General features: G+C 49.3%; 60 protein-coding genes and 2 riboswitches (2 of these 62 running past the window's edge). Of the genes, 42 read left to right on the top strand and 18 right to left on the bottom strand.

All coding sequences use genetic code 11. From position 1 onward, the window contains the following. From ACLIN2_RS19895 to ACLIN2_RS19860, 8 genes are all read left to right on the top strand, one after another. Positions 1-532, top strand: partial view of a fumarylacetoacetate hydrolase family protein gene (locus tag ACLIN2_RS19895; protein ID WP_411501911.1) — the 3' portion only. 308 nt of this gene lie to the left of the window's left edge; 532 of the gene's 840 nt are visible here — the last part of the coding sequence; its start codon lies beyond the left edge, outside the window; its stop codon occupies positions 530-532. 17 nt (positions 533-549) lie between these two features. After that, the gene (locus ACLIN2_RS19890) at positions 550-1,653 is read left to right on the top strand and encodes a cupin domain-containing protein (protein ID WP_092267677.1); all 1,104 of its coding nucleotides are present in this window, start codon (positions 550-552) and stop codon (positions 1,651-1,653) included. A gap of 30 nt (positions 1,654-1,683) precedes the next feature. Beyond that, positions 1,684-2,898, top strand: coding sequence for an FAD-dependent oxidoreductase (locus tag ACLIN2_RS19885; protein WP_092267678.1), 1,215 nt, complete (start codon positions 1,684-1,686; stop codon positions 2,896-2,898). 28 nt (positions 2,899-2,926) lie between these two features. Continuing rightward, positions 2,927-4,378, top strand: coding sequence for an aldehyde dehydrogenase family protein (locus tag ACLIN2_RS19880; protein ID WP_411501910.1), 1,452 nt, complete (start codon positions 2,927-2,929; stop codon positions 4,376-4,378). 21 nt (positions 4,379-4,399) lie between these two features. Then, the gene (locus ACLIN2_RS19875) at positions 4,400-6,130 is read left to right on the top strand and encodes a thiamine pyrophosphate-requiring protein (RefSeq protein WP_411501909.1); all 1,731 of its coding nucleotides are present in this window, start codon (positions 4,400-4,402) and stop codon (positions 6,128-6,130) included. A 68-nt stretch (positions 6,131-6,198) separates the two neighbouring features. Beyond that, a complete protein-coding gene (locus ACLIN2_RS19870; protein ID WP_411501908.1) occupies positions 6,199-7,266 on the top strand; it encodes an ABC transporter substrate-binding protein in 1,068 nt (355 codons plus the stop codon). Between the two features lie 22 nt (positions 7,267-7,288). After that, positions 7,289-8,089, top strand: a complete 801-nt coding sequence (locus tag ACLIN2_RS19865) for an ABC transporter ATP-binding protein (protein ID WP_411501907.1) — start codon at positions 7,289-7,291, stop codon at positions 8,087-8,089. Next, the gene (locus ACLIN2_RS19860; protein ID WP_400587166.1) at positions 8,089-8,904 is read left to right on the top strand and encodes an ABC transporter permease; all 816 of its coding nucleotides are present in this window, start codon (positions 8,089-8,091) and stop codon (positions 8,902-8,904) included. The genes ACLIN2_RS19865 and ACLIN2_RS19860 overlap by 1 nt, the downstream gene beginning before the upstream one ends. A 76-nt stretch (positions 8,905-8,980) precedes the next feature. Here ACLIN2_RS19860 and ACLIN2_RS19855 read toward each other — a convergent pair whose 3' ends face one another. Further along, positions 8,981-9,889 (bottom strand): EamA family transporter, encoded by a 909-nt coding sequence (locus ACLIN2_RS19855; protein WP_411501906.1) that lies wholly within the window; start codon positions 9,887-9,889, stop codon positions 8,981-8,983. Positions 9,890-10,144: 255 nt separating this feature from the next. On the opposite strand from ACLIN2_RS19855, the gene rarD reads away from it, so the two are divergent. Continuing rightward, on the top strand, positions 10,145-11,053 hold the full coding sequence (gene rarD / locus ACLIN2_RS19850) for an EamA family transporter RarD (RefSeq protein WP_092267685.1): 909 nt from the start codon (positions 10,145-10,147) through the stop codon (positions 11,051-11,053). An 83-nt stretch (positions 11,054-11,136) separates the two neighbouring features. Here the strand turns inward: rarD and pdxK are convergent, their stop codons facing one another. Beyond that, positions 11,137-11,952, bottom strand: coding sequence for a pyridoxine/pyridoxal/pyridoxamine kinase (gene pdxK / locus ACLIN2_RS19845; protein WP_411501905.1), 816 nt, complete (start codon positions 11,950-11,952; stop codon positions 11,137-11,139). A 195-nt stretch (positions 11,953-12,147) separates the two neighbouring features. Next, positions 12,148-12,321 carry a hypothetical protein gene (locus ACLIN2_RS19840; RefSeq protein WP_170184436.1) on the bottom strand — a complete coding sequence of 58 codons (174 nt, stop codon included), beginning with the start codon at positions 12,319-12,321 and terminating at the stop codon, positions 12,148-12,150. Between the two features lie 216 nt (positions 12,322-12,537). Here ACLIN2_RS19840 and ACLIN2_RS19835 point away from each other — a divergent pair, with 216 nt between their 5' ends. Genes ACLIN2_RS19835 through ACLIN2_RS19825 form a run of 3 tightly spaced genes read left to right on the top strand, consistent with a single transcriptional unit; the run spans position 12,538 to position 16,250 of the window. Continuing rightward, the gene (locus ACLIN2_RS19835) at positions 12,538-13,239 is read left to right on the top strand and encodes an ABC transporter ATP-binding protein (RefSeq protein WP_400587172.1); all 702 of its coding nucleotides are present in this window, start codon (positions 12,538-12,540) and stop codon (positions 13,237-13,239) included. A gap of 23 nt (positions 13,240-13,262) precedes the next feature. Then, positions 13,263-14,714, top strand: coding sequence for an ABC transporter permease (locus ACLIN2_RS19830; RefSeq protein ID WP_092267688.1), 1,452 nt, complete (start codon positions 13,263-13,265; stop codon positions 14,712-14,714). A gap of 21 nt (positions 14,715-14,735) precedes the next feature. After that, the gene (locus tag ACLIN2_RS19825; RefSeq protein ID WP_411501904.1) at positions 14,736-16,250 is read left to right on the top strand and encodes an HlyD family efflux transporter periplasmic adaptor subunit; all 1,515 of its coding nucleotides are present in this window, start codon (positions 14,736-14,738) and stop codon (positions 16,248-16,250) included. Positions 16,251-16,342: 92 nt separating this feature from the next. Here ACLIN2_RS19825 and ACLIN2_RS19820 read toward each other — a convergent pair whose 3' ends face one another. Further along, positions 16,343-17,014: a hypothetical protein gene (locus ACLIN2_RS19820; RefSeq protein ID WP_411501903.1), complete on the bottom strand. Its 672-nt coding sequence runs from the start codon at positions 17,012-17,014 to the stop codon at positions 16,343-16,345. Next, positions 17,011-17,796: a class I SAM-dependent methyltransferase gene (locus ACLIN2_RS19815; RefSeq protein ID WP_174769308.1), complete on the bottom strand. Its 786-nt coding sequence runs from the start codon at positions 17,794-17,796 to the stop codon at positions 17,011-17,013. The genes ACLIN2_RS19820 and ACLIN2_RS19815 overlap by 4 nt, the downstream gene beginning before the upstream one ends. A 218-nt stretch (positions 17,797-18,014) precedes the next feature. Here ACLIN2_RS19815 and ACLIN2_RS19810 point away from each other — a divergent pair, with 218 nt between their 5' ends. Genes ACLIN2_RS19810 through ACLIN2_RS19800 form a run of 3 tightly spaced genes read left to right on the top strand, consistent with a single transcriptional unit; the run spans position 18,015 to position 21,206 of the window. Continuing rightward, the gene (locus tag ACLIN2_RS19810; protein WP_411501902.1) at positions 18,015-20,072 is read left to right on the top strand and encodes a hypothetical protein; all 2,058 of its coding nucleotides are present in this window, start codon (positions 18,015-18,017) and stop codon (positions 20,070-20,072) included. Between the two features lie 55 nt (positions 20,073-20,127). After that, positions 20,128-20,316: a hypothetical protein gene (locus tag ACLIN2_RS19805; protein WP_092267692.1), complete on the top strand. Its 189-nt coding sequence runs from the start codon at positions 20,128-20,130 to the stop codon at positions 20,314-20,316. Between the two features lie 38 nt (positions 20,317-20,354). Continuing rightward, entirely contained in the window at positions 20,355-21,206 is an 852-nt protein-coding gene (locus ACLIN2_RS19800; protein WP_400587182.1) for an EcsC family protein, read from the top strand. Here ACLIN2_RS19800 and ACLIN2_RS19795 read toward each other — a convergent pair. After that, positions 21,181-21,729 (bottom strand): GNAT family N-acetyltransferase, encoded by a 549-nt coding sequence (locus ACLIN2_RS19795; RefSeq protein WP_122961751.1) that lies wholly within the window; start codon positions 21,727-21,729, stop codon positions 21,181-21,183. The two genes, ACLIN2_RS19800 and ACLIN2_RS19795, sit on opposite strands and share 26 nt — an antisense overlap. Before the next feature lie 83 nt (positions 21,730-21,812). Further along, the gene (locus ACLIN2_RS19790) at positions 21,813-22,256 is read right to left on the bottom strand and encodes a flavodoxin (protein WP_092267694.1); all 444 of its coding nucleotides are present in this window, start codon (positions 22,254-22,256) and stop codon (positions 21,813-21,815) included. Between the two features lie 155 nt (positions 22,257-22,411). Beyond that, positions 22,412-22,597, top strand: a riboswitch (Lysine riboswitch). A gap of 212 nt (positions 22,598-22,809) precedes the next feature. On the opposite strand from ACLIN2_RS19790, the gene dapD reads away from it, so the two are divergent. The 5 genes from dapD (at position 22,810) to ACLIN2_RS19765 (ending at position 27,203) form a co-directional block, all read left to right on the top strand. Beyond that, positions 22,810-23,520, top strand: coding sequence for a 2,3,4,5-tetrahydropyridine-2,6-dicarboxylate N-acetyltransferase (gene dapD, locus ACLIN2_RS19785; protein ID WP_092267695.1), 711 nt, complete (start codon positions 22,810-22,812; stop codon positions 23,518-23,520). 13 nt (positions 23,521-23,533) lie between these two features. Further along, on the top strand, positions 23,534-24,745 hold the full coding sequence (locus ACLIN2_RS19780) for an aspartate aminotransferase family protein (RefSeq protein ID WP_411501901.1): 1,212 nt from the start codon (positions 23,534-23,536) through the stop codon (positions 24,743-24,745). Positions 24,746-24,749: 4 nt separating this feature from the next. Beyond that, positions 24,750-25,883 carry an N-acetyldiaminopimelate deacetylase gene (locus tag ACLIN2_RS19775; protein WP_411501900.1) on the top strand — a complete coding sequence of 378 codons (1,134 nt, stop codon included), beginning with the start codon at positions 24,750-24,752 and terminating at the stop codon, positions 25,881-25,883. Between the two features lie 249 nt (positions 25,884-26,132). After that, positions 26,133-26,729, top strand: coding sequence for a hypothetical protein (locus ACLIN2_RS19770; protein WP_411501899.1), 597 nt, complete (start codon positions 26,133-26,135; stop codon positions 26,727-26,729). A gap of 111 nt (positions 26,730-26,840) precedes the next feature. Next, complete coding sequence (locus tag ACLIN2_RS19765) at positions 26,841-27,203, top strand: DUF4912 domain-containing protein (RefSeq protein ID WP_092267699.1); 363 nt, start codon at positions 26,841-26,843, stop codon at positions 27,201-27,203. A gap of 55 nt (positions 27,204-27,258) precedes the next feature. On the opposite strand, the gene ACLIN2_RS19760 is transcribed toward ACLIN2_RS19765, so the two are convergent. Both ACLIN2_RS19760 and ACLIN2_RS19755 read right to left on the bottom strand, forming a co-directional pair. Next, positions 27,259-27,897: a glycoside hydrolase family 73 protein gene (locus ACLIN2_RS19760; RefSeq protein WP_092267700.1), complete on the bottom strand. Its 639-nt coding sequence runs from the start codon at positions 27,895-27,897 to the stop codon at positions 27,259-27,261. A gap of 127 nt (positions 27,898-28,024) precedes the next feature. Next, on the bottom strand, positions 28,025-28,453 hold the full coding sequence (locus ACLIN2_RS19755; RefSeq protein ID WP_092267701.1) for a DUF1885 family protein: 429 nt from the start codon (positions 28,451-28,453) through the stop codon (positions 28,025-28,027). 182 nt (positions 28,454-28,635) lie between these two features. Between ACLIN2_RS19755 and ACLIN2_RS19750 the strand changes: the two genes are divergently transcribed. The 5 genes from ACLIN2_RS19750 to ACLIN2_RS19730 all read left to right on the top strand — a co-directional run bounded on the left by ACLIN2_RS19750 (position 28,636) and on the right by ACLIN2_RS19730 (position 32,996). Then, positions 28,636-29,160 (top strand): MarR family winged helix-turn-helix transcriptional regulator, encoded by a 525-nt coding sequence (locus ACLIN2_RS19750; protein ID WP_092267702.1) that lies wholly within the window; start codon positions 28,636-28,638, stop codon positions 29,158-29,160. A gap of 106 nt (positions 29,161-29,266) precedes the next feature. Next, entirely contained in the window at positions 29,267-29,566 is a 300-nt protein-coding gene (locus tag ACLIN2_RS19745; RefSeq protein ID WP_092267703.1) for a DUF3055 domain-containing protein, read from the top strand. 99 nt (positions 29,567-29,665) lie between these two features. After that, on the top strand, positions 29,666-30,475 hold the full coding sequence (locus ACLIN2_RS19740; RefSeq protein WP_411501898.1) for an alpha/beta hydrolase: 810 nt from the start codon (positions 29,666-29,668) through the stop codon (positions 30,473-30,475). 136 nt (positions 30,476-30,611) lie between these two features. After that, positions 30,612-30,737: a GapA-binding peptide SR1P gene (locus ACLIN2_RS19735; RefSeq protein ID WP_092267705.1), complete on the top strand. Its 126-nt coding sequence runs from the start codon at positions 30,612-30,614 to the stop codon at positions 30,735-30,737. Positions 30,738-30,845: 108 nt separating this feature from the next. Then, positions 30,846-32,996 (top strand): hypothetical protein, encoded by a 2,151-nt coding sequence (locus ACLIN2_RS19730; RefSeq protein ID WP_411501897.1) that lies wholly within the window; start codon positions 30,846-30,848, stop codon positions 32,994-32,996. A 141-nt stretch (positions 32,997-33,137) separates the two neighbouring features. Here ACLIN2_RS19730 and ACLIN2_RS19725 read toward each other — a convergent pair whose 3' ends face one another. Then, positions 33,138-34,610 carry an aminotransferase class I/II-fold pyridoxal phosphate-dependent enzyme gene (locus ACLIN2_RS19725; protein WP_092267707.1) on the bottom strand — a complete coding sequence of 491 codons (1,473 nt, stop codon included), beginning with the start codon at positions 34,608-34,610 and terminating at the stop codon, positions 33,138-33,140. 164 nt (positions 34,611-34,774) lie between these two features. On the opposite strand from ACLIN2_RS19725, the gene ACLIN2_RS19720 reads away from it, so the two are divergent. After that, positions 34,775-35,740 carry an NAD(P)H-dependent flavin oxidoreductase gene (locus ACLIN2_RS19720; protein ID WP_411501896.1) on the top strand — a complete coding sequence of 322 codons (966 nt, stop codon included), beginning with the start codon at positions 34,775-34,777 and terminating at the stop codon, positions 35,738-35,740. Between the two features lie 109 nt (positions 35,741-35,849). Here ACLIN2_RS19720 and ACLIN2_RS19715 read toward each other — a convergent pair whose 3' ends face one another. Continuing rightward, a complete protein-coding gene (locus tag ACLIN2_RS19715; protein ID WP_411501895.1) occupies positions 35,850-36,485 on the bottom strand; it encodes a YktB family protein in 636 nt (211 codons plus the stop codon). A 225-nt stretch (positions 36,486-36,710) separates the two neighbouring features. On the opposite strand from ACLIN2_RS19715, the gene ACLIN2_RS19710 reads away from it, so the two are divergent. From ACLIN2_RS19710 to speD, 4 genes are all read left to right on the top strand, one after another. Further along, on the top strand, positions 36,711-37,310 hold the full coding sequence (locus ACLIN2_RS19710; RefSeq protein ID WP_411501894.1) for a hypothetical protein: 600 nt from the start codon (positions 36,711-36,713) through the stop codon (positions 37,308-37,310). Between the two features lie 257 nt (positions 37,311-37,567). After that, entirely contained in the window at positions 37,568-38,074 is a 507-nt protein-coding gene (locus ACLIN2_RS19705) for a DUF4446 family protein (RefSeq protein ID WP_092267711.1), read from the top strand. Positions 38,075-38,421: 347 nt separating this feature from the next. Continuing rightward, positions 38,422-39,018: a hypothetical protein gene (locus tag ACLIN2_RS19700; protein WP_092267712.1), complete on the top strand. Its 597-nt coding sequence runs from the start codon at positions 38,422-38,424 to the stop codon at positions 39,016-39,018. A 244-nt stretch (positions 39,019-39,262) separates the two neighbouring features. Continuing rightward, positions 39,263-39,667 (top strand): adenosylmethionine decarboxylase, encoded by a 405-nt coding sequence (gene speD, locus ACLIN2_RS19695; RefSeq protein WP_092267713.1) that lies wholly within the window; start codon positions 39,263-39,265, stop codon positions 39,665-39,667. Positions 39,668-39,746: 79 nt separating this feature from the next. Here speD and ACLIN2_RS19690 read toward each other — a convergent pair whose 3' ends face one another. Next, positions 39,747-40,385, bottom strand: a complete 639-nt coding sequence (locus ACLIN2_RS19690; RefSeq protein WP_400587200.1) for a YhcN/YlaJ family sporulation lipoprotein — start codon at positions 40,383-40,385, stop codon at positions 39,747-39,749. A 137-nt stretch (positions 40,386-40,522) separates the two neighbouring features. On the opposite strand from ACLIN2_RS19690, the gene typA reads away from it, so the two are divergent. Beyond that, positions 40,523-42,364 (top strand): translational GTPase TypA, encoded by a 1,842-nt coding sequence (typA, locus tag ACLIN2_RS19685; protein ID WP_411501893.1) that lies wholly within the window; start codon positions 40,523-40,525, stop codon positions 42,362-42,364. A gap of 447 nt (positions 42,365-42,811) precedes the next feature. Here the strand turns inward: typA and ACLIN2_RS19680 are convergent, their stop codons facing one another. Both ACLIN2_RS19680 and ACLIN2_RS19675 read right to left on the bottom strand, forming a co-directional pair. Continuing rightward, entirely contained in the window at positions 42,812-43,138 is a 327-nt protein-coding gene (locus ACLIN2_RS19680) for a hypothetical protein (RefSeq protein ID WP_411501892.1), read from the bottom strand. A 280-nt stretch (positions 43,139-43,418) separates the two neighbouring features. Beyond that, a complete protein-coding gene (locus ACLIN2_RS19675) occupies positions 43,419-43,898 on the bottom strand; it encodes a glutathione peroxidase (RefSeq protein ID WP_411501891.1) in 480 nt (159 codons plus the stop codon). 230 nt (positions 43,899-44,128) lie between these two features. Between ACLIN2_RS19675 and ACLIN2_RS19670 the strand changes: the two genes are divergently transcribed. From ACLIN2_RS19670 to ACLIN2_RS19660, 3 genes are all read left to right on the top strand, one after another. After that, a complete protein-coding gene (locus ACLIN2_RS19670; RefSeq protein WP_092267718.1) occupies positions 44,129-44,455 on the top strand; it encodes a YlaH-like family protein in 327 nt (108 codons plus the stop codon). A gap of 10 nt (positions 44,456-44,465) precedes the next feature. After that, positions 44,466-44,738, top strand: coding sequence for a hypothetical protein (locus tag ACLIN2_RS19665; RefSeq protein ID WP_122921854.1), 273 nt, complete (start codon positions 44,466-44,468; stop codon positions 44,736-44,738). Positions 44,739-44,914: 176 nt separating this feature from the next. Further along, a complete protein-coding gene (locus ACLIN2_RS19660; RefSeq protein ID WP_411501890.1) occupies positions 44,915-46,321 on the top strand; it encodes a hypothetical protein in 1,407 nt (468 codons plus the stop codon). A 9-nt stretch (positions 46,322-46,330) separates the two neighbouring features. On the opposite strand, the gene ACLIN2_RS19655 is transcribed toward ACLIN2_RS19660, so the two are convergent. Further along, positions 46,331-46,660, bottom strand: coding sequence for a DUF5665 domain-containing protein (locus tag ACLIN2_RS19655; RefSeq protein WP_092267721.1), 330 nt, complete (start codon positions 46,658-46,660; stop codon positions 46,331-46,333). Positions 46,661-46,807: 147 nt separating this feature from the next. Here ACLIN2_RS19655 and ACLIN2_RS19650 point away from each other — a divergent pair, with 147 nt between their 5' ends. From ACLIN2_RS19650 to ACLIN2_RS19640, 3 genes are all read left to right on the top strand, one after another. Next, entirely contained in the window at positions 46,808-47,266 is a 459-nt protein-coding gene (locus ACLIN2_RS19650) for a pyridoxamine 5'-phosphate oxidase family protein (RefSeq protein WP_092267722.1), read from the top strand. 82 nt (positions 47,267-47,348) lie between these two features. Continuing rightward, a riboswitch (SAM riboswitch) is annotated at positions 47,349-47,468 on the top strand. A gap of 94 nt (positions 47,469-47,562) precedes the next feature. Continuing rightward, positions 47,563-48,726 carry an aminotransferase class I/II-fold pyridoxal phosphate-dependent enzyme gene (locus ACLIN2_RS19645; RefSeq protein ID WP_092267723.1) on the top strand — a complete coding sequence of 388 codons (1,164 nt, stop codon included), beginning with the start codon at positions 47,563-47,565 and terminating at the stop codon, positions 48,724-48,726. Then, on the top strand, positions 48,723-49,910 hold the full coding sequence (locus ACLIN2_RS19640; protein ID WP_411501889.1) for an aminotransferase class I/II-fold pyridoxal phosphate-dependent enzyme: 1,188 nt from the start codon (positions 48,723-48,725) through the stop codon (positions 49,908-49,910). Before ACLIN2_RS19645 ends, ACLIN2_RS19640 begins: the two co-directional genes overlap by 4 nt. 34 nt (positions 49,911-49,944) lie before the next feature. Here ACLIN2_RS19640 and ACLIN2_RS19635 read toward each other — a convergent pair whose 3' ends face one another. Continuing rightward, positions 49,945-50,565 (bottom strand): YhcN/YlaJ family sporulation lipoprotein, encoded by a 621-nt coding sequence (locus ACLIN2_RS19635; protein WP_400587207.1) that lies wholly within the window; start codon positions 50,563-50,565, stop codon positions 49,945-49,947. A gap of 176 nt (positions 50,566-50,741) precedes the next feature. On the opposite strand from ACLIN2_RS19635, the gene ACLIN2_RS19630 reads away from it, so the two are divergent. Then, positions 50,742-52,076, top strand: a complete 1,335-nt coding sequence (locus ACLIN2_RS19630; protein WP_092267726.1) for a PhoH family protein — start codon at positions 50,742-50,744, stop codon at positions 52,074-52,076. A 350-nt stretch (positions 52,077-52,426) separates the two neighbouring features. Here ACLIN2_RS19630 and ACLIN2_RS19625 read toward each other — a convergent pair whose 3' ends face one another. Beyond that, the gene (locus ACLIN2_RS19625) at positions 52,427-52,903 is read right to left on the bottom strand and encodes a DinB family protein (RefSeq protein WP_122961737.1); all 477 of its coding nucleotides are present in this window, start codon (positions 52,901-52,903) and stop codon (positions 52,427-52,429) included. 138 nt (positions 52,904-53,041) lie between these two features. Here ACLIN2_RS19625 and ACLIN2_RS19620 point away from each other — a divergent pair, with 138 nt between their 5' ends. Both ACLIN2_RS19620 and ACLIN2_RS19615 read left to right on the top strand, forming a co-directional pair. Beyond that, positions 53,042-53,488, top strand: coding sequence for a hypothetical protein (locus tag ACLIN2_RS19620; RefSeq protein WP_092267729.1), 447 nt, complete (start codon positions 53,042-53,044; stop codon positions 53,486-53,488). A 71-nt stretch (positions 53,489-53,559) separates the two neighbouring features. Then, positions 53,560-54,081, top strand: coding sequence for a hypothetical protein (locus ACLIN2_RS19615; RefSeq protein WP_411501888.1), 522 nt, complete (start codon positions 53,560-53,562; stop codon positions 54,079-54,081). A 52-nt stretch (positions 54,082-54,133) separates the two neighbouring features. On the opposite strand, the gene ACLIN2_RS19610 is transcribed toward ACLIN2_RS19615, so the two are convergent. Continuing rightward, positions 54,134-54,640 carry a hypothetical protein gene (locus ACLIN2_RS19610; RefSeq protein ID WP_411501887.1) on the bottom strand — a complete coding sequence of 169 codons (507 nt, stop codon included), beginning with the start codon at positions 54,638-54,640 and terminating at the stop codon, positions 54,134-54,136. A 57-nt stretch (positions 54,641-54,697) separates the two neighbouring features. Here ACLIN2_RS19610 and ACLIN2_RS19605 point away from each other — a divergent pair, with 57 nt between their 5' ends. Together ACLIN2_RS19605 and ACLIN2_RS19600 are read left to right on the top strand one after the other, a co-directional pair. Continuing rightward, positions 54,698-55,345 carry an MBL fold metallo-hydrolase gene (locus ACLIN2_RS19605; protein WP_411501886.1) on the top strand — a complete coding sequence of 216 codons (648 nt, stop codon included), beginning with the start codon at positions 54,698-54,700 and terminating at the stop codon, positions 55,343-55,345. Positions 55,346-55,440: 95 nt separating this feature from the next. Continuing rightward, positions 55,441-56,294: the 5' portion of a CapA family protein gene (locus ACLIN2_RS19600; RefSeq protein ID WP_411501885.1), read on the top strand. Its footprint extends 445 nt past the window's final position; only the first 854 of its 1,299 coding nucleotides appear in the window; its start codon is at positions 55,441-55,443; its stop codon lies beyond the right edge, outside the window.

Below are 56,294 nucleotides of genomic sequence, written 5' to 3'. Positions count from 1 at the left end.
TGAAAAGCTCGGTTTTTTCTTGAAAGCGCCTTCCTCTATTATCGGGCCTGGCGATACTGTGAAGCTGCCGTTTCGCGAGAGAAGAACGGATCATGAAGCGGAGCTGGCTTTCGTAGTCGGAAAGCAGGCCAAAGATGTCCTGGCATCGGAGGCGCATCGTTACATATTTGGTTACTTTGCCTTGATGGATATCACGGTACGGGGAAAGGAAGATCGCCCGTGGCGCAAGTCATTTGATACGTTTACCCCCATTGGTCCTTGGATTGTGACGGCTGATGAAGTAAACAATCCGAACGAATTGGGCTTTCAATTGTGGGTGAATCAAGACGTGCGTCAATCCGCCAACACAAAAGATTTGATCTACAACTGCTATAAATTCTTTGAGGTAGCCTCTGCTGCGATGACACTCGAACCCGGAGACATTTTGACAACCGGGACGCCTGAGGGAGTCGGCCCAATCGAGGGAGGCGACACGATCCGTATCCAGATCGACAGAATCGGCGAATTCAGTGTCTCTGTTGAATACAAGTAGGGAGGAGTTTTGGCGATATGAAACAGTCCGTTGATTTGCATTCGTTTCACGAAAAGCTGGACCGTAACAATCTGGGGCCACTGTGGGCATCGATCCATGATCTGAATACCATTGAACCGAAAGCAAGACCCATCCCTTACTTATGGAAACGGGAGCTGATTGAAAAGCATCTGGAGGAAGCGGAAGATTTGCTCCAGGTAGGGGACGGCGCAGACAGGAGAGCTGTTTTTCTGATCAATCCAGGCATGAAGGATTTGATCCCTTATGGCTGGGGGGGAGCTACCCATACGCTATACGCGGCTGTGCAAGCAGTCAAACCGGGAGAGATTGCTCCGGCCCATCGGCATACGACGACAGCCCTGCGCTTCATTATGAAAGGCGAGGGTGGATCAGGACGTGTAAACGGAGAAAAAATCCCCTTTGAACCGGGCGACTATCTGATTACCCCTACGTGGACGTGGCACGATCATACCAATCAAGGCGAAGAGACCATCATGTGGATGGATTGCCTCGATGTTCCCTTTACTTTGTTCATGAATGTGTGCTTTACCGAGTTTTACCCCGAAAAGCAACAAGAGCTGCTCGTCCCGGATGATTACAGCTCAAAACGTTATCAGGGCGGCATGGTTCGTCCCATTTCGGATCGGAGTCCGAGTATCGCGCCATTGGGCCGGTACAAGTGGGAGCTGACCCAAAAAGGCCTGGATGGACTCAGTGAATTTGAGCCGGATCCCTTTGACGGCTATGCGATCGAGTACATCAATCCTTCGACAGGCAAAGATGCGAATAATCGGATTGGCGCGCGCATGCAAAAGCTTCCCCCGAAATTCTTTGGAAAAGCGCATCGCCATGTGCACAGCAATGTGTATCACGTATTTAAAGGCAGCGGCTACACCGTGATGAACGGAGTGAAGTTTGAATGGTCAGAGGGAGATTTCTTCGTCATTCCGCCGTGGGTCTGGCATGAGCACGTGAATCTGTCGGAAACAGAAGACGCTCTGCTCTTTTCTACGAATGATTTGCCGATTATGGAAGCGTTCGATTTCGAGCGGAAGGAAGAATACCGGGAAAACGGTGGCTCGCAAATCATTACCGAGGTTTTCGTACCGATTGAGGAATAATCCTGATTCAAGCAAAGGAGTGGAGACACCATGTTCAAGGATCCTATTGTTATCGCTGGAGCTGGCCCCGTAGGAATGACGGTCGCAGACATCCTGTCACTGAAAGGAATACCGGTTGTTGTTTTGGAGAAGGGCTCAACACCGAGTCGGGAATGGCGTGCTTCTACCTTTCATGCGGGGACGATGGAGCTGCTAGAGCCTTTTGGTGTAGCTGACGAGCTCATGAAGAGAGGGCTGCCGGCGGATAAAGTCCAATACCGGGATCGCAAAACGGGATTGTATGCGGAATTCGACTTTAGCCTTTTAAAGGATGAAACGAAATATCCGTTCCGTCTGCAATGCTCGCAGGCCACCTATGTTGAGATTTTGGCGCAGCGCCTCAGCACGCGCCCACACGCCAAGCTGCTGTTCGATTCTGAAGTAGTTGATTTTGAACAAGATGAAAGCGGTGTCAATGTTACGGTACAGACACCTTCGGGAAGCTATCAAATTCGCACACCGTACCTCTTGGGGGCAGATGGAGGAAGAAGCACTGTCCGCAAAAAGCTGGGAGTGGGATTCGATGGCTATACGCTGGAAGAAAGATGGCTGCTGGTAGGAACCCCCGTACCTTTTGATCGGTATATTCCTGATCTCGCTTTTGTGAATTACATTTCGGACCCGGAAGAGTTCCTGTTCATTCTGCGTGTTCCGGAAGCATGGCGTTTCCTGTACCCGATCTCACCTGAGACAAGCGATGAGGTAGCGCTCAATCCCGAGAACATCCAAAAAACGTTGCAAAAGGCGCTTCATACGACAGATACCTTTCCGATCGTAGAAAATACCATTTACAAAATCCATCAGCGCGTGGCGGATTCCTTTTATGACGGGCGCGTGATTCTATTGGGAGATGCGGCGCACATCAATAGCCCGATGGGAGGCTTGGGCCTGAACAGCGGTATCCACGACGCGATTGATCTGAGCATCCGTCTGCTGCGTATCAGCGAAGGGGCAGAGTCTGGACCGGAATTCGATACCTACAACGAAGTGCGCCGTCGGGTGGCTTTGGAATACGTTCGGAAAATTAGCGAAAAAAATACAAACGTCGTAAAAGAAAAGGATCCAGCTCATCGCCTGCAGCTGCAAAAGGAGATGGCAGAGCTGGCCGCGGATCCGGAAAGAGCGAAGAAATGGCTCCTGGCTTCGGCCATGATCGCCAGTGCACGAGAAGAAGGAATCGGCGAGCTTCCGAAAACCCAAGTCTAGTTTCGTAGAAAGCGAGGGCGAGAAAAGGATGAGTGTGGGCCGCATACATTTGCTGATCAATAATGAAGAGGTTCCGACTGAAAATTATATGGAAGTGCGAGATCCGGGCCGCCTGTCAGATGTGGTAGGGCTGGTAGCAAAAGGCTCGACCCAGCATGTGGGAATGGCAGTAGAAGCAGCCCATCAGGCATTCCTCTCGTGGCGCAAGACTCCGTTGCACGAGCGGATGGCTCTTTTGAAGCAGGCAGCCTCCCTCTTAGAAAAAGAAGCCTCCGATTTGGCTGTTATGGTATCGAGAGAAAATGGGATGCTTCTTTCGACAACGAAGCTGGAGATCACGCATCTGGCGATCTCTGCGATCAAAAATACAGTTGAGCTGGCCCAGACCTTTTTCCAAGAGACACGGGTGGAAGATGCACAGAGCTGGGTGAGTGTGGAGAAAAGACCGATCGGGGTCATCGCGGGCATCGTCCCCTGGAATGCTCCGCTTGTCCTGACGATGCAAAAAGTTGCTCCGGCACTGATTGCCGGCAACACGATTGTCATCAAGCCTTCTCCTTTTGCCCCTATGGGAGCATCTACGGTATTGAAAAAGATGGCAGCGCTTTTTCCACCGGGCGTGATCTCCGTCATTCATGGTGATGCCGATGTAGGCAAGGCTTTGACGACACATCCGCTCGTACGGAAAGTTTCGTTCACCGGTGGCGGAAGAACCGCAGCGCATGTGATGAGGGATGCGGCGGATGCTCTGAAAAGCGTTCACTTCGAATTGGGAGGAAACGACCCTGCGATCGTTCTCGACGATGCAAACTTGGATGAGGTCGTCCCGAAAATAGCAGCAGGGGTATTTCGGCGGTCCGGACAGGTCTGTTTTGCAATCAAGCGAATCTACGTACCCCAGCATTTGTACGATTCCTTTCATGCGAAGCTTTGTGAATATGTGGACTCGTTCAAAATCGGACACGGGCTGAATGAACAAGCTACCTTTGGGCCGCTCAACAATAAGCAGCAATACCAGTACGTGCAGGATTTGACGGCGCGATTGAAAAATAGCCAGGCGACGGTCTCTCATCTGGGAACAAAGCTGGAGCCAGACAACTGGGAGAACGGCTACTACCTGCAGCCAGCGGTCGTCAGGGATGTGGAGCCAGGGCAGGAAATCGTGACTTGTGAGCAGTTTGGCCCCGTGATTCCCCTGATCTCGTATCGAACGGAAGAAGAAGTAGTGGAGATGGCGAATCAAACGGAGTACGGCTTGGGATCATCTGTCTGGTCCGCTGATCCGGACAGGGCAATGCGTCTCGCGCGTGACCTTGAAGCTGGAATGACCTTTGTCAATGGTCATGGTCAAACACCACTTGGATACCGTCATATGCCGTTTGGTGGAGTGAAGCAGAGCGGGATCGGGAGGGAGAATGGGGAAGTGGGACTTGCGGAATACATCGAATACCACGCCATCAATCTCCATCGGACAACTTGAGAGAAGAGGAGGAGTTGGCAAGTGGAAGATAATCAGATCCCGTACAACACGGCGGCTGCCTTGCTTGACGCTCTGCAGGAGTGGGGCGTATCGTATCTGTTCTCCAATCTGGGCAGCGATCATCCCGCAATCATCGAAGGCTTGGCAAAGGCAAAAACAGCAGGCCGCGCACTGCCAGAAGTCATCATATGTCCGCATGAAAGCGTAGCGATGAGTGCTGCCCACGGATACGCGCTATTGAGCGGAAAAGCACAGGGTGTGTTTGTCCACACAGACGTCGGCACGCAAAACCTGGGCGGGACCGTTCACAATGCGGCGAGATCACGCGTCCCTGTCTTCATTTTTTCAGGAGAGACTCCTTATACCATGGAAGGGGAACTGCGAGGAACGAGAAACACACATATCAACCATCTGCAAAATGTGTATGACCAGCGCGGGATTGTGCGTCCTTACGTGAAGTGGGAGTACGACATTCGCACCGGCAAAAATGTGAAGAGACTCGTGTATCGGGCCATGCAATTAGCCCACTCCGACCCTCAAGGACCAATCTACCTAACAGGTGCACGAGAGGTTTTGGAGGAAGAGGTCACGCCTTGTATCGATTCCCCGGAAAAATGGGCCCCAATCGAGAAGACACCACTGCCCAGCTCAGCTGTAGAGAAAATGATGGCTGCGCTGGGAAACGCGAGACATCCTTTGGTCATTACCTCTTACTTGGGGCGAAATGCAAAGGCCGTGCAGCAGCTGGTCGCTTTGTGTGACACGCTGGCCATTCCCGTTATTGAGCAAAACGCCAGTCATATGAATTTTCCGTGGGATCACCCGATGCACCAAGGCTTTCAGGGGCGGGAATGGGTGGAGAAGGCGGATGTCATCCTCGTCATCGATTCCGATGCTCCGTGGGTGCAGACTCTTTTCAAGCCCAAGGAGGATTGTCAAATCTACTACATCGATATCGATCCGCTCAAGCAAGATTTGCCTTTGTGGTATATGCCATCTACCTGCTTCTACCAGGCGGATTCTTGTGAAGCACTCGACCAGTTGATCGACGCGATTCACTCGGTTCCCTTGGATGAAGAGGTGATCTCGGAAAGATACGAACGGCTGGCGAGAGCGCATGCGGATCAGCGGGAGCAGTGGAAGCTACGGGAAAAGCAGCCAGAAGATGGCGTTATCACGGCGGAATGGCTGACTGCATGTCTGCGGGAAGTCATTGACGAAGACACGATCGTCATGGATGAGACGATCACCAATGCACTCGCTGTGACTCAGCATCTGCCTCGAACTAAACCTATGACGCATTTTGTGAATGGCGGAAGCTCCTTGGGGTGGGCAGGAGGAGCAGCCTTCGGAGCCAAACTGGCCCAACCGGACAAAACGGTAGTAAGTCTTACCGGGGACGGCTGCTACCTCTTTGGAGTACCAGGCTCCCTGTATTGGATGTCGCGAAGATACCAGGTGCCGTTTCTGACCGTGATCTACAACAATCAGGGCTGGAACGCGACCAAGCAAAATCTGCTGAAGCTCTACCCGGATGGGGCAGCCAAGCGTGACGATCGTTACTGGGTCAATTTTGATCAACCGGCGGATCTCGCGAAGATGGCGGAAGCGGCTGGAGGTGCGTACGCCAGAACAGTAGTGGACCCACAAGACTTAAAAGAAGCGCTGCAATCCGGCATGGAGGCCGTGAAAAGCGGACGATCCGCGGTCATTGATGTGCGCATTGCGAAAATATCGAACCAAAAAGACTAGCCCGTATATGGTCAACAGCGATTTTTCATTCATTCTTAGTTCGCAAGGTAAGAAGGGGGTTATTCAGGATGAGAACAGCATGGAAAAGTGTGATCGGTTTGCTCATGTCCACAGCTTTGCTCATGAGTGGCTGTGCCCAATCCAGTTCTACCGGATCGTCTGCGCAGCCAGCAGCGTCCAATGCTACGCCAACCCAACCCAATGCGCAAAACACAGCACAGGCAGATGCACCCAAGCAAAAGCTGGCTGAAATGACGAAGCTGAATATCGGCAGTGCGGCCCTCACCACACAAGATATTACAACTGTTTTTGTTGGAAAAGAGAAAGGAATCTTTGAGAAATACAATTTGGACGTTCAGATTCAAGGCGTGGAAGGTGGCGTAGTCGCGCTCCGCGGTTTGCAATCGGGCAACTTCGACCTGACGTTTGGCCTGCCGGAAAATGTGATCTCCGGTGTAGCACAAGGAGCCGACATGAAGATTATCGGGGCTTCTGTTTCTGAATCGCTCTTCAAAGTTTTTGTCTCCCCTGACATCCAAAAGGTAGAAGATCTCAAGGGAAAAGCAGCAGCCGTACTCCAACCCAATAACGGAACAGACATGCAGATGAGATGGTGGCTGCAAAATCATGGCCTGCAGCCGGATAAAGACGTGACCATCATTTCGGCTGGAGCATCGCCTGCTCGCTTGGCAGCTTTGAAAACGGGGCAGGTAGCCGTCACGCTCATCGCTACACCCTCTGATGTGGAAGCAGAGAAAGCAGGTATGAAGGAAATCGCGGTAATCAAGGACGAGTTAAAGGGGCTTAACCATGACGTCATTACAGCAAGCGGCAAAATGATCCGTGAAAAACCGGAAATCCTGAAAGCGTTTATGGCTGCGATGGTAGAATCGATTCAATTTGTGAAAGACCCTAAGAATCTGGATGAGGTCGTGAAAATTGGTGTGAAGGAACTGGGCTTTAGCGAAGAGGTTACACGCAAAGGCTTGGAATTCGTACTGCCCACCATTCCAGATGATGCGAAATTCAATAAAGAAGGCATTGAGTTCTCACTCAAAATCGCGAAGGACATCGGGATCATCGATGATAGCCTTACGATCGACAAAGTAATCGACGAAAGCTTTTATCCGAATTGACAGCGAGAGGAGTTGGAGGAAGATGGCGCAGGCAGTTCCCGTATTGGATTTTCATCAGCTCAATGTCATTTACAACGAGGGCGAGCCCAATCAGGTTCACGCTTTAAATAACGTGTCGGCACAGGTCTATCCCGGAGAATTCATCTCTATCATTGGGCCGAGTGGATGCGGAAAGAGCACGCTTTTGCATACACTCGATGGTTTAAATCGGCCCAGTGCCGGAAAAATCTACATCGATGGTGTGGAAGTCAACGGTCCTGGCGGAGATCGCGCGATGGTATTCCAGGATTTCGCCCTGATGCCCTGGCATACGGTATTCGACAACATTGCTTTTGGATTGCGGCTAGAGAGAAAAAGCAAAAGTGAAATCCAGGAGAAAGTCATGCATTACATTCGCATGGTGGGATTGGATGGCTTCGAGTCCAAGTATCCGCATCAGCTATCCGGCGGGATGAAGCAGCGTGTGGGAATTGCTCGTGCCTTTGCAGTGGAGCCGAAGATTCTGCTCATGGACGAACCGTTTTCCGCCATTGATGAACAGACGAGGGAAATCATGCAGGAGGAAGTCCTGAAGCTGATGCTTCACGAAAAGAAGACGGTTATCTTCATTACGCACTCGATTGACGAGGCTGTGTTTCTCTCAAACCGGATTTTCCTCATGTCAGTTCGTCCCGGCAGAATCGTGGAGGAGCTGACGATTGACATTCCTTACCCGCGTACCTTGGAGACAAAGCTATTGCCTGAATACCAAGACTACAAATCGCAAGTCTGGAACCATTTAAAAGGCGAAGTCAAAAGACAGTATCAAAGGGGGGAAGCTTGATGTCCGAGCTCAGCAAAGCGGTGACGACAGGCAGTACATCCATCCCTGCGAAAAAGAAGAGAAAAAGCATGATCTCTCCAGCCGTAACGTACCCTGTCATTACTGTAGTCATCATTTTGGGGATCTGGGAAATTTTTGGCCAAATCGGGATGATCGATACGTTTATCTTCAACTGGCCGAGTAATATTATCGCAAGCATCTGGAAGTTCATGGCAAACGGCGCTGTCTTCGAGCATTTATTGACCAGCTTCATCGAGCTCGCCATCGGATTTGCTCTGGCACTTATCGGCATTCCCATCGGTCTCGCTCTCGGATACTGGAGAAAGCTTGACTATGCGTTTGATCCGATTATCATCGCTTTGTACACGACACCTGTGATCGCACTGACGCCGCTCTTCATTCTGTGGTTTGGGCTGGGCCTGTTGTCCAAAATCATGATGGTCTTTACGATGTCGATCTTTCCGATCCTCATTAATACAACAGCAGGAGTGAAGACGACAGATACTTCCCTGATCAAGGCAGCGCGTTCCTATGGTGCCACGGAGCTGCAACTGTTTAAAGAGGTCATTTTCCCGTCCTCGATGTCCTACATCGTAACCGGGATCCGATTGGCGATTGGACGCGCTATGATTGCGGTCGTAGTAGCTGAGATGCTCGCTTCCACCCAAGGGATTGGCTATGCAATCAGGCATGCATCCGAGCTGTTTAAGACAGGGGAGTATCTAGGGTATGTAGCCGTACTTATGGTGATTTCGGTCGTTTTGAATCAGCTGCTGAAAGTGCTGGAGCGCAAAATTGCCCCTTGGCGCTTTTGAGCAGAAGCCGCATAGCTTCACAAAAGAAAAGGCGTGTAGGAACCAATGGGTTCCACACGCCTTTTTGCAGTGAGTATTACGCGCTTTTCTTTTGAACAGTCTGTGCAGGCATCAGAATCTGCTTCCATTTGATCTGGGGCATGCCGATCGCTGCGAGGATCATCAGGACCCCGCCCCATTGCGACAGCGACACCGACTCACGCAGGACGAAGCTGGACAGGAGAACGACCGCTGGCAGTTCCGCTGCACTGAGAATGGTCGCAAGTCCGTTGCCAATGCGAGGCACGCCCACCGACAAACAGAAGATCGGAATGACGGAACCGAAGAGAGCGACGAGCAGTCCGAATGGCAGCAAGCCTTCCAGTAAGCGTCCATTTATCAGAAAAGCGGGAGGATAGACGATCGAAATCATGACCGACGCCAAGCTAATTGAAATGGCACTTCGCAGGTACGGATTCATGTCCGCCAGAATCCGGCCGCTAAAAAAGATGACAAAGGCAAAGGTCGCTCCTGACAGAAGTCCGCATGCGAGTCCCGTCAAGCTGATGGTCTGCCATCCTGACTCTCCGAGGCCACTCGCAAAGACGGTTCCGATCCCGAGCATCACGATCGATACCCATTTAGCAGGAGATGGCCACTTGCGCTGCGCGACAGATTCCAAAAGGACCCCGATCCAGGTGAACTGAAAGAAAAAAACGATAGCGAGTGATGCAGACATTTGACTGACGGCTTGATGGTAAAAGAAGCTGGACGATGCCATCATCAAGCTGACAGGAATGAGCTTCAGCACATATTTCCATTGGAAGCGCTGCTTGGAAAAGAACAGAGCCATGATGGACATGATCAGTCCGCCTAAGATCAATTGACTACTGCTCATCTCATAAGGGGTGAATCCGGCCTGAAAGGATAGCTTCATAAATAAGGACAGAACTCCGTAGCTGCAAGCACCCAGTAAAACCAATAGCACCGATTTCCAGTATGTCATAGGTGAAATTCCCTTCTGAAATAGTGAACTTTTATGAATAAAACCTATTGTACTACAGGTGATTTATTGGTACAATGAAAAATTGCGACTCGCTTTATCTGGTTACTATGGTAGCAAAATGCTCTGCTGCTTTGTTACCACAGCAGTGGACTAAAAGGTGAACTTCGGTACGTATGCTCGCTGTTAATACATAGCGATCTACCAGTAATTCCGTTACACTACTACCATAAGTCTGGCATACGTGGAGGCACAGAGATGAAACAAGGGGTCTTGTACGGGATTGTGGCGTACTTGGCTTGGGGAATGCTTCCGTTTTACTGGAAGCTATTTCAAAGCATGGGGTCATTGGAAATTTTGGCCCACCGAATAGTATGGTCACTCATTTTTGTTCTTTTCATTATTGTCATTACGAAGCGTTGGAAGCCGTTATGGGCGGCGGCGCCCGGAGCGAAGCTAAAGGGAGCGCTGTTCCTGTGCTCCATGCTAATCAGTGCCAACTGGCTGCTGTACATTTGGGCTGTTACCAATGATCACGTGATGGAAGCGAGTCTCGGCTATTACATGAACCCTTTGATCAGCGTATTGCTGGGTGTCATCTTTTTGAAAGAAAAGCTCGGCATCGGACAGTGGGTGGCACTGGGAATGGCTGCACTTGGGGTTATTTTCATCACGGTCGAGTATGGTCAGGTGCCGTGGGTGGCTCTATCGCTCGCTTTGACCTTTGCCTTTTATGGATTGGCGAAAAAGCTGGTCAATCTCGAGGCGATGTTCGGTCTGGCATGGGAAACCGTTTTTGTAACGCCGCTTTCGCTTATCTACCTGTTTATCATTGAAATGAACGGCACAGGTACCGCGTTTGCACTGGAGTGGTGGAAATTTGTTTTGCTTCTACTTGCAGGAGTAGGGACTGCCATGCCGTTGTACTGGTTTGCGCAAGCGACCAAGCGCCTGCCATTGTCGACGTTGGGCTTTATTCAATATTTGTCGCCGACCATCCAGCTGTTGAGCGCTGTTTTCTTGTTTGGGGAAGCGTTCACGACTACGCATTTCATATCGTTCTCCCTGATCTGGGGAGCGATCATCGTCTTTACCCTTAGCTCCATGAAAAAGAAAACGGTGAACGTACCGTTGAAAACGGATCAAGCAGTAAAAGAGCAAGCGTGATCAGAAAAAGAAAACTCCTGAACCACCGGCATTTTGCCTGGCGAATCAGGAGTTTTTTTATGAAATGGAAAAGGGATGACGGCTTACGCCTGCTTGGAACTGCGATAAGCCCCGTGGTTTGTGGGTCCCACGTATTGATTGAGTGCAAACGAATGTCGGATGGCTTCTGTGATAAAGTCCTTGGCAACATTCACGGCTTCGCGAACGGAATTTCCTTTCGCCAGCTCCGCACAGATTGCAGCGGAATACGTGCAGCCTGCACCGTGAGTGAAGGTAGTGTCGAAGCGCTCCGATTCCAGCACCTCAACGGATTGTCCATCATAGTAAACGTCAACAGCATTTCCATGTTGCAGCTTGCTGCCGCCTTTTACCACTACATAGGAAGTTCCGAAGTCGTGAATGCGTTTCGCGGCTTCTTTCATATCTTCTACGCTTTTCAGTGCGCCCAGTCCGCTCAGGATTCCGGCTTCAAAAAGGTTTGGCGTCGCTACGGTTGCGCGAGGCAGCAAAACTTCGCGCAGGCTGATCGCGATCTCTGGATGGAGGGCTTCGTCAGCACCTTTGCAAATCATGACTGGATCGACTACGACGTTTTTCAGTTGGAATTGCTCGATTTTGCGGGCAGCCAGCTCAACCAGCTCAGTCGTTCCCAGCATGCCGGTTTTCGTCGCGTCTACGCCGATCCCTGCGAGTACGGTTTCCAGCTGTTTTTCGAGCACGGCTACATCAATCGGGAACACATCATGATGCCAGCCATTGTGAGGGTCTTGTGCAACGATAACGGTGAGAGCGGTCATTCCGAATACGCCAAGCTCCTGAAAGGTTTTGAGGTCAGCCTGTTGGCCAGCTCCGCCGCTCGTATCGGAACCGGCGATTGTGAGTGCTTTACGCATGGTCATTTTTCTTATCTCCCTTTGTAGTTGAGTAGGAATGTACGATTCCCGTTCGGTGACGGATTTACGTACTGTACTGGACTGTTTTGTTATATCTCTATTGAAAAGGAAAAATACGGCGGTGTCAATAATATTCCCGTAAATGCAAAAAAACCGCTCTCCGGTTTTGCGGATAAGCGGTCGTCTTCGAATGGGTATCTTTTATTTTATGGAAGCAGCGTGATGAAAAGAGAAGCTGATGGACGTAGACATGGATTTCGCGCGTGCAGATGCCAGCTGTTTCGCTTGCTTCGCTGCTTCAAACATGCTCGGTGCCTTGATGATCTCAACCCATTTGCGTGTGGCGGTTTCAAACATAAATCGATAGATGGTCATCTTTATCTGCCCTCTCGTGTTTTCTTCACATCCTTAGTGTATCAGTGATAAGTACGAAAAAGGTTATGGGTTTGTTACATTATTTTGAAGAACATGTTGCATCCATGTGAACTTGAAAAATATTGGCAGTTGCCTGTTACGTTTTTACCGCTCTCACGTCTATAAATGTGTACCCAAATTTTCCATTTTGAGCAAGTGATGAGGGGCGTAGCAGAGATGAAAAATGCAGCAGGAGAGCTGACAGTGACAGGAGTGAATCACAGCTACGGGACAGGAAAGATAAAAGTTCCCGTACTGTTCGATATCAATCTGCACATTAGTAAAGGGGAGTTCGTTGCCCTGTGCGGTTCCTCGGGATCTGGCAAATCGACATTACTGAATTTGCTGGCAGGGTTAACCAAACCGGATGAGGGCAGTGTAATGGTAAGTGGGGAGGAAATATCGCGCTACAGTGAGAATGAGCTGTGCTTGTTCCGGCGTAAGAGCATGGGCTTTATTTTTCAATCCTACAATTTGCTTCCCAATTTGACGGCGCTGGAAAACGTCGAGCTTCCGTTGATTTTTGCAGGGGAAAGTGTCCGCAAGCGACGAGCGCGAGCGAAAGAGATCCTCGAGCATGTGGGCTTGACCGGAAGACTGGACCACAAGCCCAATGAATTGAGCGGTGGACAGCAGCAGCGTGTCAGTATTGCACGGGCATTGGTTAATCAGCCGAGTATCATTCTGGCAGACGAGCCTACGGGGAACTTGGACAGCAAAACCGAGCAGGAGATTCTGACACTCATGCGGCAAATGAACAAGGAAAACAAAACGACGTTCATCATCGTTACCCATGAGCAAGAGGTAGCTGAACAATCCGACAGGGTCATCTATTTGCAGGACGGACGTGTCGTACAAAAAAGGACAAGACCAGCGTAGAAGAGGGTATGAGGTGAACGTTTGTGAAAGTAATGGATTCTTTTCGCATTGTTTGGCGAAATCTGTGGCGCATGAAATTGCGTACTGCCCTCACTTCGGTCGGGGTCATGATCGGAACTGCGGCGATCGTCGCGATGATTGCTTTGAGTCTCGGGTTGAAAGAGAATGCTGTCAAAAGCTTGGAGAATTTCGGCAATTTGACTGAGATGGACGTAGAGCCGATGTATTACATACCGGAAGAGGATCGAGTCATTCCGGATGATGAACGAAAGAAGCTGAATTTCGAAGCGGTTCAGGAATTGAAGAAAATTCCCGGTATTGCGGCAGTCATGCCGGTAAAGCGCCTCCAGGAGCAGGCAAAGCTGAAGGTGGGTCGCCGGGAAGGTTATGTGGAGCTGATCGGGGTCGATGTCAACGAGTCAGCAGCCTACCGCAAAAACGATGTAGAAAAGGGTACCTATTTATCGGGTTCTCCGCAAGAGGTCGTCATCGCCTACGATGTGCCGCGAGAAATGCGCGATGTGGAAAAGGAAAAACGGGAGGCGCGCCGCAGTAATGTCGATGCGAGAAAAAATGGCCCTTCCGCGATGCCTCCGCCGGATATGGGGGGAGGGGCCCCGACTGCGCTCAATCTCGTGGATAAGGCAGCCACGATTGTCCTGTCGCGGGAGTACCGTGTTGATGATGAGCCCAAGTACGAAAAGAAAGAGATGCGCGTAAGGGTGGTTGGACAATTGCAAAAGTCTGACAACCAGCGTTATTCCACAGCCGTCTACGTACCGATCAGCGTCGTCAAGGAGTTGAACGATTGGGTCAACCGGGGCAGGGGTGACGAGATGGCGGAAGGCTCCACACGCCGTACTCGCGAAGAAGCCAAGCAGGACCACTTTGAGTTTGATCAGCTGACGGTAAAGGTCGAGTCTCGTGAGAAGGTAGAGAGCGTTGTAAAAGCGCTAAAGGAAAAGGGCTATGAAGTGTGGTCCCCTGCCCGGGAGCTGGAGACGATCAACAAGTTTTTCTTTGTCATTCAGCTCGTATTGGGTGGTATCGCAGCTATTTCCCTTCTGGTCGCGACGATTGGTATCGTCAATACGATGATTATGTCCATTCTGGAGCGTACCAAAGAGATCGGAATTATGAAAGTAATCGGAGCTACTGTTCTCAATATTCGCTGGCTGTTTCTGATGGAGTCTGGCTTCATCGGACTGATCGGCGGATTGACGGGGCTTGGACTGGCATGGGGAGCCGTCGAGGTGGTCAACTACTTCGGCTCAGCAGGTGGACTCATGGACAATTTGAACATGGGCTACGGCAGGGGCGCCGAAGGAGAAGCCGCCGCGAAGCTCGCCGTTATTCCGGGGTGGTTAGCCCTGTTTGCCATCGGTTTTTCTTTTGTTATCGGTTTATTGGCAGGTATTTTCCCTGCGATTAGGGCTTCGCGTTTGAGTGCCCTGCAGGCGATCCGATCTGAATAAGGAAATGTGAGGAACGAGAGAATGAACAAGAAGAAGTGGATCATTATCGGGGCAGTCGTAGTTGTATTAGGTGGAGGCGGCTACTATGGATACACCGCCATGAAGGCAAAGGATGTGGCAACGGAAGAGCAGCCGCAGGAGCAGCCATCTTTTCCTACTGCGATGGTCGACGTAGGGGAAGTCAAAAAGACGATTTTTGCATCCGGTACCGTTGAGGCAAAAGCACGGGAAGAAGTAAAACCGGAGATCAGCGGCAAGGTCGAGCGCCTGCTGGTCAGCGAAGGGCAGTCCGTGAAAAAAGGGGACGTGCTGTTTACGGTAGATAGTACGGACGCACAGCTGGAGCTCCAAAAACAGGAGCTGAGCATACTCCGTGCCCAGAAGGAACTGGATGAGCTCAAGCAAAAGAAAGATCGAATCCTGGCAGATAGGATGGGGAAGGTCAAGGAAGTGCTGGTAAAGGAAGGCGATGTGGTCACGCCGGATTCCGTGGTTGCCAAGCTGACGAACACCGACTATTTGAAAATAACAGGGAAGTTTAGTGCATATGAAGCGGAGCAATTCCGGATTGGTCAAAAGGTAAAGGTATTCGTTACCGCCTCTTTGTATTACGTGGACGGGACGATAACCGATATCGATCTGGTAGGACAAAAAGAAAAAGGAATCGGCGGCGTGCACAATGTGGAAGTGCTGGTGAAAAAACCGGGTGCCCTTTATGTCGGGGACATGGGGGAAGTCCAGTTCACCGATGCCAAGGGTGTACTGTACGCGAGCCAGATGGCTACGCCGTTTGAGCTGCCTGACGAAATGGAGCTTTTGGCAGGGACTCATGGAAAGATTGGAAAGGTCGAGGTGGAGAAGGACGACGAGATCAAGGTCGGACAACTTTTGTTTAAAATGGATATGACGTCATCCGAGCTGGAGCTGCGGGAAAAAGAGCTCGCACTCAAAGAATCGCTACTGACGATGGAACAGAAGAAGCGCGAGATCGCGAAAAAGCAAGTGGAGGCACCGATTACCGGAGTCATTACCAAGCTGAATGTAAAGGAAGGGGAAACCCCAACCTCAGGAGAGCCTGCTGTAGTGATCATGGATGCGACATCTGTCTACTTTCTTGCCGCGGTGGATGAGATTGATATTCCGGCGATCAAGATGGGACAGAGCGTGGATGTGTACGTAACGGCATTTGGCAATCGTCCATTTAAAGGCAAGGTAATCGAAATCCCGAAAGAAGGCACCAAGGAAGACAAATCGGTACGGTTTGCCGTGAAGGTCGAATTGAGTGAAACCAGTGAAATGAAGCATGGCATGACGGGTGACTGCGATATTTACGTGGAGCAGAAGGACCAGGTAAAACGGCTTCCTTTGAATGCTGTTGAGGTAATGGAAGAAGGCAAAGGCACCGTCATGATCAAGGATCCTGCAACAGGTCAGCCGTCTCCAAAAGAAGTAGAGATCGGTGTGGAGGGCTCGGATTTTATCGAGATCAAGAGCGGGTTGGAAGAAGGGGCAGAGGTACTGGTGACCAATGTCTGATCCATAATGGCATAGAAGTCACAAAAACATCCTCGGGCTGCATGTTTGCTGCATGCATAGCACGAGGATGTTTTTTTATCGAACTTCTTTTTTTAAAAGGAAGCAGGGGATAAGGGCAGCGTTTGAACCATTTTATCCGTCAAACTCTGTAGGGGATCTGAGATGAAGATACCTTTCTCCTGACGAAATTGGCGTGCGGCGGGAGCCATGGACAGCTGGGCTGCCGACAGGATGGAATCCTCCTCGGATAGGGCTAGCATGGTTTCCCAGAGGATCTCCTGGTAAGCTTGCTGCTTATTCTCCATGATCAGGGAAAACGCTCCATCAATCAAATGAATGCTGATCTGGGGAGTGCATCTGTGCATAGCAGCCTGCTGCCATAATCGGTCCATGGTGGGTTTGACAGTGGCAGGATTGGTGAACAGGATGGTTTGCTTGCCTGAACGTCTAGCAGCTTCTTCTAAAAAGGGTCCATCGATGGTAAAGATCGGGATGTCTCGTTCAGATTCGTGCTCGGATGTCAGCGTGGCTGCGTATTGCGTGCATGTGATGACGATGGCGTCCGGCGTGCTCGCTTGCATCCAGGAGAGCTGACTGTCCAGCTTCGCTTCGGCTTCCGCGCGCGTTGGCGGCTGACTTTTGGTCGCTTGCAAAAGCAATCCGGGATCGACGTAGTGGGCAAGCTCTACCTTCCATTGCGAAAAAGCATCATCCACAAGCGCGATATTCGAATGATGACCGTGCAGGCAAGCGACCTTTTTCATACATGTGCCTCCATATTACTTGGCTTGTGGGCAATTACACGGATGCGCTTGTAGTCGACATACCACTGACCATTCTGATAGAGCACTGGACGCAAAAGCTCGCTGATCTCGGTGCAAACCTCATCAATTTCTGCGGCGGTCAGGCCCGTGAAAAAAGGACTGCAAAACGAATCCAGCCAATGCCGCAATCCTCGGTCGCCGTCTGGCATGAGAGTGGGTCTGTCAAAATGAGAGGAGAGAACGACCCGAAACCCTTGACGTTCTAAGAGTGTCGTATATTCACCGATACTAGGGAAGTACCAGGGAAAGCGATCGTCGGAAGAAATCCCTCTCGCACCAAGAGCGGTATGCAGGGCATCGGTAACCTGCTTGCAGTTGTCTTTTCCACCGAACTCTGCCACGAATCGTCCGCCGGGTTTCAGAGCCAGCCAAACGGATTCCACGACAGATTCCGGACGCTTCATCCAATGCAGGGCGGCATTGGAAAAGACTGCATCGTACTGTTTGGACGAGCGAAATGTATGAGCATCAGCGATCTGAAACGACAGACCAGGGTACTTCGTACGAGCAGCTTCGATCATGGCAGGGGAAAAGTCGGTCCCCTCTACATGCGCCCCACTTTCGGCCAGCTGGGCAGTCAGATCTCCAGTCCCGCACCCGATATCCAAAATGCTTTCTCCGGAAACCGGTTGTAGCCAGTCAATCAATCCTCTGCCATAATGAGAAACGAAGTTCATTTTTTCATCGTAGTGGGTTGCGTTCCATTGGTTGGTTTGCGTCACGAGAATCCCTCCTTGACCTAGTTTTACCAGCTAGGTAGGTATTCGTCAAATCTATATAAATTATCATGTTTATAGTATTTTCCTATATCTAGGCGGCGGTAGTTGAGCGAAGGAGATGGAGGGAAGTTTTCCCTGTCAAGAAACAAAAAGGAGAAAAGGCTAAATTTGTCGAATGGTAACCAGTAGAATATGAAGTAGAGAAAGTGAGAGGACATCAATTGAAAAAATGGGTTGTATCAGCGCTTTTAGTGTGTCTGGCTACTGGCAGCCTTCTGTCAGGTGCAACGGTTTCGCCAGCCATGGGGGCGACTACAACGATGAAGCGGACCAGTCAGGCACCTGCGCCTGTGCAAAAGCCGATTCATGACATGATCGTTTTTAATGATTTTCAGGTCGCTGGCTTGTCGGCTGGTGGATGGAATTGGGTGAAAAATGACGAGTTTATCCTTCCCCCCGATACCCCGCTAGATATTGACGTGACGCAAACGACCTATGGAAGTGGAACAAATGTAAGCAGGAGCGAAGTATTCCTGGATGGTACGGAATTGACGGCCTTCCAGAATGAAAAGACAGCAGCGCAAGCTTCTTTGAAGTGGCAGATCCCTCGATTTACAATCCCTTCTGCGCAGCTATCTCCTGGCATACATACGCTGACCTTTGTCGTGACCGATGCGAAAGGGCAAAAAAGCACGGTGCATATACGGTTTCGTGTAGAAGAGCAGAATTATCCGTACATCTATGAAGGAGAAAAGGCGACAGGCGATGCTATTCCTTCCGGGGATACAGTTGCTATTTTTGGTTTGTTTGGTTCAAAGGTTTTCTCCAGTAAGATTGCTGGAACGTGGAGCTTGTCAAACAAAACGACCAATACGGAAATGAGGTCTGTGAAGGGAAGCGTGTTTTCCTCGGGTTCACTTAAAGGCGGGAAATACGAGGTGGTATTCACACCAGATGACGGCGCACTAACACCATGGATGGTCAATCTTCAAGTTGGTCCAGCGGAAGTATATATGGGGACAAATGAAACTGGACAGAAGCTATCTCCCAATCAGAAAATTAGCGCTACCAAAGCACCGGACACCATTTCGTTGTATGCCCCTTTTCCGGGGAAATGGTGGGTGAACGGTACTGGACAGACACTGACGGACTCGCAGCATTTCGATGTTGTCATCCCAGAAACGTTGGCGGGCTTGACGATTAGTGTGACATACGAGCCAAATACAGGGAAAGACGAACAGGCAATACAGATGGATACAAGCTCTACTATTCAAATCCAGGTCCCTGGTACGCCTGCGGTGTGTGAACCTACTACGGCTACTGCCAATATGGACGTATTGATGCAAAATAATGATAAATCGTCCCTGATGGTGGAACGCCGAAATTTGTATTCTACGAGTGCTACCGTAAGGCTGTATCAAAATCCCGTTCATCTCATTTGGCTTGCGACTGCTGCTGCTCATGTAGAGTTTGGAAGCGAAGAAGATGATGATGAGGGACCAGGCGTTTGGGCAGTGGATAATGTAGTAGTTGACGCATCCAAACTAAACGGGGATCACACAGCTCTCAAGCTTTCCAGTTTTAATCCGGGACGCTATAAGGTCAATTATTACAGTAAACGTGAGCCCCATCAGTCCTGGTGCGGTTACATTCAAGTCATAGAAAGTTCTCGTCCTATTTCTTCTGCACCGTCTTGTGATATTGGGGACTCTGGAGCAATCCCTTACCCGACTCCATTGAGATTGGTTTCGAAAAAAGGTCAACAGTATCAAGATGGTGACCATATTGTAGTGGACTCGAAAAGCGATTTGAACGATCTCGAAGAGTTAGTACTCATGTCGACTCATGTTGTGAATAAAGGGACGAAACGAATCATTCTGAACGCAAGTAGTAGGACGGACAGGCGTTACGTCCACGTTCCTGATCTGGTTTGGGAGGACGGGGCAACATCGCTCGGGTCGAGACAAGAGAGTAGCGGTGCGACGATACAATCCAGTAATGAAGTAAAGATCATTTATAATGACAAAGTACTCACTACGATTAAACCGTCCCGCTCTAAAAGAGATGATGACAGATCAGATGATACAGGCGTCGATTCATTAAACGTCAAGCAACTTATCGATTTTCAGGATGGTAAGCCCGGCGTCTATTCGATCGAAGTGACCAACACTATGGAATATCTTACGTGCCAGGTCACATATGGCGGAAAATCCTACACGAAGGATACCGACCTATTAGAAAAGAAACAGAAAATGACTCTGAAGATCGAAGTCAAATAAACTTGTACGGAACCCTCTGCCCAGCAGGGGGTTTTTCCAATAGGAGGGTACCTTCATGACCGAGGAACAGCTAGCGGTCCTAGAGAAGTTTGGTTTTCGTGTAGAAGGAGAACAGCTGAAACATTTTAAACTGGGAATCGTAAGAGAAAAAGAGGAGTTTGCCCGATTTTCTTCGACGGAAGAGCTGCAGGCATACGTAAAGCAGATCCTTCGAAATCAATGCTTGTGGAAACGGCAGGAGTAACATAAGGAACACGATGATTTTTCCCAAGGAGGCTACAGATGGAGATAGAGACAAAGGATCAATTACTTCAGGGATTAAAAGAAGTGGAGAAATGGGAGAGCGAGCAAAAGGATCTCTGGTTTTGGGAAAAGCTTGGACGCCTACCTTTCGTTCTTCTAGATCGAATCACGCCGAATTTCGTCCGGGAAAAGCTAGGAACAGCCGTTGACGAGATGGCTGTCTTTTTGGAGACAGGCGGATCGTATCTGGTTCAAGATGAAGCGGTGTACAGCAGGTTTCGCTCGCGAATGGCAGGAGCAGGACAGCCCTCAGGTGAGGTGGCTTATGTGGCAGCACAAGCTCCAGTAAAATTGATGGATGATGTAGCACGTGAGCTGAGTGAGTCACGCTCTACGTTTGCTACCGTACAGGGGGCAACTACGGGGATTGGCGGCATTTTCACGCTTGCTCTGGATATACCGCTTTTGCTGGGTACTTCGTTGAAGGTCTTGCAGGAGATGGCGCTCAGCTACGGCTATCGTCCTGAGGAGAAGCGGGAGCGTTTGTTTGTCGTGAAATGTCTGCAGTTTGCTTCTTCTGATATCGTAGGAAAAAAGGCGATTCTCGAAGAGCTTTCGCAGTTTGACAATCCGGCGGCACAAAAGGATGTGATGGCCCAGCTGCAGGGATGGCGAGAGGTCGTGGTGACCTATACGGAGAATTTCGGGTGGAAGAAGCTGTTTCAGCTGGTTCCAATCGCAGGTATCCTTTTTGGTGCCTACCTCAATCGCTCCACCGTTCAGGATGTCGCCGAAGCGGGGATGATGCTGTACCGCAAGAGGCGCATCCTGGAGCGGTTGAGACAGGCCAAAGAGACTGTGGACGTTACAAAGTCCACTCTTCAGCCGTAATGGCATACATGTTATGGTCTTCCCAGGCACCGTTGATTTTCAGGTACCGTAAAGATTTTCCTTCATAGCGGAACCCGTTCTTTTCCAGCACGCGGATTGAGCCTGCGTTATGAGGCATCACACCAGCCTGAACACGGTGCAACTGGGCTTTAGTAAAAGCGAATTGCAAGGCGAGCCTTACAGCCTGTGTCGTGTACCCTTTGCCATTGTGCGATTGATCGAGGAAGTAGCCCAATGTAGCGTTCTGCCATACCCCTCGCACTACGTTGGATAAAGCGACCCTTCCGATCATTTGCTCGTTTTCTTGCAAAAAAACACCGAAGGCAAAGCCGCGATCATTGGCAAAATCCCGAATAGACTGCTCGATTTGCTCCTGCTGACCTTCGCGGGTATGGAAGGAAGCAGGGCGAATCGGCTCAAATGGCTGAAGAAACGGATGATTTCGTACACGCAGTTCGAGTAGCTCATCTACGTCTTTTTCTTGCAGAGGGCGCAAATAAATGGAATCCGTATGTAGTTGCAAGGGTTCTTCCTCCTCAAACAAAAAATGTGGGAGGAAAATTTTATCATATGCGCTTTCTGCTGTAAAGGATAGGGTCGTTGGAGCTAGCCGAGGAGCTCAACAAAGGATACGCCAAAGGCTTTGCAAACCTCGACCTCCTTAGGTGTCGGGGCGAGCTCGATTTTCAAACCCTCCAAAGGTGTTTCCGCATCGCATTCACGTGCTTTTTGCAAGAAAATGTCTACAGCGGCACCGACATGCTCATATGCGGAGTCGCATGAACCGAAAGCGGCAACTTTTTTGCCGGCAAGACTGATGGAATCCATGCCGTCATAAAAATCCATGCACTCATCCGGAAGCTCTCCATCTCCCCACGTATATGCCCCAAGTAGAATCGCGTCGTACGATTCCATCTCCTGTGCTGTTGCGTCAAATACTTCTTTTATTTCGAGCGTAGCGCCCGTGGAACGAACGCCTTCTGCGATTGCTTCCGCGATTTCTTGCGTGTTTCCTGACATGCTTGCGTAAACCATCAAAATGTTTGCCATAAAATTCAATGTCCTCCAATCAGATAATGAAAATCATTCTCAGATACAAATTAATGAAAATGATTCTCTTTGTCAATACGGATTTTTTCTTTCTCAGAAACTGTTGCCACACCGATGCGATTTTGGTAGAGTTAAGTGAAATTATCAATAAAGTTAGTCTAAATAGAGGTGCGCTGAGGAAGAGTACATCTTTTCGCAATCTGTCCGGGGGCAGGGAAGGAAGGAAAGGCTAAGGCGCCGAAACTTTTGTTATTCCCCTGAATAACAAGGGTTGGGGTGCTCGTAAAAAATGATCATCCTGTCACGAGAGCGGCTGGCTCTTGTGGAGCGCTATTTACGATTTGCTGCCGAGATATCGAAAGCAATGAGTTGGCGCATGCACTCATTGCTTTTTTTCGTCTTCGGAAAACTTGTTTTGGAAGTGGTTTTTTAGTAAATAAGGATGTATGTGGCATGCTTATTTACATCAGGCAAACGATGCGCCCCTATGTTTCGGGAAGCGGCCTTTGCCATACATTTTTCAAATGGTTTTGACTAAAAGGAGGATCTACCTGTGAACATGATGGATGCGAATGAAATTATCTCGTTTATTCAAAAAAGCGAAAAGAAAACCCCTGTGAAACTATACGTAAAAGGAAATTTGGAAGGCATCGATTTTGGGGCGAGTGCAAAAGCATTCATCACAGGTAATACCGGCGTAGTGTTTGGTGAGTGGAAAGAAATCGAGCCGGTACTCGCTCAAAACGCTGAGAAAATCGAAGACTATGTAGTTGAAAGTGACCGTCGCAATTCCGCGATTCCATTGCTGGATACCAAAGGCATTCAAGCCCGCATCGAGCCAGGTGCCATCATCCGCGACCAAGTAACCATCGGAAACAACGCAGTTATTATGATGGGGGCATCGATCAATATTGGTGCAGTGATTGGTGAAGGCACCATGATCGATATGAACGTTGTAGTAGGCGGCCGTGGCACAATCGGAAAAAACTGCCATATCGGAGCAGGCTCTGTCATTGCAGGCGTAATCGAACCACCATCTGCACAGCCAGTTGTGGTTGAAGACGATGTTCTCATCGGCGCGAATGCAGTCATCCTCGAGGGAATCCGCGTAGGAAAAGGCGCAGTTGTAGCAGCAGGTGCAGTCGTGATCGAAGACGTACCGCCGTACACAGTAGTAGCGGGTACACCAGCACGTGTGATCAAGCAAATCGACGAAAAAACTCGTTCCAAGACAGAAATCAAGCAGGAGCTACGTCAGCTGTAAGGGGTGCAGGAACATGGATTGGCGCTCACTCGATGAACAATACATTGTATCCACATACAAACGGTTGCCTATTGCGATTGCAAAAGGCGAAGGCAACTACCTGTACGACACCAATGGCAAAAGCTATCTTGACTTGTTTACCGGCCTTGCGGTCAATGTGCTCGGACATTCCCATCCCCGTGTTTTGAGAGCTTTGCATGAGCAGGGCGATCTGTTTTTGCATATCTCCAACGTGTTTCTCAACCAGCCAGCCATTCGATTGGCCCAGCGATTGGTTGAGAACACCATTGCGGGTAAAGTCTTTTTCACCAATTCGGGAGCAGAGGCGACTGAATCGGCGATTAAACTGATCCACAAATGGACGAAAACGGATGGGGCAGGTCGCGAAGGAATTGTTGTCCTGCGCAACAGCTTCCACGGCCGCACGCTTGGAGCGGTTCGTCTAACCAGACAAGCCCATGTCTATCAGGATTTCCCGCAACCAGCATTCCCGGTATATGAGCTGGATGCAGAAGATACAGAGGGGCTTCGAGCCATCTGTCGCGAAGCCAAACCTGCAGCTGTCTTGATGGAGCCCGTGCTTGGATCGGGTGGTGTAGTTCCCCTCACGGAATCGTTCCTGCGCGAGGTAGAAACGATTTGCCGAGAAGAAGGCATGTTGTTTGCCATGGACGAAATTCAAACAGGCATGGGTCGCACCGGTAAGCTATTTGCTTATCAGCATGCAGGAGTGACTCCAGACCTGATTCTCTTCGCCAAAGGCGTCGGTGGCGGATTGCCTCTCGGTGGGGTGATCGCTGGAACGAAGCTGATGAAGCAGTTCAAGCCAGGTGATCACGGTACGACATTTGCTCCATCGCCACTTTCAGCTGCACTTGGGAATGCAGTGATGGATGAACTGCTTGACCCGGATTTTTCCTCTTCTGTTGCTGAGGTGATTGAGTATCTGTGGTCTGGCTTGGAGGATTTGCGTTCAAGGCTTCCCGAGCAGCTTCAAGCATTGCGCGGAAAGGGCATGATGGTTGGGATCCCGCTATCTGTCACGCCTGAAGAAGCAAGCCGTCTGCAGAGCAATTTGGTCGAAGAAGGAATCTTGGTCGACGTTACGCAAAAGACGATCGTTCGATTGCTGCCGCCGCTCACACTCACCAAAGAAGATGTGGATCACTTCCTTGCCGTGTTTGCGCGCCAGCTGAAAACGTCAAGTCCGGCACAGGAGGCGTAGGCAAATGGCTACATCTACGTTTGTACAGATTCGGCGTGACCTCCATCAAATACCGGAGCCAGGGTTTCAAGAAGTGAAAACCCAGCAATATTTGCTCCGCTATTTGGAAGGCCTGCCACAGGACCGTGTTCAGATTCAGACGTGGCGTACAGGGATTCTCGTAAGAATTCCAGGGACTGATCCAAAGCGCACGATTGCATGGCGTACAGATATGGACGGGCTCCCGATAGCTGAGGAGACGTCCTATCCTTTCCGTTCCCTGCATGAAGGCTTTATGCACGCTTGCGGTCATGACATGCACATGTCGATTGCCCTTGGATTAGTGGCGCATTTTGTTCATCACCCGATTGCGGACAATTTGCTGTTTCTCTTTCAGCCAGCCGAAGAAGGCCCTGGTGGCGCTTTGCCGATGATGCAGAGTGAAGAGTTTGCTCTTTGGAAACCCGATTGCATTTTTGCCCTGCACATCGCGCCAGAGTATCCGGTGGGACAGATCGCGACGAAGCCGGGCATTCTGTTTGCCAATACGTCCGAATTGTTTGTGGATCTGGTGGGAAAAGGCGGACATGCGGCGTTCCCTCATCAGGCGAATGACATGGTCGTAGCTGGCAGCCATCTGTTGACGCAGCTGCAATCGATCGTTTCCCGGAATATCGACCCTCTGGATTCGGCGGTCATCACTGTCGGTAAAATCGAGAGCGGAACGAAGCAAAATATCATCGCAGAGCGGGCCAGACTCGAAGGTACCATCCGTACGTTCTCGATGGAATCCATGGCTCGGGTAAAAAGTCGCATCGAAGCACTGGTCAAGGGGATAGAAGCGGGCTTTGCGTGCACGGCTACCATCGACTATGGCTGCGGCTATTGCCAGGTTTATAATGAAGAGGCATTGACGGAGGAGTTCATGCAATGGGTTTCCGAGGAATGCCCAGACGTGACCCTGATTCACTGCAAGGAAGCGATGACCGGAGAAGACTTCGGATACTTCCTCAGTGAAATTCCTGGCTTCTTGTTCTGGCTTGGAGTCAATACCCCGTACGGCCTGCATCATTCCAAGATCGAGCCTAGTGAAGATGCCATCGAGGTGGCGATCCATCTCGTCTCACGTTACTTCACCAAGCTGTCTGAGAGACCATAACCTGTTTTTCCATAGAAGGAGCAGCTTAGTAGAGGCTGCTCCTTTTGTTGTCAAGGGTACTTCCTTCTTATTCACACCTCTTGTGCATAAGTCTTTCCTCCTGATTGTTTTGAACTTGTGGATACTGTGGATATTGTTGAAAAAAGTTCGAGCAAGACCACAACTTTTTGCTTGTTTAGGCGTATAAACTAGTAAGAAAAAATTCGGAATAACAAGCGCTGCCGCGCAAACATACAGGAGGACTAAGACATGAAAAAAGCATGGTTGTCGGCCTTGTTGTCGTTGACTGTTGTGGCTGGAGTAGGAAGCACTGCTTTGGGCGAGGGCTCCATGAGAGTATTCATGGGCGGAGAACGTATCGTGAACAGTATGGGATCGTCCAATGCCAATTCGGTGGAGGATTTGGTCAATAAAATGGGCGGGTTCGCCAATTACGATCAAGGCTCCGGGAAAATGGAAATTATTAAGCCAAACGTGAATATTCTGGTGTTAGAGGGGATTCAGCAAACGCGGAATAAAACCGTCGTTTTCAGCAACCCGATCAAGGGCTACAGCGATAAAAATGTGCCGCGTACCTTTAATGCGTTTGTAGAGGTTGACAATGCGCCCGTCGCCAAGGATTTGCGTATGCAGCTCGTCTTGATTTCACCAGAAGGGAAAGAAGTAGACAAAGGGAAAGAATGGAAATACTCCACTCAGAATGCGAATAGCTTCTATTTTTCTGAGCCATTCGTATCGACGAAGCTGGAAAGCTATGGAACGTATACGATTCAGGTCCGGATGAAAACCGAGCAATTCAAGTCGTACATCGTTGTCGGCGAGAACACGTTTACAGTTGGAAGATAAAATAATAGCTTGTTTGCGTTCCCACGTGGCTTGTTCGCATGGTATAATAGGTGGAAAAGCCGATATACATGGTGAAAGCGAGTACATGAAAGAAAGGAACGATGGGAGCGAATGGAGACAAATCCCCCGCGATCATCCACAGACGTAGAAGGCCCGAGTATACGCATCGCCTGGAAGGATGATCATTCTATCCAGGCAGAGTGGAACATGACGAAGGAGTTTGAGCAGGAAGTGGAAAAGAAATTTGCCATCCCTTTTGCTGAACTGCCCTTTGTCTTACGCCTTTTCGATGTGACTGACCGCAAAGAGATCCGCGATGACGGAACTGACCTTTACACTGATTTTGATATCAACCACCGTTCGTCCGAGTGGATTCTTTACGGAGTTACGCAAGGATTGGAATATTGTGTTGATTTGGGCATTCGAATGGTTGATGGAAGGTTTTTTTCACTATCGCGATCTCAAATGATTTGATCAACGTGCTCATGAATAAGGAAGACCCTCTGAAAAGAGGGTCTTTTTGTGTTGCTCAAGGCATTTGCCGCTGTTTATCGAGCAAGCGAAGGGCTACAGCGAGTACGGCCCAAACAGGCATCGGCTCATCCAGCTTGCTTAGCCATTCAGGGGAAGTGAGCAGGCCTTCCTTTAGAGCCCGCGTTCCCAGGTCGACTTTCCAGGCTGGATAGCCGGAGGGCTCTTCGGGAGCAAACTGGTCGTATTGGCTCAGATCGTATGTCCGGACGAGGGTGGTTAGCTTTTCTGCATATTTAGAGTCAGTGGCATAGCCGGCTTTCTGAAGCGCTTCTGCGGCTTCCTCGGGGGTTGCAGCCATGATTACTTTTTTGTACAAAGGTTTTTGCAAAAAGTCGGCATGATCGTCCAGAGACTGCTGGTAGTTGTAATAGGCCTTGAATTGCGCGGTTTGCGTGACGATCTTCCCGTTTACCTCTTCTTTGGTAACGACATTAACAGAGCCTGCTGTTCCAGTCCCTTTGATGCCAAATAAGTTATAGGAGGATCTGCCTGTCGTCGAATCGATCGGCACCTTTTTCCCCCATCCCGATTCCAGGATCGCCTGCGCAATGGTAATGGAAGGGAGGACATGATGCGTCAAGTACGTTTGCCTGGCGGAACCAGCCACCAGATTAATGAATTCCTGCGCTTCCATAAGTCACCTCACCTCTCTTGTTTGACGAGTAAAGGTTCTCTTTTCTTACTACCTTATGGAAAAGTACTGGCAAGGGAGATACAAAAAAGAAAAAACAGCCGATTGACTCAGCTGTTTGGTGGTTGTGCTATGGTTTTCGCGGTTGAAAATACTGAATTCGTTTGTTGAACAAATGCAGTTCAGCCTTGTAATCCTTGGCCAGATAACGGCAGTACTCATTGGCTTTATTTTTGTCCCCGTGCGTAGCTGAATCCGGTAGTGAGATTTGAATGTAGTGCATCTCTTGCCCGTTTACTTCAGTGGAGCCGATCCCGACGACAATCGCTTTGTACATGTTCGGGTCTTTTCCTTTGAGCAGGAACCAGGAGCCTTTGCCCTCCGCTCGTTCCTCCAGGGTATAAGGAAAGGCGGCCTCGGCATATGACCAGCCGAGCTGCTGGCCTGTTTTGGTTGTCATGTCGACATATCGAGTAAACTTTGCTTTCACGTCCTCAATATCCGCGTGCGTAGCAGTAGATCCTTCTACGAAATAAATGTAGGCCGATTGAAGTTTCACGATTGCACTCACTCCTAGTACCGAGAATGTCTGCGTTTAGTTTAGCATTGCTTCCACTCTTTGACAATGCGCCAATTCTTAAGTAAAAATAATTGCGCGTCTTTTCTGAAAAGTGTAAAATATAATTACTGTTTATATTGGAATGCATGAAAGATAAAGAATCACATGGAGGAATAGTCCCTATGCAGGAGGTCTCAATTAGAAACGTATTTGAAGCGCTTAACACTATGCGCGCCATCGACGTGGTGAATAAAGAGGACTGGGAGCGAGCAGCGAAGGAAGCGGAGCTGGATTCCTCCGTGCAATTAAACATCCTTTGGATCATCTATTGCTACGAAGGCGTACGCGTTACACAAATTGCCGACTGGACCTTCTGGCATCCTTCATCAATTGTGATTCATATCAAGAAGTTGATGGAAAAAGGGATGGTGACGATCGAAAAGTCGGAGTTGGATGGTCGTGTTGTCCATGTTTATCCAACGGAAAAAGGAAAATCGGTCATCGAAGCCAGCCGTAGAAGCGTGCCATCTATTTTTCGTTTGACGTATGCATTGGAGAAAATGGAGGAACGCTACAGTACAGCGGTAGTAGAGTTATTCTTTGAATGTCTTTCCTTTGTCGCGCAATCCTTGCACGGGGCAGAAAAGGTTCGCTGGATTCAGGAAGGCGAAGATCGCATTCCGAATTCCAAGCACTTGATCAGTTAAGGAGCAGGTGTGGCAAAAAGGTGGGTTTTCGCGTATACTTATTAATACTCCGAATATTTACATAATTAATATTCGGGGCCAAACTTCAGATGAGGAGGGATTGCTGATGGAGCACTACGACCACTTGTACGAGGAGTCGGAGAACGCCAATGTACGTTTTCTAGGATTGGTCTCGGAAGGAACTCGCCATGATTTTGGGATTGTGTTTACGAACAAGTTTTATGGAAAGCCATTGGTGATCTGTATGCAGACGGGGCAATCTACCCTTCTCGGTTCAGAGGATGTCGTAAATCCTGGATATCTGCAAAAGATTTTCCGGCTCGATTCTGAAAGCGAAGCGGAAACCCTCGCTCAATTTTTCCAAGAGTACCTACCTACTATCCCTTTTGAAGAAAATCAGTACTAGCAAACGAGCAGAAGACTTTCTTCTGCTCGTTTTTAATGTAGATCAGGTATCATGGCAATGAAGGGAAACAAAAAGATCAAGTGGACAGGGGAGAGACAAATGAACAGTCATCAATGGCTGGTCCCCGCTCAAAAAGGATCAATGGTACTGATCCATGGGACGGGAGAGCACTATGGTCGATACGAGCATGTGGCTGCTTTTTTCAACGAACGGGGATGGAGTGTCTTCACCGGTGACTTGCCTGGATGGGGAAGGTCTGCTGGCAGGAGAGGACATATCGAGTCCTTTCAGCAATACATAGAGGCTGTCGAGGATTGGATGACAAAAGCTCGCAGTGCGACTCCTGCCGGGCAGCCATTATACCTATTGGGGCATAGCTTGGGAGGACTTGTAGCCACAAGATATGTTCAAATGAAGGGGGACGCTGATGGGCTCACAGGCCTAATTCTGACTTCTCCATGTCTTGAACTGAAGCTGCAGGTTCCTGCTTGGAAGGCGCAGCTTGCTCGCATGCTGGATCAATTCATGCCGACGTTGGCGATGCCAAACGGGGTGAAGGCGGACATGGTCTCCAGAGATTTATCCGTTCAGGCAGCCTATGTAACAGATCCATTGAACTATCCCAAAGTAAGTGTCAGATGGTTTCAAGAATTGCTGCGAGCCATGGAAAGTGCTTGGGCGGATAGAGATCACATCAACGTGCCTGTTCTTGTCCTGCAGGCAGGGGATGACGCCATCATCAATGCAGATGCGATCGAACGCTTTACGGGCGGCTTGCGTGCTCCAAATTCGTTTCATCGCTTTTCTGGCCTGCGTCACGAAGTGCTGAACGAGCCCGAGAAAGAACAGATCATGGAGCAGATGGAAGCATGGATGGAGCAAATAGCAAAATTAAATGTGACATACTAATCGACAAAAGATGTGTTAAATTACCGTATTGACTCCTAATGGTGTGTCATATTAAGATGTATATAACATCACATTATCGAGGATATGACCATCACTCATGCTGCTTTCGGCAGTGTGACAGCGGAGGGGAATATAGATGGGAACAATTGTATGTCAGACTTGCGGAACCATCATCGAGCACTTTGAATGCAACTCGGTGAAAACGCTTTATGCGGTATGCAGCTGCGATTGCGGGCACAGTGAAAAACAAGAAAGAGAATAGTTTACCGACTACAGGCCCACTGCGCAAGGCCTGTTTTTTTTGACATCCTACTCCTCATGGGGGATAATAGAGAAGAGTGAAAATCGTTGCAAGAGGAGGAATAGTTTCATGAAGCGTAGACCCGTACAGGGGTTGATGGCCGCGGCTTTACTGGTCACCTCTCTGTGGAGCGCGTCACCGGCATTTGCCAGCAGCAGACTTGGCGAAGAAGTCAAAATTGACGTGAGCCAGCCTGAGGTTGATAAAGCAGGTTTTGACATTTCAGCTGACTATGCCGTGTGGATGGTTGAAGGAGAAAAAACCATCACTTTATATGATTTGGATGACAATTCAGAAACGCAAATTGGCAACAAATCTTCTGCCAAGACAAGCCCACGTGTAGATGGAAATTACGTCGTTTGGATTGACTCTCGCGATGGTGGAACAGACGTGTACATGTACGACGTTTCCAAGAAGAAAGAATCGTTGGTTTCGAGTGGGTCCAAAGTGACGCAGCTCGAGATCTCTGGAAAAAACATCGTATGGGACGACAAGAGTGACAAAGGAACGGACATCTACCTGTACAACATAACTTCCGGTGATGTGGAGCAGATCACAAATAGCGGTGAAGCCAGCAATCCTTCTGTGGGCGATACATACGTTGCATGGCAAGATGAGCGCAATGGCAACTACGATATTTACACCTACAATCTGAAAACCAAAGCGGAAAAAGCCGCTGTAACAGCAAAAGGGGATCAGGTAAACCCGTCTATCTCTGAGGATGTCATCATTTTCGAAGATCAAAGCGGGGAGTATAATCAAGTCAGCTCTTATGACATTGCAAAAAGCAAAACAATCAAGCTGACAGATGATTCCAGCAACAAATCCTTGCCGCATATTTTTGACACAGATTTTGTAGTGATTGATAATGGAGATCTATACTTCGGTGAAGCTACCAAAACAGGTAAACGAAAAGCAGCAAGCTCCATTTACGATAAACTGCAGCCGCGTATCTATGATGATTATGTTTTGTATGCGAAAAAGGACAAAGATTCGAAGATCCGTTTGAACCTCTACGATATTGACGAAAAAGAATCGATTCCTCTGGGAGAGGTCTCTGGTGAACCTAGTCAACCTGCTGCGCATGATCAGTACGTGGTTTATATATCCGAAGGCAACAGAAGCGACTCCGTCATTCTGTATGATGTAGAAAAAGGGACTTCCAAATCGATTACAAAAGTGGATGCTTCACCTTCTCGGCCACTTGTCAGCAATCACTATGTAGTGTGGTACGATGACAGCGAAGATGCTCTCTTCTCTTACAACATCGCTAAAGGTACTACGAAACAAGTAACAGACGAAGATGACGATCAGCTTCCAGATGAAAAGTTGTATAAACTTGATGGAGACAATTTGTTGTGGGTGAATATGGATGGCCGACCTGAACTGAATGTAACCAACCTTGATTCCGGGAAAGACACCGAGATCACGACATTGAAAAAGGACCCATTGAGCATTGACCTCTATGGCAACTTTGTCACATGGGTACAGGAAGAAAGCTCGAATAAAGCCAGCGTCTACTTGTATGACATCGACGAAGAAGACGATACACAAATCCGTAAAAATGTTCAAGTAAAGGAAGCAAAGCTGGGAGATAATTTTGTAGTGTGGAGCGAGTACACAGACACTACAAAACCATCTTGGGATATCTACTCCTACGATATTGACCGTGGCAAGACAGCCTCTTTGCTTCGATACAATGATCGAGATCAGATCAATCCACAAACCTCACGAAATATGATGCTTTTTGAGGACAACCGCCTCTCTCCAAACAGCAAGACTTTCTATTTTGAACTGTACGATGTGGAAGACGGCTCTTACAGCGATTATTCTTGGGACGATGAAGCGGAAGTAGAGGAAGCGACAATCGGCGGCAACCGTTTGGTATGGATCGACAAACGTGACGATGATCCATACGTATATACGATGGCTATTTCAGATCCAAGAGATGATGATGACGGAGAAGAACCTTCCAATCCTGATCCAGAACCTGAGCCAGGGGATTACAAGGAATATGGCATTTTGGGTTTGATGAGCGATGGAACACTCTCTGAAAAAATGAACGAAGCTGGTTTTGACAATTTTGTATTTGTATTCTACCCAGGAACGAGCAATGAAAAGACCATGTCCTTGTCTGATGCCTTTAAGGATATGGACAATTTCGCTGATTTGTTTGTTAGCACTGACCTTAACGAAATCAACGTTCGGGTCTATAAGTAAAAAAACAGGTAGTAAGTGGATACTTTCCCTTACTACCTGTTTTTTATTGTTCGATTTTCCATTCAATCGACAGAAAAACAAGAGCTGCTGCCTTTAATGGCAACAGCTTCTTGCTTCATTATCTTCAACTAAATGGTGACGTTAACCCGAAATCGCCGTTTGACGCTTCACGACTTTAATCGTCTTCAGTGTTTCATCCTCAGGACCTTGTACAGGCAGTCCGACACGAATGTTTTCCTGAATGTAGGCGATGTTCTCTTCGGAGATAACTTCCCCAGGCAGGAAGATCGGAATCCCTGGAGGATATACCATGATGAATTCGGTAATGACTCTTCCTGCGGCTTCCACAAGCGGGATGGTTTCTGTCGGCGCATAGAATGCTTCACGCGGCGTTGTAGACAGAATCGGGATATTCGGCAAGGAGATGGTTGGCATATCCTCTGCTTGAACATGGGCGAATTCAACAGACAAATCGCGCAGGGCGTTTACCAGGGTCTGAATCGATTCCTCTGTGTCACCTGCCGTTACAAAGCAAAGGATGTTGTACAGGTCGCTCATTTCCACTTCAATGTTGTATTTTGCACGCAGCCAGTTTTCGACTTCCCAGCCAGTGATGCCCAGATCGCGAACGTGAATCAGCAGCTTGGTCGGATCCATCGCGAAGGTAGCGGGCTTGCCGAGAATTTCCTTCCCTACACAATAGATGCGCGGAATGTCATTGATCCTATCACGTGCTTTATTCGCCAGCTTCATGGCTTGTTCTGTCAGCAAGTGTCCGTTCAATGCGAGATGCTGACGAGCCATATCGAGGGAAGCCAAGAAAATATAAGAAGTGGAAGTCGTTGTCAGCATACTCATGACCGTTTTGACACGATCGACATCGACGAGTCCTTCCCGTACGTTCAGGATCGATGTTTGTGTCAAGGAACCGCCCAGCTTGTGCACGCTCGTTGCAGCCATATCGGCGCCGGCTTGCATCGCGGAGATCGGCAGCTCCTCGTGGAAATGAATATGCACACCATGTGCTTCATCAACAAGTACTGGGATTTCGTAATTATGCGCAGTCCGCACGATCTCGCGCAAATCACCAGCGATCCCAAAATAGGTCGGGTTGATTACCAGCAGGGCAGCTGCGTCCGGGTGGGTTTCCAGTGCTTTTTGCACGGCTTTCACTGTGATCCCGTGGGAAATGCCCAAGCGCTCGTCCATCGCAGGATGAATGAAGATCGGAAAGGCTCCTGCAAAAATAATCGCTGACATGACAGATTTATGCACGTTCCGCGGAACGATAATTTTGTCTCCAGGGCTGCAGGTAGCCATAATCATTGCCATGATCGCACCGCTCGTCCCCTGTACGGAAAAAAAGGTATGGTCAGCGCCAAACGCCTCGGCTGCCAGTTCCTGTGCTTCCTTGATCATCGCCTTGGGATGATGCAGGTCATCCAGTGGCGCGATATTGATGAGGTCTATCGAGAGAGCGTTCTCCCCGATGAACTCGCGAAATGCCGGATGCATGCCCATACCCTTCTTATGGCCCGGAATGTGAAATTGAATCGGGTTCCGGTTGGCGTGCTCCAACAACCCGCTGAACAAAGGAGTTTTCATTTGTCTCACTACGATCGCCTCACTTTACAAATAAAGAATAAAAGGGGAAAAAACAAACAAATTGAGTATAGCAAAAAAGGGGGGGAAAGCAAGCGAATTTTTATTCATAATCCCCAAGTCCAGCAGGAGTTTGCTCACATTTTCGAGAAGTTGTATCGTAATGGGGTGAAAAGATGAAAACAAGAGTAAGTGAATTGCTACAGATCAACTATCCGGTGGTTCAAGGTGGATTGGCCTATTTAGCATACGCAGAATTGGCTGCAGCTGTGTCAAATGCAGGTGGATTGGGACAAATTACCGCCATGTCGCTCCCATCAGCTGAGGCGCTGCGAGAAGAAATCCGCAAAGTGCGAACCATGACAGACCGACCATTCGGTGTAAACTTTGCGATCGGCCAATACAATCAATCCTACGAGCCGTATGTGGACGTGGCGATAGAAGAAGGCGTCAAAGTCATTTCCGTTACGGGGGGCAACCCGGAACCGCTCATCCGAAAGCTCGATGGACACGATATCAAAAAGCTGGTGCTGGTTGCATCCGTTCGGCAAGCGCAAAAAGCAGAGTCGATCGGGGCGGATGCAGTGATGGCAGTTGGCCAAGAAGGCGGCGGACATCTCGGCAGGGATGACATCGGTACATTTGTTCTGATCCCTCGTGTAGCTGACTCGGTAAGTATTCCTGTCCTCGCCAGTGGCGGCATTGGGGATGGACGCGGCATTTTGGCTGCGCTAGCTCTAGGGGCGGATGGGGTTGAGATGGGAACTCGCTTCATTGCAACCAAGGAGTGTGTGCATGCCCATGCAGCGTACAAGGAAGCATTGCTCAAAGGGACGGAACAAGATACTGCCGTCATCAAAAGAACCTTGGGCGCACCAGCTAGAGTTGTTCGCACTGCAGGCTCTGACAACATTTTAGAGCTGGAAAGAGAAGGAGCAGGCTACGAGCAGCTGAAGCCATTCATCAGCGGTCAGAACAACTGTCGTTTTATTTATGAAGGCGATGATCAAAAAGGCTTCGGATGGGCGGGGCAAGTCATTGGTCTCATTCAGGATGTACCTTATGTCCAGGAATTATTTGAACGGATGTTTAAAGATCTGGATCAGCGTATGGAGCGTCTGCAAGCGTACAACAGTCGCTAAGTCACGCCGTTTTTTCAGGGAAAAACAAAAGAACAGGCACTTGCTTTTCGAAAGAAAGCGGACCTGTTCTTTTGCATATATAACTTAACAAAACATATCGGGAGGCGGTTTATGCACGGGAAAGACTGAGGTTGTAAAGCTTGGTTAAGACAGTGAAGGCCGCTTCCAAGCGAGCGAGCAAAGCATCTTTGTCAGCAAGCACAGGATCATGGCGATCAATGGTAATGCCGCAAAGCAGCTCGGCTTTTTTGACCTCTGCCAGCCTGTCCACCAGCTTTTTGACACCTTCCTTGCCGAGGGTTGACTGCGGTGCACTGTCAGGCTTTGTGTGATCGGGTGACCAGTGGAAATCATCGGGAACGAACGCCAGAATGTCATCGAGATGCGCATGCAAGGCACGACTTATTTCCTCTTTTGCAGGAGCTTCGTATATGACCGCATACCAGACAAACAAATGTGTACCCCACAAGCCAACTTGAAAGTGTGGGTGCTTTTTGTATCCGCGTTTATCAGCTGCCCAAGCAACCCATGTATCAACGGGGGGATTCACGGTTCTCCGTGCATGCTTGGCCACATGAAAAAACATCTCAGATCCGGTAGCAACGGATAAAGCCGGGGCAAAATGCTGACCCAGTGCTTCCAATTTCGGACGAATGATGCCTTTGATTGCTTCCATCCGCTGATCAAGGCCATCAATGGCAAAAACATCAAAATCTTCTTGCTGAAAAGCTGTAATTGTCGACATTCGGGCGAACACCTCTTAGGTAAGCTTCATCGCACGCCACGTAAGAAAAGGGCGAACGTCCCTGTCAAGGGAGCTTGGAATCCTCCATATGATATCATACCACGAAGGAAAAAAATACATGCCGGGATATGAATAGCAAAACCGTCGCCTGAATAATATGATATACCACTCACTCCCTTACAGCAAAAATTTAGTCTGAGTATTCTGTTAATGGGAGGGGCCCTGATGAGTCTCGGCATTGAGTTGGAATATTACGATCTGGCTGTCTGGTTTGATCGTAAGACGTTACACGCGCTGGTGCAGGCCCTGGTGGAAGCAGGGGTGAGCGTCACGTGGAAAGAATCTCCCGAGCAGTTTCACCTCCTCGTGAACACCACAGACGGTAAATCGAACTGGAAAATGCAGCGGATAAGCGGTTCTTACAAGCTGCAGCTAACAGGCATCCCCATGTCGGACTCACGAGTGGCTAAGATTTTGAACCACTTTGTGGAGAAAGCAAAGGGGCATGCCATCATCAGAATCCGCTTGGAAGACAGTGTCCTGATGAAGCACATCCGGTACGGTGAAGCCGTCAGAATAGTGGAAATAAAAGGAGCTGAGAAAAAAGTGATCTTCGAAAAATCTTGCAATGTGACGATGGATCAGGTGATTGCCGCCTTGAAGCGACGTGACTCCGAAGAAAGAATTCCTGTATTGCGCCTGGAGCTGGATTATGAGCTTGCGACTTTGTATGATGCTCTGAAAGCAGAAGACAAAGGCCAGGTGAAACAATCCAAAGAACGCTTGAAACAGCTCCGCCGGGAAATGCTGCTGCTGGAAGCGTAGGTAGACTGGAGGATAAAGGGCGAACGATGCGTTTGACAAATAGGCATAGGGAATGAAAAAAGCGACATCTCGCAGACGAGGGTGTCGCTTTTTTTGGTTCAAAAGCGATCTCCCTGCTCATTCCATGGGTGCAGCGAGGAAGAAACGTGTTAGCAATTCGTGAATTTCGGCAGACTATGTTTGAATGACAGGCGATACGGCGTTACAATAGAAAAGGATTTTGGCACCCTATGCACCAGAAAGGAAGAAAATGTTTCATGGAACCATTCCTATCACAAATCCCGAATGTCGGGATCCTGCTCTTGGCCGTCATTGCGCTGAATGTCGTGTTGCTCTTTGTATGCATCATGCAATCGGTCCGTGTCAGTCGACTTCGCAAATCAATCAACAGGCTCATGACTGGAGTAGGTGGAGCGAATCTGGAGGAAGGGATGCATCGATTGCTCGATCTCGTGGACGAAGTGAAAAAGCAGCACAATGATCAGCAGTTCATGATCAATCGTCTGTCACAGAGACTTTCTGCACAAAATGGAAATGTTGCCGTGATTCGCTACAACGCGTTTGGGGATGTGGGGAGCGATCTGAGTTTCTCGATGGCGATCCTCGATGATGCACAAAACGGAGTCGTGATCACGAGTATTTTCGGGCGCGAGGAGTCGCGTGTATACGCGAAGCCGTTGGAAGCAGGCACCTCTGTGTACTCGCTTTCAGAAGAAGAACAAGCAGTTATAAAAAAAGCGATGAATCCGCCTGTGGGGGCATAAACCATTCCGAATTTCTCTGAAATGGGAAGCATATGAATGAATCAGAGAGTTCTTTTCGATTATTGGCGTCTAAACATACAAAATTCAGCTTTTTTGCGAAAATTCATCACCTTTTCGCTCAAGACTTTTTTAGTCGCTTATTGTATAATAAAAGATGTCAAGGATGGTTTTTTCGTAAATACAAAAAGTAGGTGATCCGCCTTCATTACCCAAATCGATTTTCGATTCGCGGGGCAAGGCCAGGTTCTACAGCGTTCCTTCGTTGACACTTAGCGTAACTCCTTTGATTCGGATGATTGTTCGGTCGATCTTTGGCCCATGCAAACCAAAAGAATTGAGGAGATATTATGGCACAGCGTTTAGCGACTAACTACGCCAAGGCCTATTTTACGGTGAATGAAGAAGAGCTGAACCAATTCGTCTCGCTCTTCACCAATGAACACATTTCAGTCGATGTCAAAGTTTGTGACAATGGGGATCGGGATGTTATTCTGACAGACAAAAACGGCGAAATTCAACTGAGTTTCACCAGATCTGGCAATCGTTTTCAGTGCGACAGTTCATATCTGATACGAGATTTTGGGCTTGCTAATGCCATGCGAAAAGCGATGAAAACATTCCGAGGCTATGGAATTGTTCACCGGATTTACGATGGCTTCACAGTGGTGTACCACTATGACCAAGGATCAGTCGTGAGCATTCACGAGGTTTCCGGTGACGAGGAAATGTCCATCTTTGAAAATACCTCGCCGAGCGTGGCCAATGAGCTGGAGAGCTTGTTCCAGCAAGATGGCAGCGAACGGGAGATTGAGTCCTTATATCAAGAGACGGACCGATGGCTGGATCTGCGTAATTGGGCAAGTAGCAATGCCCCCGAAAAGCTTACTGCGATTGATTGCCGATTAGCCTCGTTGTCAAAACGTCTGTTTGAACTGGAAGTCTAAATGTTGAATGAACGCCAAAAATGGGTGCAGATGCGCCCGTTTTTTATTTTCCTGTAATTTATCGAAATAGGGTATTGTCAAATTAGGCAGAAGCGTGGTATTGTTGTTTTCGTTGGAAACAGGATTAGGAACCAGGATTCACTTTAAAGGGTGGATAACAAGAGGGAAACCGCCCCCGTTAGTGAATGACGCAGGTCCTAGCGATGTTTAACATTACACACTGCTAGGAAGGGGGAACCGAAAGATGGAATACTCGACTTTCGGAAGACACGTTGCTGTTGACACATGGGGAGTTCAGTTTGACTTGTTGAACGACGCAGAATTTTTGAAAAAAGAAATGATTGAAGCTGCTGAGGCATGCGGTGCTACGGTACTAAGCGTGCAAGCTAAGCAGTTTTCTCCTCAAGGTGCTACCGTGCTGGTTCTTCTCTCGGAAAGCCACCTGTCCATTCACACGTATCCTGAGCGTGGATTTGCGGCTCTGGATTGCTACACGTGCGGTGAGACGGTAGATCCACAAGTTGCCATCGATTACTTGGTATCCGTGCTGAAGCCGGAGAAAACCTACGCGAAGAAGCTCGTTCGCGGTACAGGTGAACTGCAAGTAGTTGAGCCAGAAATGAAACTGGCTGAAGTGGCAAGCAAGTAACAAATGTAAGTATTCAAGAGGTGCGGATGGATTCCGCACCTCTTTTACGTGAAAGGCTGATGGGATGAATGGAGATTCCTTACCGGAAGGGAGCGGTAATGGTTTGACCCAAGTCCTTGAGCAATACACCGAAATCCTCAGCCGCTGTGCGAACGGGATGAGTGACCAAATTGTTGCCCGGGACCATTGTATGGTTAGGAGCTGCAGGATGGGTACGCTCTGAAGCTTCCCGATAGATGGATTCGTTAATCCCGCGTATCCGTGTGAACATCGCCGGCTCTGTCGTTACCCGGATGTTCATGTTAGGAGATACCGAGCGAGCTGCGGAATGAACCTGCTGTTCGATGACTTTTCGCTGCTCGTGAGCCATGTTGTCTCTCACACGAATGCCGATGACAGCATCTTTTCCATTGCAGACGACAGTAGCTCGGTCTACGCCAGGGACGTCGTCTGCCACTCGAGTGAGCTGTTCCGCTTTGTTTTGGTCAAAACCGTTTGCCGTATAACCATTTCGGTAATGGTAGGCGTTTGTATTTTGTGTATAGGCATTGTTGCCGTGAGCAAGACTGTTACGCATATCCGCTGGCCGCTGATACGCTGTGTTTTGCGTGTGCGTACCCGTATTCGGTGTCCCTTTGCTTGAGTTGGAGCTTGCGCAGCCAGTCAGAGACGATAGTGCCAGTACACCTGCAATGGCAATTGACCATTTTTTATCCATGGGGAACCCACCTCCTTTCCTTAGTATGACGAAATCAATAATCTCTACTCAGGAAGGGATTCCCGTAAAAAACTCCCCATTGTGCCGAGTTTCACGAACTGCTAATATGAAAGGTATGCATAACAGAGGAGGTTCACATGAAGCGTCTTGACATACGCAACATCGCGATTATTGCCCACGTTGACCACGGGAAAACCACACTGGTTGACAAACTGTTAATTCAATCGGGCACATTCCGTAGCAATCAGCAGGTAGAGGAGAGAATGATGGACTCCAACGACCTGGAGCGGGAGCGCGGAATTACAATCCTGGCAAAAACCACATCGGTTAAATACAATGAGTTTACCATCAACATCCTGGATACCCCGGGCCACGCAGACTTCGGCGGCGAGGTAGAACGGATTATGAGCATGGTGGACGGCGTTCTGTTGATCGTCGATGCGTTTGAGGGCTGTATGCCACAAACCCGCTTTGTTTTGAAAAAAGCGCTGGAAGCAAAAGTTACGCCGATCGTCGTTGTAAACAAAGTGGACCGCGACAATGCTCGTCCACAAGAAGTGATCAACGAAGTATATGACCTGTTCATTGACCTGGACGCTACAGAGGATCAATTGGACTTCCCGATCGTATACGCTTCGGGCTTGCAAGGAATCGCTGGTATGGAACCAGACAAGCTGGAAGGCGACCTGCGTCCGCTGTTTGACACCATCATCGAGCACATGCCTGCTCCAGATGCAGATGAAAACGCGCCGCTGCAAATGCAAGTAACCATGCTCGACTACAACGACTTCTTGGGTCGTATCGGGATTGGACGTATTTACCGTGGTACGATGAACGTGAACGATATGGTTTCGGTAACAACCCGTGAAGGTGTATTGAAAAAAATGCGTATTCAAAAGCTGTTCGGCTTCTCCGGTCTGCAGCGCGTGGAGCAAAAAACAGCAAAAGCGGGAGACATTGTCGCGATTGCAGGCTTGGATGATATCAACGTTGGGGAAACCGTTTGTGACGTCGATCATCCAGATCCATTGCCATTCTTGAAAATTGACGAACCTACTCTGCAAATGACGTTCCTCGTGAACAACAGTCCGTTTGCTGGACGGGAAGGCAAGCACGTAACTTCTCGCAAGCTGCGTGATCGCCTGATGGATGAGCTCGAGACAGATGTATCTCTTCGTGTAGACGAAACGGATTCCCCAGATGCTTTCATCGTATCTGGACGCGGCGAATTGCATCTGTCCATCCTGGTTGAAAATATGCGCCGCGAAGGCTTTGAGCTGGGCGTGTCCAAGCCGGAAGTAATCGTGCGTATGATTGACGGCCAAAAAATGGAGCCGGCAGAGATGCTGGTGATCGACGTGCCAGAAGAGTACACAGGTCCTGTTATGGAAACCCTTGGCCAACGCAAGGCTGAGATGGTAAACATGGTAAACAACGGTTTTGGACAGGTTCGCCTGGAATTCATCATCCCGTCCCGTGGTCTGATCGGCTACCGTACCGAATTCATGACCATTACTCGTGGTTACGGAATCCTGAACCACTCGTTTGACAGCTATCGTCCGCTGGTTCAAGGTCCGGTAGGTGGACGTCATGCAGGGGTATTGATTTCGCATGAAACAGGTACAGCTACCACTTATGGTCTGATGTCTGTGGAAGACCGTGGAATCATGTTTATCCAAGCCGGTACGGAAGTATATGAGGGAATGATCGTGGGCGAGCATAACCGCGACAATGACCTGACGGTAAACGTATGTAAAGAAAAGCATGCGACTAACGTTCGTTCCGCGACAAAAGACGAGACAGTGAAAATGAAAACTCCTCGTATCTTGACGCTGGAAGAGGCGCTCGAGTATCTGAACGATGATGAGCTCTGCGAAGTGACTCCTCAATCTGTTCGTCTGCGTAAGAAGCATTTGAACAAATCCGACCGTGAGCGTTATGAAAAACAAAGACGTTGGGAAGCTCAACCACAAGCGTAACCAACCAATAGAGAAAAGCCGTTTGCCTGTTTTGCAGGGACAAACGGCTTTTTCTTTTTGCAGCAACCCACCGATTATTTTTTCGGGCAATGAAAGGGGGGGTGGCGGAGGAGGTGGACAAAGTGTCGGAATAGGCACTTGTTGCTCCTGCAAACTGAAAACGTTTTCTCATAGCAATTGACTGTCTTCAAGTACCGCCTATATCGAGCTCCGTTTACGGTCATCTGTGCCTCACAATGCATCTGCGACCAGTTATGATTCCATTTCACCTGGATGAACTGCTCCCAATGAACCTCTCGCATCTCTTCTAGCACGGTTGTATATATCAAGGTTTTCTCAGGCTTCTTGGCATATTTGATTTGCGGGTAAATGACGGCATCGTTTTTCGAAGCGACAGCTGGCGTGCTGAATATGGAGGAAGAGATGTGGCACGGGAGAACATCAGATTCAGAGCTGACAGGGAGTTAGATGCTCGGGCTCTGAAGGGATAGTCTCAGGTGCAAATGGGGTTAATGATAAATCCTCTACGGGCTGCTTGGGATCGGAACGTAACAGATGTTTAGGCACCTGCACGGGAGGAGGCGATGGCGGCAGCTCCCGATGATCATTAGAGGTTGGGGCGATGGTGATCTCGTTCTCGTTTTCTTCCTGGTAGTCATGGCGATTCTCTGAGCGGTTAATCTGTCGCGTGCTTTTTTTACGGACGGGCTTTGGCTCCTGCATTTTCCTTTGCCGGCCGCCAGGTAGCTTGGCGCTTCGTTTTTCTGCTTTCACATGAGAAGTCACCCGATCCGCTAAAGGACGGTGGGGGCCACCGAAAGAACGAAGAAGGGGAGCGCTGCTTGATTTAGGGGGATTTGCACGTCTCGATGTGATCACCGTCCTTTTTTAAAAAGTAGTATTTTGTGCGAATGTCTTACTACTATCCATACGCACTTGTCGGTAGTTCTGTATAGTCGCCTGTCGTGGGAAATTCAACAATTCTTCCGGATTAGGCGGAAAAAAGCCCCTTCGATACGTAGGCGAAGGGGCGAATTCTGATCGTGTTGGTCAATCAAGCCTGCAGCAGGGCGTCGATATCGCCTGCAATCTCTTCTGGCTGGACGCGCGGCCCAATTCTTTTGGCCACTTGCCCTTCTTTCGTGACGAGAAATTTTCCAAAGTTCCACTCGATATCCTCGCCGTTTCCTTCCGGAGCTTCAGATTTCAAGCGCTGATACAAAGGATGGGTGTTTGGACCGTTTACGTCTACCTTGGCGAAAAGGGGAAAAGTAACGCCGTAATTACTATCGCAGAATTGAGCGATTTCGTCCTCGCTGCCCGGCTCTTGACCTGCGAACTGGTTGCACGGGAAGCCGAGCACGACCAAGCCTTGCTCCTGGTAACGTTCGTAGAGCTCCTGCAGGCCTTTGTACTGTGGCGTCAGGCCGCATTGGCTCGCGGTGTTTACGATCAAAAGCACTTTGCCCCTGTACTTCGCAAGCGTGGTTTCTTCCCCGGAGATCGTTTTTACTGCTACGTCATATAGGCTCATTGTTTTCCCACCTTTTTCTATTCTCAAAGCCATCATACCATGTCCATTTGCTCGCTAGCCAGCGATGAGGTGTAACAGGTTTTGACAGAAAATACGCCACCTGATAAAGTTAAATGGATAGATTTTGATAGTAAAGGGTACAAGCACGAAAGTACGAAGCCGCGGAGAAATCTGCATCCACGGCTTGCACGAGACATCTGGTCGTGTGCGAAACAGGAGGAATTATTCGAATGGATTGGATTCAACTAGCGTCAACCTACGTTCCTGCCGACCCGGATCAGCTTTCTGCCTTTGACAGCTTTCGTTTATGGGCGGATCACAATCGGGCCTGGATTTTGTTTGTGCAATTGGTTTTAGTCTACTATCTTGGCTTCGCGACAAGGATTCGCATGCCGATCCTCAAAACGATATTACTCTACGTCCTCTTGTTTGCAGGAGCATTAATATTTGCCATCCTGGATGTTCAGCTTCCGGTTAAGAGCGCAATGCTAGTAGCCATTTTGATTCTCGTGATCGTGAAGCTTAGAATCAAACCAGAACAAGCGCAGAGAAAGTGAGGGTAATGAAGTGAAGCGAGATGACGCCCTCTTTAATTGGATACAAATACAAGTCGTTGCAGATGCACGTCCAGATGATCGGTCGGCGCAAGATACGGCCTCGTTTTTTTTGGAGTTGTTGCGCGAGGATCATCAAATGACGGGACTGGGCTACCGGATCGAGGGTGCCTGGTATATCGTCTTTGGCCAAGTGGCTTCGGCCGAGTGGGAAGGCCGCTTTCCCGCAGAGCTCGTGGAGGCACTGCTCCATGCTATCGAAAGTGAGCCGAAATACAATCAATAAGCTAGTGTGCGAAACCTTCCAGAGAGGATCTGGGAGGTTTTTTTATCTGGACTTTTCCTTTCTAGGTCAAAAGAAGCGGTTTTCTTGTTTATGCAACCTATTGAACGCGTATATCGTCTGTAAAAGTGCTTTACGTCAAGCAGGAGATTATTGGCATACGAAGAGGGGGAACTACTATGAAAAAGATAACGAAAAAGCCTGTATTGGCGGTAGTGGCGGCAGCTGGGATTATTGGGGCATTGACTCCGATTTTCGCGAATGCCAGCTCGTTTGGATCACCGAGTGCAACCAAAGTGGTCATGAACGAGGCAGGAAAGGAAGTCACCCGCTACAACCTGAAGGAATTGGCGAAAAACGATCCAGAAACGTTGAATATGCTGCTCAAAACTCAGGCGGAGCATCTATACATCATCGTGGATGAACTAAAACTGAATACAAAATTGCAATCATATATGGAAGAGAACAAAGAAGAGTGGGAGCGATTTTACAACCAATACTACAGCGATATTTGGCTGGAGGTTCGTTTTACGGATGAAAAAGAGGAGATCGTCAGCGTCAGTGGACAAACCAAAAGCAATAAGGTTTACATCAAAGGCATCGTGACAAAAGATGTTACCAAAGTCGTTGTAAAAAAACCGAATGGCGATAATATCGAGGTCGTTCCGACTAGCGAGCATTCCTTTACCGTGACCTTTGCTTCTCAAGACACAGCAAGTGAGCAATACGTTACGGTCAGTGCGTACGCTGGCAGTGCGCTGGTGGATAGCGAAAAAGTGAAGGTAATCCCGCAAGCGGAGGAAGAAGCAGCGCTGATCATACATAGCTTGGCCGTGCTCGACGCGAAAAAAGGGGAACTGAAAGTCAAAGGGATCGTCAAGCAGGATGTAGATAAGGTTGTCGTGACGATCGATGGGGTAAAAGGCGAAGGAAAAGTGAAAAAGCTGTGGGATGGTGTGGGCAGCTACAGCATTACGCTGAAAAACGTCAAAGGCACGACAGGCAAGGCTACGCTCGATGTTTACGTAGACGATGAGAAGCGTGATTCCGACACATTGGACATCGAGGTTATCAATGCGCCGGCCAAAGAAGAAGTGAAAACCTACGCGCTATCCGGAGCAGCTGCCCTGGATCAGAAAACCAAAAGCATCCAAGTGAAAGGCAATGTCGTAGGTTGGGCCAAAAATAGTGGAATCAAGCTGATGGTGACGAAGCTTGATGGCAAAAAGCAAGAAGTGAAGCCAAATGACAAAGGGGAATACACACTCAAGCTTCCTCTGAAAAACCTGAGCTTTCAGGAGGATGCTGTTCGTCTGGAGCTGTACGTCAACGATAAGCTGGTGAAACAGGCTGCGTTCGCAACAAACATCATCAAGGGCTTAGCTGACATTTTGAAGCGGGAAGCTGAAAAACGCGACGATGAGGACGAAGCAAAGGATAAAAAGGAAAAAGGGAAGCTTGACCACTATCCGAAAGGGAATGCGTATGGCTTTTGGAAAAAGCAGGGCGAGTGGTCGAAGCAAAATGCCGAGGAGTATGATCGCGAACGAGGTGATGATGCCGGGAAAGACCGTGATGACCATTAATCATGGGTCTCACGGCTGCTTGTAGGATTGTACGTAGTCTACCAAGTCTTTTATGTAATCGCCAATAATCGGTATGGATAAGAACTGAGACAGGAGCGAGCCAAGCAGCGCAAGCACGATGGCAGTTCCTATCGTCAGACCCAGACCCCGGGCAAGGCCTGCGAGGAAATTGATCCAGAGCAGCTTGCGCGGGGCTGTATAGTTTTGGACGATGTCTGCGAGACGAATATCTTCGAGAAACATGGCGATTTTATCCATACGCTCGTTTAGTTTGCGCACCTCTTTGATTTCCTGCAGCAACTGGTCAATTTGGGTAAGCAAGCGGTCAGTGGGAGTCATCAGGTAGCCTCCATTTCTAAGTCGTTTGGATTTCTTCCAGTTTAGGGAAAAAAAGAGGGAGAAGCAAGACAAAGAGGAAACGTTTGCCTAAACCTTTTCCAGGAGGGTACAATAAGCGTACGTTACGTTTACAAGGAGGCAAGCAAAATGGCTGAAACCGTTTCCCGATCCCTGTCAGAAGAATTGTATGGGCTCTTGCAAAAGGAGCGTTTTGTCACGCTGGCTACCATCGATCACGAGTCGGGTTCTCCTGCCCTCAGTTCCTTGTCCTGGACTTATGCGGCGTCTAGCGATTTGATCCGCTTTGCTGTGGATAACCGATCGCGCATCTTAACCAATATTACAAAAGAGCCGCAGGTTGTTTTGCATCTGATCGGGGCTGGCTCCTCTTATGCGATCAACGGTCGGGCGGTCGTAAAATCGGAAAGGCTCGAAGGTGTTCCACTCAAGCTGGCTATGGTGGAAATAGCCATTGAAGCAGTGCGGGACATCATGTTCTATGGTTCTCGTATTTCTGTCGAGCCGCAATATGAAAAAACATACGATAAAAATGCAGCGGCAAAGCTGGACAATCAAGTGATGGAAGCCTTGAAAAACGCAAACTAGCGAAGGGGCTAGGTGGAAAATCCTGTTGACAAGGAAGATGCCCATCCGTTAGTATTAGGATCAATCAAATTGAATAGCAATCTTCTTATCCAGAGAGGCGGAGGGACTGGCCCGATGATGCCCGGCAACCAATCACCTGTATTTATACAGGGAGATAATGGTGCTAATTCCTGCAGAGTTATCAAACTCTGAAAGATGAGAAGGTCTTGCTTACGGCGACGTAATCAAAGCCTTCTTTCAGAGGAAAGGGGCTTTTTTTCATGCCCCTCTTACACTATTGGAGGGAGAGAAAACAGATGCATTTGGAGACAAAACTTGTTCAAGCGGGTGTAGGGAAAGACGAAAAGACGGGGGCGGTTAATTTCCCTGTCTACTATTCAACAGCTTATCGCCATCCGACGTTGGGGGAAAGCACAGGGTTTGATTATACGCGAACAGCGAATCCTACTCGTGTGGTTCTGGAAGAGGCGATTGCGGCAGCGGAATCAGGCGATGGCGGCTTCGCGTGTGCTTCCGGAATGGCGGCTATCCACACCGTCATGGGCTTGTTTTCCCAAGGAGATCATTTGATTGTCTCACTAGACTTGTACGGGGGGACATATCGACTGTTTGAACAGGTTTTGTCCCGTTACGGATTGACGTTCTCGTATGTAGATTTGCGTGACTTGGCAGTGCTGGAATCAGCTGTGAAGCCTGAAACCAAAGCCATTTTTGTGGAGACACCGACAAACCCCCTGATTCAGATTACGGATATTGGAGAAGTGGCGCAGCTTGCAAAACAGCACGGTCTCTTGACCATCGTAGACAATACGTTCATGACTCCCTATTGTCAACGCCCACTTGAGCTGGGAGCAGATATCGTCCTGCATAGCGCGACCAAGTATCTCGGCGGACACAATGATGTGCTGGCAGGTTTGATCGTAACAAAAGGGCAAGAATTATCGGAAAAAATCCGTTTTTTGCATAATTCCATCGGAGCGGTTTTAGGTCCACAGGACAGCTGGCTTCTGCTTCGGGGGATGAAGACTCTGGCCTTGCGGATGCAACGCCATCAATCCAATGCCTTTGCCGTGGCGAGCAAGCTGAAAGAGCATCCAGCCGTAACGGAAGTCTTTTATCCTGGGCTGGTGGATCATCCGGGACACGAGGTGCAGTTGAAGCAGTCGAGTGGATTTAGTGGCATGGTTTCCTTCCGGGTGCGCTCAGCGGATCAAGTGAAGCCGTTTTTGAAGCATTTGCAAATCGTATCCTTTGCAGAAAGTCTGGGTGGGGTTGAATCATTGTGTACATATCCGGCGACGCAGACACATGCGGATATCCCACTGGAGATTCGCGAGTATGTCGGGGTATGTGACCGTCTGCTCCGCTTGTCTGTGGGCATTGAGCATCCGGATGACCTGATTGCAGACTTGTGCCAGGCGCTGGATGCGAGCTTGACGGTTGGGGGGAGTGTGCGATGAATTTTGCCACCAGAGTGCTGCATGGCACATCGTGCTTTGATCCGGCTACAGGCGCGTCGTCGGTACCGATTTACCAGGCTTCTACGTTTCATCAGACTGATTTGGATCAGCCAGGCAAATTCGATTATGCGCGGTCCGGCAATCCGACCCGCGAAGCCTTGGAGCACGCGATTGCAGGTCTAGAGGGCGGAGAGAGAGGCTTCGCTTTTGCTTCCGGTATGGCTGCCATTTCCAGCGTGTTCATGCTTTTTTCCGCTGGGGATCATGTCGTCGTTGCAGAGGACGTCTATGGAGGGACTTTTCGCTTCTTGACGAAAGTGCTGTCCCGGATGGGGATAACCGTCACGTTCGTTGATGCCTCACAGACAGAAGCCGTCAGGGCTGCGATCCAGCCGACGACAAAGGGCATCTATTTGGAGACACCGTCCAATCCAACACTAAAGGTGACAGATCTATCGGCTGTGTGTCAAATTGGGAAAGAAAACGGGTTGTTGGTCATCGTGGATAACACGTTTTTGACCCCGTATTATCAGCGCCCGCTGGAGCTGGGGGCAGATATTGTCATTCACAGCGCGACAAAATTCATCGGGGGTCACAGCGATGTCGTAGCTGGTTTGGCGGTTACACGCGATACAGCGCTGGGAGAGCAGCTCTACTTTATACAAAACGGCATGGGGGCGATTCTCGGCGTACAGGACTGCTGGCTGGTCATGCGCGGTCTGAAAACATTAAAAGCGCGTCTGGATGTCAGCACACGTACAGCAGAAAAAATCGCGCATTGGCTCCAGGCACATCCTGCCGTCACGCGCGTCTATTACACGGGTCTGGCTGACCATCCTGGCCATGAGATCCAGGAAGCGCAAGCCAGTGGTCATGGTGCTGTGCTTTCCTTTGACGTAGGGAGCCGCGAACGGGCAAAAGCGCTTTTTGATCGGGTGAAGCTGCCGATCGTCGCTGTGAGCCTGGGGGCCGTTGAAACGATTCTCTCCTACCCGGCAGCGATGTCGCATGCGGCGATGCCAGCAGAGGAAAGAGCACAGCGCGGGATTACCGATGGGCTGATCCGTCTATCGGCTGGACTCGAAGATGTGGATGATTTGATTTTGGATTTGCAGCAAGCATTGGATTCCCTGCCTTCTTTGGAGGCGGCGGCGCCATCAGAAAAGGCATTCTCCCGGGCGTAAAGCCTGGGCGAATGCCTTTTTTTGCTGCATGTGTTTAAGGTGCACCTGTTCGATTGACGTTGATATTCTTGTTCCCGGTTGGATGTGAGTTGTTGCTCTTGTTGATGCGCTGCTCATTTTCTTGTGACGGTGTTTCTTCACGATGGCGTACATCACGAGGCAGTTGAGGAATGATGCGTCCTACGATATCCGCCAGTTCTTCGGCAAAACCAGATACAGGATGACCGCGGCGAATATCGGCCGTCATTTCTCGGAGGCGCTGGACGATATCAGGGTCAGCTGTTACAACCGCATTAGCCCCCTGAGGATCCTCCTTGAGCGCTTCGGCAACGGTGTACTTGATGACTCCCACTTCTGGCCGGTCCAGACTCGCATCCACATCGATACCTACGACGGCAATTTTTCCGATCACGACAGCAGTCGCACCGTTTACCTTTTTCACGCGAGTCGCCAGCTGGACGAGGCGATCCGCTGTCGCTTGCGAGGATTGATTATACGTCGGCTGCGGCGCAGTTTGCTGAACGCGCTGCGTATGGGGCACTTGTTGATTGGGCGGCGGCGCAGCCTGGTTGGCCGGCGGTTTATTGCCTGACATGCATGCGGTGAGCAACACGCAAATACCAAGGTAGTAGGTAACAGTCCGTTTCACAGGCATTCTCCTTTTCCCAGCAGTTACGAGTATTTTGTTCCGGCCAGCTTGTTTTCATTCTGGGAAAGGTCCGTCTATCTGTGTATCCGTCAACATAAACTGTAGTACATCACGTCGCCGCACCAGAGCATCCCTCCAAAAATTGCATAGGGTATATAAGATGGGTAATAGGAGGCGAGATTTTGAAGAAAATCTACGTACTGGACACCAACGTACTCCTGCAAGATCCACGGGCGATGTTTTCCTTCGCCGACAATGAAATTGTTATACCCGCAGTGGTGTTGGAAGAAATTGATTCCAAAAAGCGGTACATGGATGAAATAGGCCGCAACGCACGGTACGTTTCGCGGCTTTTTGACAGCTTCCGTGAGCTGGGACACTTGCACACAGGGATCACGCTGGAAACGGGCGGACTCTTCCGAGTGGAGCTGAATCATTCTTCGCTGCATCAGCTGCAAAAACAGTTTACCGAAATGACGAACGACAATCGCATCCTCGCTGTCGCATTGAATCTGCAAGAAGAAGAAAACCTTTCTCCAAACCCCCGCCCCGTCATTCTCGTCAGCAAGGACGCGTTGATGCGTGTCAAGGCAGATGCGCTGAGCCTGACAGCGGAAGACTTCCTTTCTGATCGCGTGGTAGGTGAATTCTCCAGCATTTATACGGGGTATCAGAAAATGATGGTCGCCTCCGAGATCATTAAATCTTACTATGCGACGCGAAGGCTGCAGCTTGCCTCTTGTTTTCCAAAATACCGATTTTATCCTCATCAATTCCTGGTATTGAAGGATGAAATCAACCCATCAATATCCGCTATCGGCAAGGTCGATCCAGATGGCAAAGCATTGGAGATGCTCGTATCGGATGACGACCCGATCTGGGGGATACGAGCGCGGAACGTTCAGCAGCGAATGGCGACAGAGCTATTGCTTCGAGACGATATCCCGCTGGTCACCATGACTGGCAAGGCCGGAACAGGAAAAACCCTGCTGGCATTGGCCGCAGGACTTTTGCAAATTGAGGATCAGCAGAAATACAAAAAGCTTCTGGTTGCAAGACCGATTGTTCCACTCGGAAAAGACATCGGCTACCTGCCTGGCGAGAAGGAAGAAAAGCTGAGGCCATGGATGCAGCCGATTTACGATAATCTGGAATACTTGTTCAATACGAAACGTCCTGGAGATTTGGATAAAATTTTGGCGGGCATGGGGAGCTTGCAGGTAGAGGCATTGACCTATATTCGGGGGCGCTCCATCCCAGGGCAGTTCATCATTATCGATGAAGCGCAAAACCTGACGAAGCATGAGGTGAAAACGATCCTGACCCGCGTTGGCGATGGCTCCAAGATCGTGCTGATGGGGGACCCGGAACAGATTGACCATCCGTATTTGGATGAGAGCAACAACGGCTTGACCTATGTCGTGGAGCTGTTCAAGGATCAAAAGCTGGCGGGGCACATCAAGCTGGAAAAAGGCGAACGGAGCGTACTGGCACAGCTCGCTGCCGATCTTTTGTAAAAAAGGTGTATAGCTTTTGAGAAATGGGATCATAATAGGTTTGTCGAGCCCGATGATTCATGGTTTAAACGGCGTAAAGCCTTGCAGGAGGCGAATATCCGTGGATACACATGAACAAGCAGTCGGCGAAAGTCGCGTTGGTGGAACAACCTAGATTCTTACGGTAAAGCAAACTCTCTCGTGGAGGTTGAAGTGCCAAAGAGAATAATCGGTAAAACCCCATAAGCAATTGGGCTCGACAAGGACCGCTCCCTTATTGGGGGCGGTTTCATTTTTGCGAAAAGCGCGGTTAGCAAAGGATACAAAAAAAGCCCGGATTGTAATCCCGGGCTTTGGCTTTGCAGGCATGCCTATTTTCCTGTAGTGGTTGCTTTCTTCAAAGCGCCCAGCGCGTTCATATGCATACCTTCGTGGAACAAGGAAAAAGTAAACAGTTCGCCAATGGTGTTCATAGTTCCTTTGTTACCGAGCTGGAATGGCTGTGACAGCTTTTCATCCAAACGATCAGCAAAGGTTTCTTTAATGCGAGCCTTTTGCTCCTCCAATTGCGCAGCGAGAGTTGCCAACGAAGGAACGTCGCCTTCCCAGTTTGCAGGCTTGGTACCTGGCGCAAACAGTGCTGCATAGTTTGCAGGCAAGTTCGGACAGCTTGGGCCGTACATGAAGAGGTCTTGAGTAACCAGGATGTGACCGAAGTTCCAGCGAATGTTGTTGTTAAAGCCTTCAGGTATGACGTCTGCCACCTCTTCAGAAACACTGTTCAATGCGGACAGGGTGATGTTGCGTACCAGATCGTAGGAATCCCAGATGTAAGAGCTGTTAGACATAGAAAAAACCCCTTTCCTTAAAATGGTGGTATGCGTCCATGTTACCTTAAAATCCGCCCCAGGAAAACGGTTTCGTTCATGATTATTTTGCAAGTTGTCCGCTTTCTCCCATACAAATGTACTAGGGGGTGGAGTGGTGTGGTGAATTTGGACTCATCTATAGCGTTTCTTATTTATGTAACGGCGGTATCGAGTGCAGCAGCTGGGGTAACAGAGGCGTGCAAGTCGGTCATTCCATTTCTGGCAACGGATTACGAGCCCAAGGAGGATTGCTGGGAAGATGTGAATCATGCAGCCAGGCTGAATCACTACAAACGCTTTTTCAATCTGCTCATCTCTGTTGTAGCTGCCGGCATCATTTTCGGGGTGATGGGCATAGACCCTGCCCTCATCCTGACTGGAGCAAAGACGGCCTATGTAGAGCATTCGTGGAAGCTGGGAACCTGGATCTGGGGAATCGTAGCCGTGTTTGGCTCGCCATTTTTCGCTTCCCTCTTGAAAATTGTAGAGGGCTATAAGCAGAGCATGAATAGCAACCAACCACCGAATCGCCCGCGGGAGAAAGTGACGGGGCCACGGAGATAACAACGATTCTTGCCGCATAGACAGCAGTGCGGTAAGATAGCGGGGTACATACTGGCGAAAAGGTGGGCGTCATGAAGTATACCCGATTTATTCAAATGATGGTGATGTTCGTATTGGCAGTTATTTTCCTGCAGGCATGCTCTGGAAATGAATTTGATGCAGAAAATCCAAAAGAGTATGGGATTAATGGAGTCTATTTAGGTCAAAACGTAAAGGAAGCAATCGAAATTCTAAGGCCGACCAAGGCTGATTTCATGGATATGGTGACGAGGCAGACATACACGGTGGATCAAATGGCGGCAGGAGAGGGAGACGCCGTCATGGGGATGCTGCTGATCGACCGGACCCAGCTCATTTTGAAAGTGCAGAAGGGCCAGCTTCAATCCATCATGCTCAGCGGAGTGCCGCAGGAGGATGCGCAGAAGTTTAAAACGATCAGAGGGCTGGCCATGTATGACGCTTCCGAAAAGCTGACCCAATTATACGGGATGGGAACTGGCGAAAAGGAAGTCATCTATCAGGGAAAAAGCTACAAGGCGAGCTTTGGACTCGCCAATAACCAGGTGGCCTGGATGCGTTTTGACAAGCTTTAGAGCGAATGCGAAAGGAAGGTGGTTCGATTAGGAACGCACCTTCCTTTTTGCTTTATTCTTCGCGATGGACCCATTCCAAAGATACCTGGTAAGCCCGCGCAGTCCCTTCCACCAGTTCAGTCAGGGAGCCGTCGATGATGTAGGAAGGAGCGGGAGCCGCAGGGGAGCCGGGAATCTGGCCTACCAAATGTTCTCTCAGCTGTTCGCGCGCTGCCCAGCGATCCGGTTCACTTCCGAGATTTTCTGGCAGCGTGAACACAGCTATACGATCTGCATAAAGATAAAGATGCTCGTTTTGACTGATGAAGCCTCTGTCATCCAGCGCCTCGATCTTTGCGGTCGAAGGCATGAGGAGAAGAGGGAACACGTCTCCGAGCATATTGGGCTTGCGCAATACTTCTTCCAGCTTGTCGCGCTCGTCCTCGTTTTCCACGATGAAAAGCAATTGATCCCGGTCAAATACATTGACATGATCGCCAATTTTATGTATGACTTGAGCATAGAACCCAGGCAGCTTTCCTGCTGGTATTTGAATTTCTACGCCGTACATAGAACGCATACGATCCACCACCTAAGAGCTTTTTTCTTATCGTATCAAAAATATGAGGAGGTTCCTATGAGCGAACAACAACTTTCGATCCAAGTCTTTCCACTCGGAGATTTTCAAACCAATGCGTATGTTCTCACAAACACGGGTACAGGTGAGACGATCGTCATTGACCCGGGGATGACGCCCGAGCCCATGCTGCAAGCTATCAAGAATAAACAGGTGGTAGCGATCTTGCTTACACACGCCCACCTCGATCATATCGGAGGGTTGAATGATGTTCGGGCATTGACTCATGCACCTGTCTACATCCATCCCTTGGAGCAGGATTGGCTGACAGATCCGGATTTGAATGGTTCCAGCCGCTGGAATTTACCCGAGCCGATTGTATGCGAGCGAGCGGAAAATGAGCTGGCGGACGGACAAACATTGGAGCTTGCAGGCTTCACGATTCAGGTCATGCATACCCCGGGACATTCCCCAGGCAGCTGCTCTTTCGTCATAGGCAGACATTGCTTTGGGGGGGACGTTTTGTTTGCGCAGAGCATTGGACGTACGGACTTGCCAGGCGGGGATTACGAAACACTCATGATCAGCATCCAGGACAAATTGTTCGAGCTCAATGACGATACGATCGTGTATCCGGGACACGGACCGAAAACGACGATTGATTCCGAGAAAAACTTCAATCCTTTCGTGACAGGGTTGTTACGATAAGTTTGAAATAGGCCGCTGTTTGGTAGCCCCGTGAGAGGATTTTCGTAGCAGGTGGCGAAAAGGGAAGGGTCACAAAGGAAAAAGGAGACGTATGTATGACTGAAAAATGGTGCCGTTGGGCTGTGATCCTGGCGATTGGCTGTGTATGCATGACGGGTTGTGTCCCGCCCGCTGCCAATCAGGAAAGACCCTCCACCACTCCTGCTGAAACGGCGGCTCCGACTCTTCCCGTTACGCCTTCAGAGGAACAAACAGCACAGACTGAAAAGCCGGAAGAACCGGAAGAACCACCTGCTACAACCCCAGTGGAAGAGCCAACCTCCCGTTTTCCCGAACAGCGCCTGACGGTGATGGCCGTAGGGGATATCATGATGCACCAGGAGCAGCTGGATGCCGCTTGGAATCCGGGCAAAAAGGAGTATGACTTTCACTCGTTCTTTACGAATGTGGTGCCGCTTTTTCGGGAGGCAGATTGGGTGATTGGCAACCTCGAGACGACAATGAGTGGCAGGGAAGCTGGATATTCCGGATATCCCATGTTCAATTCGCCGGCTGAACTGGCTACCACGCTAAAGGACGTCGGATTTACTGCCGTATCGACCGCCAATAATCATTCGTTGGACCGCAAAGAGCCAGGAGTTTTGAAAACCATCCAGCATCTTGATCAGGCTGGCATTCTGCATACCGGTACTTTTGCCAGTCCAGCAGAGCGGGATGAGCCCTTGCTGCTGAAAAAGGATGGGTTTACACTTGCACTACTGTCGTATACCTACGGAACGAACGGGATTCCCATTCCTGCCGGCAAGCCGTATTTGATCAATCTGATCGATCCTGCTCTGATCAAGAAGGACATTGCCCGGGCACGCGAAAAAGGGGCAGATCTGGTAGCGGTAGCGCTTCATTTTGGAGTCGAGTATCAGCGCCTGCCAAATGAAGCGCAGAAAAAAAC

It is taken from the genome of Brevibacillus centrosporus, assembly GCF_046622605.1.
Classification (GTDB): Bacteria; Bacillota; Bacilli; order Brevibacillales; family Brevibacillaceae; genus Brevibacillus; species Brevibacillus centrosporus.
This window is presented reverse-complemented; position numbering and strand designations above follow the sequence as displayed.

Coding starts and splice junctions, on each gene's coding strand:
- ACLIN2_RS19890 (WP_092267677.1), top strand. CDS start 550: ATGAAACAGTCCGTTGATTTGCATTCGTTTCACGAAAAGCTGGACCGT.
- ACLIN2_RS19885 (WP_092267678.1), top strand. CDS start 1,684: ATGTTCAAGGATCCTATTGTTATCGCTGGAGCTGGCCCCGTAGGAATG.
- ACLIN2_RS19880 (WP_411501910.1), top strand. CDS start 2,927: ATGAGTGTGGGCCGCATACATTTGCTGATCAATAATGAAGAGGTTCCG.
- ACLIN2_RS19870 (WP_411501908.1), top strand. CDS start 6,199: ATGAGAACAGCATGGAAAAGTGTGATCGGTTTGCTCATGTCCACAGCT.
- ACLIN2_RS19865 (WP_411501907.1), top strand. CDS start 7,289: ATGGCGCAGGCAGTTCCCGTATTGGATTTTCATCAGCTCAATGTCATT.
- ACLIN2_RS19860 (WP_400587166.1), top strand. CDS start 8,089: ATGTCCGAGCTCAGCAAAGCGGTGACGACAGGCAGTACATCCATCCCT.
- ACLIN2_RS19855 (WP_411501906.1), bottom strand. CDS start 9,889: ATGACATACTGGAAATCGGTGCTATTGGTTTTACTGGGTGCTTGCAGC.
- rarD (WP_092267685.1), top strand. CDS start 10,145: ATGAAACAAGGGGTCTTGTACGGGATTGTGGCGTACTTGGCTTGGGGA.
- pdxK (WP_411501905.1), bottom strand. CDS start 11,952: ATGACCATGCGTAAAGCACTCACAATCGCCGGTTCCGATACGAGCGGC.
- ACLIN2_RS19840 (WP_170184436.1), bottom strand. CDS start 12,321: ATGACCATCTATCGATTTATGTTTGAAACCGCCACACGCAAATGGGTT.
- ACLIN2_RS19835 (WP_400587172.1), top strand. CDS start 12,538: ATGAAAAATGCAGCAGGAGAGCTGACAGTGACAGGAGTGAATCACAGC.
- ACLIN2_RS19825 (WP_411501904.1), top strand. CDS start 14,736: ATGAACAAGAAGAAGTGGATCATTATCGGGGCAGTCGTAGTTGTATTA.
- ACLIN2_RS19820 (WP_411501903.1), bottom strand. CDS start 17,014: ATGAAAAAGGTCGCTTGCCTGCACGGTCATCATTCGAATATCGCGCTT.
- ACLIN2_RS19805 (WP_092267692.1), top strand. CDS start 20,128: ATGACCGAGGAACAGCTAGCGGTCCTAGAGAAGTTTGGTTTTCGTGTA.
- ACLIN2_RS19800 (WP_400587182.1), top strand. CDS start 20,355: ATGGAGATAGAGACAAAGGATCAATTACTTCAGGGATTAAAAGAAGTG.
- ACLIN2_RS19790 (WP_092267694.1), bottom strand. CDS start 22,256: ATGGCAAACATTTTGATGGTTTACGCAAGCATGTCAGGAAACACGCAA.
- ACLIN2_RS19780 (WP_411501901.1), top strand. CDS start 23,534: ATGGATTGGCGCTCACTCGATGAACAATACATTGTATCCACATACAAA.
- ACLIN2_RS19775 (WP_411501900.1), top strand. CDS start 24,750: ATGGCTACATCTACGTTTGTACAGATTCGGCGTGACCTCCATCAAATA.
- ACLIN2_RS19770 (WP_411501899.1), top strand. CDS start 26,133: ATGAAAAAAGCATGGTTGTCGGCCTTGTTGTCGTTGACTGTTGTGGCT.
- ACLIN2_RS19765 (WP_092267699.1), top strand. CDS start 26,841: ATGGAGACAAATCCCCCGCGATCATCCACAGACGTAGAAGGCCCGAGT.
- ACLIN2_RS19760 (WP_092267700.1), bottom strand. CDS start 27,897: ATGGAAGCGCAGGAATTCATTAATCTGGTGGCTGGTTCCGCCAGGCAA.
- ACLIN2_RS19750 (WP_092267702.1), top strand. CDS start 28,636: ATGCAGGAGGTCTCAATTAGAAACGTATTTGAAGCGCTTAACACTATG.
- ACLIN2_RS19745 (WP_092267703.1), top strand. CDS start 29,267: ATGGAGCACTACGACCACTTGTACGAGGAGTCGGAGAACGCCAATGTA.
- ACLIN2_RS19740 (WP_411501898.1), top strand. CDS start 29,666: ATGAACAGTCATCAATGGCTGGTCCCCGCTCAAAAAGGATCAATGGTA.
- ACLIN2_RS19735 (WP_092267705.1), top strand. CDS start 30,612: ATGGGAACAATTGTATGTCAGACTTGCGGAACCATCATCGAGCACTTT.
- ACLIN2_RS19730 (WP_411501897.1), top strand. CDS start 30,846: ATGAAGCGTAGACCCGTACAGGGGTTGATGGCCGCGGCTTTACTGGTC.
- ACLIN2_RS19720 (WP_411501896.1), top strand. CDS start 34,775: ATGAAAACAAGAGTAAGTGAATTGCTACAGATCAACTATCCGGTGGTT.
- ACLIN2_RS19715 (WP_411501895.1), bottom strand. CDS start 36,485: ATGTCGACAATTACAGCTTTTCAGCAAGAAGATTTTGATGTTTTTGCC.
- ACLIN2_RS19710 (WP_411501894.1), top strand. CDS start 36,711: ATGAGTCTCGGCATTGAGTTGGAATATTACGATCTGGCTGTCTGGTTT.
- ACLIN2_RS19705 (WP_092267711.1), top strand. CDS start 37,568: ATGGAACCATTCCTATCACAAATCCCGAATGTCGGGATCCTGCTCTTG.
- ACLIN2_RS19700 (WP_092267712.1), top strand. CDS start 38,422: ATGGCACAGCGTTTAGCGACTAACTACGCCAAGGCCTATTTTACGGTG.
- speD (WP_092267713.1), top strand. CDS start 39,263: ATGGAATACTCGACTTTCGGAAGACACGTTGCTGTTGACACATGGGGA.
- ACLIN2_RS19690 (WP_400587200.1), bottom strand. CDS start 40,385: ATGGATAAAAAATGGTCAATTGCCATTGCAGGTGTACTGGCACTATCG.
- typA (WP_411501893.1), top strand. CDS start 40,523: ATGAAGCGTCTTGACATACGCAACATCGCGATTATTGCCCACGTTGAC.
- ACLIN2_RS19675 (WP_411501891.1), bottom strand. CDS start 43,898: ATGAGCCTATATGACGTAGCAGTAAAAACGATCTCCGGGGAAGAAACC.
- ACLIN2_RS19670 (WP_092267718.1), top strand. CDS start 44,129: ATGGATTGGATTCAACTAGCGTCAACCTACGTTCCTGCCGACCCGGAT.
- ACLIN2_RS19660 (WP_411501890.1), top strand. CDS start 44,915: ATGAAAAAGATAACGAAAAAGCCTGTATTGGCGGTAGTGGCGGCAGCT.
- ACLIN2_RS19655 (WP_092267721.1), bottom strand. CDS start 46,660: ATGACTCCCACTGACCGCTTGCTTACCCAAATTGACCAGTTGCTGCAG.
- ACLIN2_RS19650 (WP_092267722.1), top strand. CDS start 46,808: ATGGCTGAAACCGTTTCCCGATCCCTGTCAGAAGAATTGTATGGGCTC.
- ACLIN2_RS19645 (WP_092267723.1), top strand. CDS start 47,563: ATGCATTTGGAGACAAAACTTGTTCAAGCGGGTGTAGGGAAAGACGAA.
- ACLIN2_RS19640 (WP_411501889.1), top strand. CDS start 48,723: ATGAATTTTGCCACCAGAGTGCTGCATGGCACATCGTGCTTTGATCCG.
- ACLIN2_RS19635 (WP_400587207.1), bottom strand. CDS start 50,565: ATGCCTGTGAAACGGACTGTTACCTACTACCTTGGTATTTGCGTGTTG.
- ACLIN2_RS19625 (WP_122961737.1), bottom strand. CDS start 52,903: ATGTCTAACAGCTCTTACATCTGGGATTCCTACGATCTGGTACGCAAC.
- ACLIN2_RS19615 (WP_411501888.1), top strand. CDS start 53,560: ATGAAGTATACCCGATTTATTCAAATGATGGTGATGTTCGTATTGGCA.
- ACLIN2_RS19610 (WP_411501887.1), bottom strand. CDS start 54,640: ATGCGTTCTATGTACGGCGTAGAAATTCAAATACCAGCAGGAAAGCTG.
- ACLIN2_RS19605 (WP_411501886.1), top strand. CDS start 54,698: ATGAGCGAACAACAACTTTCGATCCAAGTCTTTCCACTCGGAGATTTT.